The following is a 57671-nucleotide window of genomic DNA, read 5'->3' as shown; positions in this document are numbered from 1 at the left end:
AATATTGCAAAACGCAGTCTTTGATTTCACGATTCCATTCTTTGCTTAAATCTTGTATCTAAAAATTTAGATAATAATAGATAAAGATCATGCTCTTTAACAGAACCATTTTCTGCTCTATTCTCTGCATTATCCTTTGCTGCATCAATTTCAGCACTATCTGTTTGTTTTGTAAAATAATATTGCCGTGGTCGTCCTTCAGTGGTTTTAATTTCTGTATAACGCCTTTATAACTGAGGTCGCTTAGATCCTATTTCAGCGACAATCTGCTGAATAAGAGCGGCATCATTCTTAAGGGGAGTGATTGTTGCCGTTGAACATTTCTGTTTTTGGCGGCATTATTCTGGATAATTTTCAAATATCCATTGCGCAATTTCTCGCGCTGTAAATTTTTTTGACGGGTTTTTCTTTAAAAAATTAAAAACAGTATTTGTTAAATTCAAAGTCATATATAAAATTAATTCCTTTAACCTCTAAATATTCCACTCTATTCAGATTCTTTAAAAGAAAAAAACTAAACTGTTTAAGTTTTTTGAAAAAAGCATATTTTTGAGATTACTCAATAAAATTAAATATTTTTTCTAAATTTATAAGTATAATCTCAAGGATTGTTTTCATATAAAGAAAATAATATTGTATTTTCATCAAAAACTGTTAATGAACCGTAAGATTTATAAAAAAGCATAATCTAGTATAACGCTTTTATAAATTTTTCATTTTATTTTCATGTACTTATAAAAAATAATTTTATAATTTAAGCGATCCCTAATATTTTAAATTAATGGTGCAATAGCACGCAAAATTAAAAATAATATTTAAACACTTTATTATGCCTCGCATACGTCAAGTAAAAAAACTTATATATTTTATTTTTGAAACGAAAAGTTATGAATCCTCAATTATAGATTCTGAAAGAGTAAACTTTGTGCATAAACCTTCAAAACTCCTACTTGCTTGAATAGCATCATGAGGTATAAGCACATAATGCCATTTTTTACCGCCATAAGTAGCTGTATAATGCGTTGCATGACAACACCATTGAACTGCTTCCTCTCGTTTTTTTTAACAATAGTGTTTTGCACTTCAGAGTTTTTTTAAGCTCACAAAGATATTTTGCATTTTCATAAATTGAGCCTTTATCATATTCTATTAAAAAAAACTCGAGTGGGTTTCATCCATTTCAATACTTGTGCATCATCCTCTAATATTTGAGAAAATCGTAATTTTCCTTCTACTGAATCAAACTTTTGCAAAGGATAACAGCATTTTCTAAAACTGCTAAATACAAGTTTTTAAATATTGCTTTTAATGGCAGGAATACTGCGAAAATCAACAGGAGATGTCCCTTGCGGCAACACATAATGGATAAGTGCTAAAGTTGTAAAACCTCGTGTCACTTTGACCTCATAATCCGTTTCTGTTTCCCATTGATGTTCTCTTAATTGTGCAACAATAAATTTATTAAGTTTATGCTGATTTTTATATATTATTCAAATAGATCTAATTCTGCTTGCGCATTATCTTTATCTTTGTTTCCTTCTTTTACCACAATCATTGATTCAAGATTGGCGATATTTAAACTGTAATCATCCCTTCCTTTCTAATACTGCACAAGGAATTTTAGTTAGTTGTTAAATTTTCAAAGAATGCTGATTTTGTATCAAAGACGGTACAACAAATCAGCAATGTACGATGAGAACCTACCTCTTCGCTTATAATACGCAGTCGTTCATGAGTGATAGCGCTGGTTGTTACATAAATATAATCTGTTGCCGTGGAATATCCTTGCATCCAATAATGATTTTCATCCGGCGCATAGATAAATCTCATATGTTTACACATTGCTTCTGACAGCATCGCCGCATTATATTGGCGACTAATAATCCATTGTCCTCATGGATCTTTTTACAATAGAGACGGTGCAAGGCGATAATAACGAAATCCACCACCACCTTGCCAATTGACATTTTTGGAAATTCCCCCTTGATCCGTTCCATCAATCACTTGTTTTAAACGAGGGATAATATGGGTATGACAATGTTCACCAAGTTCAATCATAATCCACTTGCGTCCCATTTTATGAGCAACAGCACCGGTCGTGCCAAAACCTGCAAAGGAATTCCAGGATAAGACACCGGGCTTACTTGCGAGTTGAATGATGCGTTCTATCAATCGCTCAGGTTTTGGGGGTGTAAAAACATGATCAGAATTAAAGGCTTTGACTTCTCTTTTGGCATCTTGATTGTGCCCTACTTCCGTATAGGACCAAATGGTCATTGAAATCATACCATTTGTTACTTCTGATAAAAAACGCTTTAATGAGGGAATGTTGCTCCCAATTGGACCAAACCAAATGCGATTATCTTTCAATAATTCAGAGAATTTTTTTTCACTCACAGCCCAACTTCTGCCATGAGGAGGCATTACTTTTCGTCCAGAAGGTGTGGTGATTTCATAAATATCCTTAGGAGTTACTCTTTTTACGGATAAGTCTCCAGATTTCCAAGGACCACGCGAATCATTATCAGGTTTTTTATAACGGGCATCCATATCGCTTGAACGAGGAAGTAAGTGAGGACGCCAAATCGTTTTGTCTTTGGCATAAACCATTATAAAATCATGGTTATCAGAAAACCATTTTGTATCATTTTGTGGGGCATATTTCTTTTGCCAAATAATATTGTTGATGAAATTTTGGCGACCAAAAATTTCATCCATCATCACTTTCAGATAGGCTTGTTCATCATCATCTATTGATATCCAGATACTGCCATCATCTGCAAGCAAATGATATAACAATTCTAGCCTATCTCTCATAAGGCTGAGCCATATGGAATGTTCCAAGCCATCTTTAATGCTCAAAAGCATTGCCTGTATTATAAGGTGGATCGATATAGATGCATTTTACTTTCCCCCTATATTCTTGCTCCAGTACTCTGAGTGCGAGCAAATTATCACCAAAAACAAGTTTATTATCAAAAATATCCTGAGATGATATTTGATGCGAAGCATAATAAGATTTTTCAAGATCTTCTAATAAGATACGCGATTTTAATTTGGGGCGTTTTTCTTTTCCAATCCAATTAAGTTCTAATTTTGGTTTATTATAACGCATGTGACCGCTTTTAAATCTAACTGTTTGTGAAAAACGATGTATTCACGAACAGTCTTGTTAGTACCATCCGACAGCAATTTGCGCTTCTTCTGACATACACTCAGGTGTCCATGGTGGATCAAAAGTCATAGTAACTTCAACATGCGAAACCCCTTCAACTGCACTGACAGCATTTTCTACCCATCCTGGCATTTCACCCGCAACAGGACAGCCCGGTGCTGTAAGAGTCATTTCGATTTTTACTGAACGATCGTCTTCAATATCAATACGATAAATCAGTCCTAACTCATAAATATCAGCAGGAATCTCTGGATCATAAACTGTTTTAAGAGCAGCAATAATATCATTCGTCATACGATCAATTTCGTCTGCTGGGATTGCTGACACGTAAGATTTTTCATTTTCACTTACAGTTTCAACAGATTCTGTAGAATGATGCTCTTCTATTAACTCAGCCATTAAAAAATGTCCTTGTTTCTCTTAATGCTTCGACTAATTGATCGACATCTTCTTGAGTGTTATACATGGCTAACGATGCACGACAAATAGATGTTAGACCAAAGCGCTGTAATAAAGGCTGTGCACAATGCGTTCCCGCACGTATTGCAACCCCTTTTCTATCAATAAACATAGCGATATCATGGGCATGAACTCCTTCAATTGCAAATGATATAATAGCGCCTTTATTGGGAGAGTGACCATAAATACGCAATAACTCAACCGTTTTCAGTTTTTCATGCGCATAAGCTGAAAGGGACATTTCATGGGCATGAATTGCACTACGACCTTTCTCTTGTATATAATCAATAGCTGCTGCTAATCCAATAGCTTCAACAATAGGAGGCGTTCCGGCTTCAAAACGGTAAGGAGGAGCATTATAAAGAACCTTATCGGTTGTTACCTCCTCAATCATTTCCCCTCCTCCTTGAAAAGGACGCATTTCTTCTAACCGATGTTCCTTACCATAAAGAACACCTATACCGGTGGGACCATAAAGTTTATGTCCTGTAAAAACATACCAATCACAATCGAGATCTTGCACATCAACAGTTAAATGTATGGCTCCTTGAGAACCATCAACAAGAACAGGAATAGAATTTTGATGAGCTCGCTTAATCATCTCTTTAACAGGGGGCACCGTTCCTAATATATTGGACATATGCGTTATAGCAACAAGGCGCGTTTTTTCACTTAAAGCTTTTTGGAAATCTTCAATATGCAGAACACCATTTTCATCAACGGGCACAAAAACAAGTTTTACACTTTTTTGTTCACGCAGAAAATGCCAAGGAATAATATTGGAATGATGTTCCATGATCGTTAGAATAATCTCATCACCTTCCTTGAGTTTAGGCATCGCCCAACCATAAGCAACCGTATTAATCGCTTCTGTTGCATTTTTCGTAAAAACAATTTCCTCAGCTTTTTGCGCATTTAAAAAAATACGAACAGTTTCACGAGCATTTTCATACAACTGTGTTGCTGTATTAGCCAAAAAATACATTCCCCTATGTACATTAGCATAATTATAGTGATAATAATGATTCATTGCATTGAGTACTGACTGCGGTTTTTGAGCAGAAGCACCACTATCGAGATATGCTAATCGTTTTCCATAAACTTTATGGTGTAAAAGAGGAAAATCACGCCGAATTTCTTCAACATTATAATTAAATGTTTGTACGTTATTTTCCATTTTTTCTCTCTTAAACATTTTTTTCAAGCCATTGACCAATGATATTCTCCAAAACAGTTTGGATATTATCTTGCTTGATGTCATCAATGAGTTCAGCAATAAATCCTTTAATCAAAAGTGCACGCGCCGTTTTAAAGGGGATACCGCGCGCCATGAGATAAAAAAGATAATCATGATTAATATTCGCAACTGTTGCACCATGACCACAGGCAACATCATCAGCAAAAATCTCCAGCTCAGGCTTTGCATTAAATTCAGCATCATCTGAAAGAATAAGGCTATTACAGGCCATGCGTGCATCTGTTTTTTGCGCTTTTTGAGCAACACGTATGATGCCTTGAAAAACACCAACAGCTTTATCTGTAACCACGTTGCGTATAATTTCTGTTGACGTTGATTTTTCTTCTACGTGACGAACAGTCATTGTAAGATCACTATGTGTTTGTCCTGATAATAAATTTATAACACGTAATTGAAAATCAGATTTCTCCCCCTGTAACTCAATATCGACTTCCTGACGATTGAGTTGACTCCCTATGTTAATGACATAAAGTGATAACTTCGCTCCTTGAGCAAGAATAGCACGCAAGCGGCCAAATTGCGTAGAATTAAAGCCACGATTGCGAATCAGAATCCACGTAACCTCACTATGAGCAGCAATATTTAATGAAAATACTGAACTGACAAAAGTATCTTGATCATTACCAACCTGACGTTCAACAAACATAACTTGATTATTTTTATCAACTTTTATGTCTGAAAAAGTATGAGATTGTCCTCCCATTTGTATATTTTGTAATTCAATGGGAGTATTTAATTTTGTATTTTCCGGAATGTGAAAAAGCCAACCATCTGTAACAAAAGCTGTATTTAATTGCCCAATAAAATCTTCATCAGAAATATTTTGATCTATCTTTACAGAATTATCTTCTAATGCCTCTGAAAGGCATTTTACTGTAATCTCGTCAACCTTTGACTGTGTCGCTACTTTTCCATTGTTCATGGAAAAAACAGCGCTTTTTGAAAGTAATGCATCGACCGATTGATTGTCTTGATCTTTTGAAAAATTGCTTACAGATTTCAGTAACGTGCGCAAATTAGTATAATGCCAATTTTCGATTTTACGGGAAGGAAGACGTGCCGCTTGAAACTTCTCAAGAGCTTTTTTGCGAATTTCACACACGACTTTATCACCCGGTAACTCATTGATATACTGATTAAAATTACTGATAATATCTTCTTCAACCGCTAACAATTTTTGCTGTGCATTCATATTCAATAACCTTAAACTGCTTCTCTGATAAGATCAGCATACCCATTTTGCTCTAAATAAAGCGCTAAGGATTTGTCTCCGCTTTTGATAATTCGTCCTTTATGGAGAACATGTACCGTATCAGGAATAATATAATTAAGTAGCCGTTGATAATGGGTAATCACCAAAAATGAACGATTGGAATCTTTAAGTTTATTAACACCATCTGCAACAATTTTTAATGCGTCAATATCTAAACCAGAATCCGTTTCATCTAAAATACAAAGTTTAGGTTCAAGAAGTGCCATTTGTAAAATTTCAGCACGTTTTTTTTCTCCCCCTGAGAAACCTACATTTAATGGACGTTTTAGCATGTCCATATCTATTTCAAGCTTGGCTGAAACATCTTTAACATATCTTATAAATTCAGGAACTTTAAGCTCTTCATCACCACGTGCTTTGCGCTGAGAATTCATCGCGACTTTTAAAAATTCCATCGTTGCTACCCCTGGTATTTCCATTGGATATTGAAATGCAAGAAAAATACCATATGCCGCACGTTCTGCTGGATCCAGCTCTAAAAGTGATTGTCCATTATAGAGAATATCACCTTGTGTTACTTCATAATCATCACGACCAGCAAGCAAATAAGACAAAGTTGATTTTCCAGCACCATTTTGCCCCATGATCGCAGCAACTTCTCCATCTTGAACTGTCAGGTTTAAACCACGAATAACTTCTGTATCCGTCCCTGCAATACGGGCGTGCAAATTTTTTATCTCTAACATCATTAAATCCTGTTCTGGCTGTAAATCCTATTCTGGCTGTTTTTTTTCAGATATCAATGCGTATGCTTTAGCATACAGCTTCTTTTGGTAATCGCCATAGAAGTCACTTTTTTACATTATTTTCTATTGTTACAGCCTTTTTGCATCAAGTCTTCTATTTATCTTATTAAATAAAATCATCCAACACTACCTTCAAGGCTAATACCAATAAGCTTTTGCGCTTCAACAGCAAATTCCATGGGAAGTTTTTGAATAACTTCTTTTACAAAACCATTGACAATTAATGCAATTGCTTCTTCTTCGGGAATTCCTCTCTGCATAACATAAAAAAGTTGGTCATCAGAAATTTTTGATGTTGTGGCTTCATGTTCAAACTGAGCTGTTGCATTTTTTGCTTCAATATAAGGAACTGTATGTGCCCCACAATCATTCCCAATTAACAAACTATCACATTGCGTAAAGTTACGCGCATTCTGTGCTTTTCGATGGGCTGTGACTTCTCCTCGATAAGTATTATTTGAAAAGCCAGCAGAAATGCCTTTGGAAATAATACGACTGGAAGTATTTTTTCCTAAATGAATCATTTTTGTACCGGAATCAATTTGTTGATGCCCATTGGCAACAGCAATGGAATAAAATTCTCCACGCGCATTATCACCGCGAAGTAAACAGGATGGATATTTCCAAGTAATCGCGGAACCGGTCTCAACTTGTGTCCATGAAATTTTGGAGTTGTCCCCTCGACAATCTCCACGCTTCGTCACAAAATTATAAATACCTCCCTTTCCATCTTTATCGCCAGGGTACCAATTTTGTACTGTAGAATATTTAATCTCTGCATTTTCAAGAGCAATAAGCTCAACAACAGCTGCATGAAGTTGATTTTCATCACGTTGGGGGGCTGTACACCCTTCAAGATAAGAAACATAGGAATCTTCAGCGGCAATAATCAATGTTCGCTCAAATTGCCCTGTATTGCGTTCATTAATCCTAAAATAAGTTGAAAGCTCCATAGGACAACGAACCCCTTTGGGAATATAAACAAATGAGCCATCTGTAAAGACAGCTGCATTTAAGGCTGCATAATAGTTATCCCCCACTGGTACAACAGTTCCCAAATATTGCTTAATAAGCTCTGGATGTTCAATAATAGCCTCTGAAATAGAGCAAAAAATTACACCAGCACGTGCCAGCTCTTTTTTAAATGTTGTCACAACAGAAACAGAATCAAAAACCGCATCAACAGCCACCTGCCCCGATGCAGATACACTGTCATCAAACATAGAGGGATCTGACTGTTTTCTTACCCCTGCTAAAATCTCTTGTTCTTTAAGGGGAATGCCAAGTTTTTCGTATGTTGCTAATAATTCAGGATCCACTTCGTCCAAAGATTTGGGCCCTGTATGATTTTTCGGAGCCGCATAATAATAAAGCTCCTGAAAATCAATTTTAGGATACTCAAGACGCGCCCAATGAGGCTCTTGCATTGTCAGCCAACGGCGATAAGCTTGTAGGCGCCATGTTAGCATCCATTCAGGCTCATTTTTTTTAGCAGAAATAAATCTGATAATATCTTCATTCAAACCTTTGGGCGCTTTATCCGTTTTAATTTTCGTTTCAAAGCCATATTTATATTGATCAACATCTATTTCACGGACTTGGCGTATCGTTTCTTGTACTGCCGGCATAAATTTTCTCCATTTTTTGGTATCAAAAACCGGTAACTAAAAGCCTTGTTTTTTTACAAGAGTAAAGTTAAGCAAGTTATTTCTTAAGGCTATAGGTAAAGTGCGAAAATTTCAATCAAAGTTATTTTATTTTTAAAATAATTCTAATTTTTATAATTTTCTCATAATAAATTTTATCCTTTTTTCTTGCTTATCATTTGAGAAAAAAACAATAAAAAGTCGTCAATATCTTCAGAAGTTGTGTCACGCCCTATTGAAATGCGAATGGCGCCAGTTGAAACATCATATCCCATTGCTTCTAAAACTTTGCTTTGTTTTACTTTTCCCGAAGAACAAGCAGAACCAGCAGACACAGAAAACCCTTCTAAATCAAAAGCAATTTGCATCGTTTCAGCTTTGATATTTTTTACAGTAAAGTAGGTTGTATTTGGCAAACGTTGAACTCTTTTGCCAAAAATTTCAATATTTGGACTTATTTTTTGGAGTCCATCTTCTAATTTATTGCGTAAATACATTAACTGTTTTATCTCTTCTTGACTGTAACAGTCAACCATTGCTGCTCCAAAAGCAGCAATAAGAGGCAATGCTTCTGTTCCTCCACGTAAACCTTTTTCTTGTCCCCCTCCGATAATAAGAGGATGTGGCATGAGAAGATTACCACATGAAACAAAAGCACCCACTCCCTTAGGACCGCCAACTTTATGTGCAGACAGTATGAAAAAGTCTCCTCCTAGCTGATGAATATCAACAAAATTTTTATCCACATATTGTGTCAAATCAACAATAAGAGTACCTCCTAAATCCCGAACAATCACAGCTATTTCTTTTAACGGTTGAATAACACCCGTTTCACTATTGGCAGCTTGAATAGCAACAAGAGGTAAACCTTTTGTCTTATCGTGATCCCTTAAGAGTGATGTTAATTTATCTTGTTGAATAAGCCCATCTTGATCAACAGCAATGACACTTATCAACTCTTTTGGAAAACGCCCTCCTTCTGCAACAGAAGGATGTTCAGTTGCACCAAGGTAAAGATGAGAAAATTGAACCTTTGTTTTCCCCATCGTGTAAAAGGGTGTTAACAAAGTCATTGCTGCTTCACTTGCACCAGAAGTAAAAACAACATTATCTGGATCTGTTTTAAGATTTTCAGCAATTTGTCGGCGCGCCTTTTGCAATAAAGTTTTAGCAGCACGCCCTTCCTTATGAACCGATGAAGGATTACCAAATATATCTAAAGATTCCAGTAACGCCATCCGCGCTACTTTTTTAAGCGGTGTTGTTGCGTTATGATCAAAATATCGGCGTTTTATAACCATTTTACATCGCCATTATCCATCTTCTGAATTGATTTAAAAAATAATGCAATTTGCTTGAAAAATGCATTTAAAAAAGAATATCTAATGATTATTTAAGAGATTCTATGGTAAAAGTCGACCAAGGTCAATGAGAGCCTTTTATAGCATTTAAGGAGCCTTTTATGCCAGAAATTATTTTTAACGGTCCCGCGGGGCGGCTCGAAGGGCGCTATCAACCTTCACAACAAAAAAATGCCCCCATTGCGATCATTTTGCATCCTCATCCCCAATTTGGTGGAACAATGAATCATAAAATTGTCTATGATCTCTTTTATATGTTCCAACAACGTGGCTTTACAGCTTTACGTTTCAACTTTCGTGGTATTGGTCGTAGTCAAGGTGAATTTGATTATGGGATAGGAGAACTTTCAGATGCTGCTGCGGCTCTTGATTGGGTGCAAACACAACATCCAGATTCTAAAAATTGCTGGGTAGCAGGATATTCATTTGGAGCATGGATTGGTATGCAGCTTTTAATGCGCAGACCGGAAATTGAGGGATTTATCTCTGTTGCCCCGCAGCCTAATGTTTATGATTTTTCATTTCTTGCACCTTGTCCCTCTTCTGGGCTTATCATTCATGGTGGTATCGATAAAGTTGCCCCTCCAAAAGATGTCCAAATACTTGTCGATAAATTGAAAACACAAAAAGGTATCGTCATTACGCAAGAAATACTGGAAAGGGCTAATCACTTTTTTAGTGGATGTCATGAGGAACTTATTGAACGATGTGCCCACTATTTAGATAGTCATATCACCCATGAACTTATCGCTCCTCCTCCGGAAATACTTTCACTCACTTAGAAAAAGCACGAGAGATTGATAAAAACAGCAAAGCCTATTTCTAGGTATGAAGAAGTAACTTATTTTTAGACTATCTTTTCGGCTTTTCTTAAATTGTTTTTCATAATAAAAGTGAAGATGAAAATACCTTTTTTATTATTAAATCATCTCTTTAGTTTAGCGTAAAAGAAGGATAATCTATCTTATTTCTTCATGACCAATATATCTCATTCTCTTGTGAGATTTACGTTATTTATAGTAGATAAGGTATTAAGGACCCATTATATAATCATCTATTATATAATAATAAATACACCCTATTAATAAGGAAATTGAATCTGTGTTTGCCTTTAAATCTGATTTTTTACATATTATGAGCGAACGTGGTTTTATCCACCAAATTTCGGATGAAAAAGGCTTAGATGATCTTTTTTTAAAAGAAACTGTAAGCGCCTATACTGGATTTGATCCAACAGCATCAAGCTTACATGCTGGAAGTCTTCTTCAGATTATGATGCTTTATTGGCTCCAAAAAACGGGTCATCGCCCCATTGCTTTGATGGGCGGAGGGACAGGATTGATCGGTGATCCTTCCTTTAAAGATGAAGCACGACGTCTTTTGACACAAGATGATATTGCGGCAAATATTAATGGTATTAAAAAGGTATTTTCTAACTATTTGACCTTTGGTGATCGAGAAACTGATGCTTGTATTGTGAATAATGCTGAATGGTTATGCAATTTAAACTATTTAGAATTTCTGCGTGATGTAGGAAAACATTTTTCTGTCAACCGTATGTTGTCATTTGATTCTGTCAGATTGAGGCTTGAGCGTGAACACTCTTTGTCCTTCTTAGAGTTTAACTACATGATTCTGCAAGCTTATGACTTTGTTGAACTTTATAAACGTTATGGCTTGCGTATGCAAATGGGGGGCTCTGATCAATGGGGGAACATTATTAACGGGATCGAATTGGGGCATCGTTTAGGAACACCGCAATTGTATGCATTAACATCACCATTACTGACGACTTCTTCCGGTGCCAAAATGGGCAAATCATTGAATGGTGCTGTGTGGCTGAATGCTGATATGCTTTCACCTTATCAATTCTGGCAATATTGGCGCAATACAGAAGATGCCGATGTAACACGCTTTTTAAAGCTTTATACGACATTGCCAATGGGTGAAATCGTTAAACTTTCTTCATTACAAGGAACTGAAATTAACGAAGCCAAAAAAATTCTTGCAACAGAAATTACAGCAATGTTGCATGGGCGTGCTCTTGCTAATGCAGCCGCAGAAACTGCCCGCAAAACATTTGAAGAAAAAACCCTTGGAGAAAATCTTCCAACGGTTGAAATGGATGCAATAAAATTAAAAACAGGGGTTGGATTGCTCTCTCTTTTAGTCAAAGCAGAACTTGCAAAATCTAACAGCGAAGCGCGCCGTCATATTCAAGGCGGAGGGATACGTGTTAATGATCAAGTCATAAAGGATGAAACACACCTTGTTCTTGAAAAAGATATTACGGATGAAGGAATTATTAAACTTTCTTTTGGTAAGAAAAAACATGTATTGATCAAACCGCTATAATTTAATTGATGTCTTATTCATTCTATAGATTTTTATCCATGTTAGTGATGTTCTTCGTGCTTTTTTCTCGCTTTTTTTCATTGTGTTTTTATGGCAGAATAATTTTTGTATGATCGCGAAAGATCTTTGAAATAATGTTATTCTAGAGAGTTGAAACTTTATTCCTTCTCTGTATGCTAGGCATTGATCTTTTCACGCAAAAAGAAAGATAAAAAAAATGACAAAATCACTGAAAGGGACTCTTGCTCCCAATTTTAATTTGCCACGCGATGGAGGAGAAACAGTCTGTCTTTCTGACTTTAAAGGAAAACCAGTTGTTTTATATTTTTATCCTAAAGATGACACCAGCGGATGCACAACTGAAGCACTTGATTTCACACAATTAAAGACGAAATTTGATGAAATTGGTGTTACTATTATTGGAATCTCTCCAGATAATGTAAAAAAACACGATAAATTTAAAGTAAAACATGGACTTGATGTCATTTTGGTTTCTGATGAAGAAAAAACAATCCTTGAAGCTTATGGTGTTTGGGTAGAAAAAAGCATGTATGGACGCAAATATATGGGTGTTGAACGGAGTACTTTTTTAATTGATGTAAATGGAAAAATAGCAGAAGAATGGCGCAAAGTCAGCGTATCTGGACATGCTGAAAATGTTTTAGCTGCAGCAACCCTTTTACATCGTCATAATGACTTGTAAATTGAGTATTTAATTTACTTTAAAAAGCAACAGCTTCCCTCTCCAATTTGTTTTATTTTTCCAACGAGTTCAATGTTGACAATATGTCGTGCTTTATAAGGATAACTGATTATTTATCATTTAAATTAGTTTCTTGAATTTTATAAAATTCTCTCCTTTCAGATCCTTCTTATCTTGAATGAAACGAAAAATTAACTTGCGCTCGTCATATTTTTAGCAGGGATGATCGATATATCTATTATCAATTTGATCTCTATGAATATGACGCAAGGAACGTGTGCGAACGTCTGTAAAGATAAGCAGGTGCAAAGTTAAGTTCGTTATGTTTATTTTTTGACAAAGTGTTTGATAAAAAGCTGGAATGTTTCTCCAATTCATAGCTGGTCTATTAATAGTTTTATGACGTTAAGGAGCGCGTGCTTTTTCTGTTGCTTGTAAGTCAACATTCAATCCCAATGCAACTGCATGTTTGAGACAAAGATTGAGACGAATGAAAGCTTTGTAAGAAACTCCAGCTTTTGTATGCCAGATGGGGACAAGAGGATTGCGTATTTCTGTTTGTGTAATCTCTGAAATGGGCAGGTAGCTTAATTGGGGTAAAATCTAAAGCCGCAAAGATGAAAAACAGATTCCATCTTTACCGTCATTTTTTAACTCTTCTTTACGGCTTTCAAAAGCATATAAAGCAATGTCTTTTAAATAATGGAGATTGTTCATTGCCGCACACTTTTGTTTCTCATGCTCTTTTATGGGTTCACGCCTCTCACGAAGAACAGAGTGCCACCCAGTTGCCAATTCATGGACTTGTTTTAAAGAGACATCTCTTAAGGCATCTAATAATCCCATTTCATGGCGACGCCCGTGAATAGCAATAAATCCATTGCGCACCGCCATCTTTACACTTATAAAGGAGCAAGCCGATGTCATTCATTATTTTGATATTGGCCAGCCCTAGAATGTTACAACAGACTTTGCATTGAAACGATTCATAAAAGCCATTTTAAATCCTTTCTTATACAGTTTTTATCCGCACACTCATTCCGCTTTTTATGTGCAAAAAATATGATTTTGATTGATTCAACATACAAAAAGATAAATTATCATTATAAATCAATGGGTTGTATAAGAAAGATTGGCATGTGAGCAAAAACTTGAAAAAAGGAACAGAAAAATATCTCTTTGAACCTTTTACGTATCAAAAGCTATCTGTACGTCATGGTATCAATAAAACGAATAGCTTAAAGAAACAAATCTGCACAGCTTGAAGAAGGGATTAACGAATATCCTCAATTTCTTTGTCTTTTCCATAAATACGTTGAGAAAGTGCTGCCTCTATAAATGCATCTAAGTTCCCATTAAGGACGGATTGTGGATCCGTATTTTCAACGCCTGTGCGCAAATCTTTTACAAGTTGATAAGGTTGAAGCACATAAGATCTAATTTGATGTCCCCATCCGATTTCTGTTTTAGAAGATTCAACAGCATTGGTTTCTTCTTCTCTTTTTTTGAGCTCTTCTTCATAAAGACGTGCCCGTAACATCGACCAAGCCGTAGCACGATTTTTGTGCTGAGAACGCTCAGTTTGACATTGAACAACAATACCTGTTTTTATATGTGTGATGCGAACAGCAGAATCTGTCGTATTAACATGTTGTCCTCCTGCTCCCGATGCACGATATGTATCAATACGCACATCTGCTTCTGAAACATCAACTTCAATATTGTCATCAATAACCGGATAAACCCAAATGCTCGCAAAAGAGGTATGACGCTTTGCATTCGAATCAAATGGAGAAATTCGTACCAAGCGATGAACGCCTGATTCTGTTTTCAACAATCCATAAGCATTATGCCCTTTTACAAGAATAGTTGCTGATTTTATTCCTGCTTCTTCTCCATCATGAATTTCTAATAGCTCAGCTTTCATTTCATGCTGTTCAGCCCAGCGCATATACATGCGCAAGAGCATAGAAGCCCAATCTTGGCTTTCTGTTCCTCCTGCCCCAGCATGAACTTCTAAATAGGTATCATTGGGATCAGCTTCTCCTGAAAGAAGCATATCAATCTGCCTTTTATCGATTTCACTTTTAAGATTACGTATAGCATTTTCCGCATCAGCGATAATTTCAACATCACTTTCTTCTTCACCCATCGCAATGAGCTCTATGCATTCTTCAAGTGTTTTTGTAAATGATAAAAGACCATTGATTGAATCATCAAGACGTTGACGCTCACGCATCATATCCTGTGCTTGTTGCGCATCATCCCAAAATGTAGGATCTTCTGCTTTTTGATTAAGATATTCAAGACGCTTTAATGATTGATCCCAGTCAAAGATGCCCCCTTAGCAATTGAATTGCTTTCTGAATTTCATCAACTAATGTTTCTATTTCTGCTCGCATAATTCAACACCGTATTTTTTTATACTCTTTCTGGTTACGTCTCTTAATATTTTACACACATTTAATAGATTCTAGAAAGAAATGGCGTGGATTCGTCATTCTATTTACAGAACCAATGCTATTAAAAAACAGATAAAAACCAAGACTTATGGCAAAGGAGATTTTATCAATTAATACAGACCACCTGTCCCGCTTTCAAGAGCTTTATTGACTTGTGGAGAAGTGGTTACTGCAGGAACACCTTCTTGAAAAGAATTCGTACCTCCAATGACTTGATATATATCAGCAGGACCAGTTCCTGGTTTAAATGCCTCTATAATGACATCTTGATCTCCTCTTTCTGCAAGCATTCCTGTTTTCCGATTAATGGGCATTAAAATCATACCGTTTGGCATCTTAAAGGGAACATCTGGCTTTCCCTTCAAAGCATCTGCCATAAACTCACCAAAAATAGGTGCTGCTAATGAACTTCCTGTTCCATTATATCCTAATGGAGCTGGTTGATCGTAACCAACAAAAACACCAACGACGAGATCCGGCGTAAACCCCATAAACCAGACATCTTTAGAGTCATTGGTTGTTCCCGTTTTAGCCGCAATATGTCGATTAAGATAACGTAAACGCGCTGCAGTACCGCGTTGAACAACCCCTTCCATCATCGAAGTAATCTGATAAGCTGTCATAGGATCAAGAACTTGATCTCTTTCATCAATCAATGTGGGCTCACGTTGATTATTCCATGTCTGAGCATTACAATTTTCACAAATCCGATCGTCATGACGATAAATTGTCTTCCCATAACGATCTTGAATTCTGTCTATCAGAGAAGGTTTAATAGAACGTCCCCCATTGGCAATAACAGAATAAGCTGTAACCATTCGTAATACTGTTGTCTCAGCAGCTCCTAAAGCCATGGGAAGATAAGGCTGTAGTTTATCGACGATACCAAAACGTTCTGCATATTCAGCAACAAGAGGCATTCCCATATCATTGGCAAGCCTTACTGTCATAAGATTACGAGAACGTTCAATACCATAACGTAATGTTGAAGGTCCTGCAAAGGTACCGCCATAATTTTTAGGTTGCCAAACTTCACCATTATATTGGCGAACTTCGATGGGACCATCTAAAATAACCGATGCTGGCGTATATCCATTATCAAGTGCGGCCGCATAGACAAAAGGCTTAAAAGCAGACCCGGGTTGACGATAGGCTTGTGTTGCACGATTAAATTCAGATGCTGCAAAAGAAAAACCTCCTACCATCGCAAGAACGCGTCCCGTATGAGGCTCCATAGCAACAATGGCACCTTCAACCTTTGGAATTTGTTGTAAACGATAAATGTTATTTGTATTGGATAGCTTTTCAACAAAAATAACATCTCCAACGTTCAGAACATGAGACAAGCTCTGAACAGTTCTTCGATAACCATTTTCCTTCACAACATGGAGTGCCCATTTTGAATCCGCTTCAGATAAAGTGGCAATTTCACGTTTTTTTGAAAGCATCCCCGAAGCTTTGCGCTGTGGCTGTAAACCAATCTCTACTTTATTGGAGCTAGCAGAGAGAACAACGGCTAAACGCCATTCAGGAACATCACTTAATCCCGTGATATTCGCAAGCTCTTCCCCCCAATCACCTTTCTTATCAATATGCGCATAAGCTCCACGCCATCCTTGCGAATGATCAAATTTAATTAATCCATTGTGCAAAGCTCGCCGAGCAATAAGTTGTAAATGCGGATCAAGCGTTGTACGGATGGATAACCCACCTTCATAAAGTGTTTTCGCCCCATAACGATGCATTAAACGACGGCGTACTTCTTCAGTAAAATAATCAGCCGCGAAAACATAGTTATCACTTCCTCGGATTATCGCTCCTAAAGGCTTATCTTTTGCTTTTTCACCTTGTTCACGCGTTACATACCCATTTGCAACCATCCGGTCTATAACCCAATTACGCCTATCAGTAGCACGCTGTGTATTCTTAAATGGATCATAATTGGCTGGTCCTTTTGGAAGAGCAGCCAAATAAGCACACTCTTCCAACGTCAGATCATTGACGGATTTATTAAAATAGGTCAAAGAAGCAGCGGCTATACCATAAGTACCTCGACCTAAGTAAATTTCATTGAGATAAAGTTCCAAGATATGATCTTTGGAGTAAGTTTTCTCAATACGCATTGCTAAAATAGCTTCCTTAAATTTACGCTCTAATGTTGTTTCTGAACTTAAAAGAAAGTTTTTAGCGACTTGTTGTGTTATGGTTGATGCGCCCTCTGGACGTCTTCCAGAACCAATATTACGAATATTGTTGATCAAAGCCCGAGAAAGCCCTTCAGGGTCTAAACCAAAATGATGATAAAAATTTTTGTCTTCAGCCGAAATAAAAGCATCTTTAACCAGCTTTGGTATGGATTGAATCGGTAAATAGAGGCGATGTTTTGTTGCAAACTCTGCCATAAGACTTCCATCAGCAGCATGGACACGAGTCATTACCGGTGGCTCATAAAGTGAAAGAACTTCATAATCAGGAAGTGCATTTGCTCGACCACTGGTCATAACACCCCATATTATCGCGCCACAAAGTCCAGTAGCAACAAAAAAACGAAGAATATACCTTAAAAAAATCATCATAAAAACAGCTATCGCTTTCTTAAGAATTGATCACAGAAAAAATACGTTACCTCAACCACATTGCGTAGATATCACCATAAGATTGAGATAAAAAAATTGTTTTCTATCTTATTTAGATTAGGATACACTAAAATCCCATATTGATTACTCTATTTTCTTACAAATTTAAAGAGGCTGTACCATTTTCTGCCTATAATCAGCAAATTGACGAATAGAATAAGCAATAGAGGCTGCCATTTGTTTTCTCCAATGAGGATCGTTTAATAACTTTTCATCCTCTTTATTGGATAAATATCCTATCTCTATCAAGACAGAGGGTATATCTGAAGCTCTTAAAACTTGAAAATTAGCATAACGATGAGGGTTATTGATCAAATGAATATGACTCTTTAATAAATTTGAAATAACACTATTCGCAAAATTAACCGAAAACGTATGCGTTTCACGCCGCGTAAGATCCATCAAAATATCTGTAACTTCAAGCGTTTCATCTGCTGGCAAACCATCAAGCAAATCAACTTTATTTTCACTTTCAGCTAAAGATTTTGCAATCGCGTCAGAAGCTTTATCTGATATGGTATATACTGTGGCTCCGCGAAGAGAATGCACATCAATCGTATCCGCATGAATGGATATAAAAAGATCAGCATCAAACTCTTGCGCTTTTTTTACTCTTTCACTTAATCTTAAAAAGATATCGGAATCACGCGTTAAAACAACACTGATATGAGGGGCCTTTTGTAATTCATCTAGCAATGCACGCGCAAAATCTAAAGTTACATCTTTTTCTAAGATTCCAGTTACACCCCGTGCACCACCATCGATACCACCGTGACCAGGGTCAAGAACAACACGAAAGTTCTGAACTGGAAATAATGGCGTTTTTGTATCAAAGTCAATTTTTTGTTGATTCTTTAATATCTCATCAAATTTTTCTTGTGTACTTTTACGAATATCAATCAGCAACTGCCATAAGCCATTATCTAATTTTTTTATGATGCTTCTTTCAATAACAAAAGCTGTTTTGCTTGTCAAAATAATGCGTGAAGTCTGTATGTCAGAGAAAGCATAACGCATATCTAAGAGCATAACCGATAATGTATTCTGTTTCTTTAAAGATGCATTTTGCCTCGAAAAGTCAATTGTCGGTAAGTTAATAACTAAACGTGCAGGCCTATCCAAAATCTGCAAACGAACATTTGGTTTTGAATTGAAAACCCCAATAATACGTGTGTGAGCATTATCTCCAATGGTTCGAAAATTAATAAGTCTCAAAGAATCTGCTGCTTGAACACTGATTTGGAATGCCAAAAAAAATAATAAAAAATATGTGAATTTCACAATAATGTTCCAATAGGCTGTTGTCAGACTTTTGGTAAAAAAAACTCTTATCATAAGCAAAATACTCTACATTCTATTTATAATAATTTATTTTGGCCATTTATAATCATTTATTTTAGTTGTATAAAAACGATGAACCAATTTATTCTTTATTTTTTATAAATACTCACTCTCTTCATTATAAAAACCCCAAAACGAAATTTAAGGTAATTAAAGATATTATCATGGTATATGATTTATATTGTTACTTGCCAAATGCATGATATCAACATAAAAGAATATTTATGCTTCCTAGCTGATAATAGCCATCTAAATTATCTATAACGTATAGTAAGTTGTCTTCAGAGGGATTGTTGCATATTATGCGTTGAGACTTTGTTATGGATGAAAAATTTCTATGTTATAACATTAGGATTGCATCACTTAAGATTCGTTGGTTCGGGTATCCGAACTGTTTTAAAGATTATTTTACCGGAGACTTTTAAAAAATATGAGTCATACAAAACGGATGGAGATAATGATGAGAAATGGTGTAAATGCACTTATGCATCTGCACATGGTATTCCGTCCTGTTTTTCTGGTACCTCCCTTTTATGGCAGACAACCTTTTATGTTTACGAATAATTATACCATTCGTTTGAATAAAATTGTGCATGTCGCCTTCAGGATATTAACTTATGTCAAACAAAATGCTTATAGATGCCTCCCATCCGGAGGAAACGCGTGTTGTTGTTGTTCACGGCAACAAAATTGAAGAACTTGATTTTGAATCAGAACATAGAAAACAGCTCAAGGGGAATATTTATCTTGCACGTATTACGCGTGTGGAACCGTCTCTCCAAGCAGCTTTTGTTGAATACGGTGGAAATCGTCATGGTTTTTTGACATTTTCTGAAATTCATCCGGATTATTATCAAATTCCTGTTGCTGATCGTCTTGCTCTCCTTGAAGAAGAAGAAAAAGCAGCTGTAGGAGAAAATTCTGCCGATTCCTTTACGGAAGAAGTCACTAAAAATAAAAAGCGTTCCAGAAAAACAAAGAAAAAAGAAAAAAACAATGTCATAGCAGCTGATGTTGAAAATGATGTCACATCCGAAGCAGCAGTTGATGACACAGAAGAAGCCGATGATTCTTATGATGAGATTGAAATGGTTGGTGCTGAAGATATCCGTGAAGAGCTTCCAACTTATCAAAGAAAACAAGGGCGCCAGTATAAAATTCAAGAAGTCATTAAACGACGTCAAATTTTGCTGGTGCAAGTCATCAAGGAAGAACGTGGTAATAAAGGTGCTGCCCTTACAACATATCTCTCTTTGGCAGGTCGTTATTCTGTTCTCATGCCCAACACAGCGCGTGGCGGTGGCATTTCACGAAAAATTACCAATGTGCAAGACCGTAAGCGTCTTAAAGAAATCGTAAAAGAATTAGCCGTTCCAAAGGGTATGGGCGTTATCCTACGAACCGCTGGTGCCAATAGAACAAAAGCTGAAATTAAACGTGATTATGAATATCTTATGCGGTTATGGGATACCATTCGCACTTTGACGCTCAAATCAACAGCCCCATGCCTTATTCATGAAGAAAGCAATCTCATAAAGCGTTCTATACGAGATCTTTATAATAAAAATATTAGTAAAATTCTTGTCTCGGGAGACCAAGGATATCGTGAGGCAAAAGACTTTATGCGTATGCTTATGCCAAGTCATGCAAAAGTTGTACAACCTTATCGCGATCCAATCCCCATTTTCGCAAGAAATAATATTGAAATTCAACTTGATAAAATGTTGCAACCGCAGGTTTCCTTAAAATCTGGTGGTTATCTTGTTATCAATCAAACAGAAGCCCTTGTTGCTATTGACGTAAACTCTGGCCGCTCCACTAAAGAATTCTCTGTTGAAAAAACAGCCTTACAAACGAACCTTGAAGCTGCAGAAGAAGTTGCCCGTCAATTACGCTTACGTGATCTTGCCGGCTTAATTGTGATTGATTTTATCGACATGCTTGAAGAACGCAATGTGCGACTGGTCGAAAAAAAATTAAAAGATTGTTTAAAAAACGATCGTGCTCGTATTCAAGTTGGTCATATTTCACACTTTGGCCTTTTAGAAATGAGTCGTCAACGTATTCGCATATCAGTTTTAGAAAGTACAACACAGCCCTGCCCCCATTGCGCGGGAACAGGAAATATACGTTCTGAATCATCAATTGCTTTACATGTCATGCGCTCAATTGAAGAATATCTTCTTCACAATTCGCAATATAATATTATTGTGCGCACACCCGTCGCAACAGCGCTTTATGTGTTAAATCATAAGCGCAATATTCTTGTTAATTTAGAAGCTCGCTTTAAACTTAATATTAGTATTGAAGCAGATGATAGTATTGGAACGCAACATCTTATCATTTCTAAAGGTACAATAGCACAGAGCATGTCTCAATCTTCATTGGAAGATGATAATAAGCAAGAAATTGAAGATTCTATTTTCATAAAGAGACAATCTGTTGAAAACTCCTCTCCTATTGAAACGAACAAAAAGCGCCAGCGCAAAAATCATCATGATGAAGTTACTGATCATTCTCTCTCCATCGTTCATAAAAAAGATGATACGTTGAGTAATGATTCTTATCGTCGAGGACGCCGCCGAGGACGTCGAGGTGGTCGACGTAATCAAGATAATAGTTCTTATCAGATGCGCATTCCTTACGCAGAACCAGTAGGGGATTTTGCTAAACAGGCTTTAGCAGAAATTAAAGCAGAACATCGCAAACGTCGTGTTCCATCTTCTCAACTTGAAGAAATGAAAAATGATACACAAGCTCTCAATATACAACAGCAAGATGAAGCGACAAAAGTTGATACAAGTGTTAAACCCAAAAAACGTAAAACACGTTCTTCAAAAGCGGTAGAAAATAATCGTTCTCTAGAGAATGATCAAAATACTGCAGGACAAAAATCTTTTGAAGAAAAGCCTAAAACCCGTTTGATACGCAAAACTAAAACAAAAAAAGAAGATAAATCCATTGATGTAGAGGATAAAATTCTTGAAAACAGTAAAAAATCAACACGGAAAACACGCAAAAAATCATCCTCTAAAGAGACAACACAAAAAACTTTAGAGAAAGAAACAGTCATGGAACTGGAGAAAGTTATCGAATCCTCTCCTTCCCCAATTGAAGAAATAATTAACCAACCCGTTGTTATCTCATCAACACCTAATGATGTTCCCAAAACTGAGCGTGTTGGTTGGTGGAAACGCAGAACTCTTACAAAAAATTAAGAATAAAAAAAACCGCCACAGAAAACTGTGGCGGTTAAATTAAATAAGAAACTATAGAAAAAATTTAATTAATTCCATGGCACCGTGTGTCTTACTTTTGTTTTGCCTTTTCCTGCTCAGCCCGCATACGCTCTTCAATTTCTTTTTGCTTTGATTGAATGGCTTGCTGCAGCTTTATTTGCTCTTGTTGAAAATCTTTTTCCTCCATACCAGGACCGGTATACGCAGCTGTAAATCCATTAAGAGAAAATTCAATAGGATTAACTGAACCACGGAAATTAACAGTGGTTACAACCATTTTTGTACCGCTTTTCATGGCTGCGATAAGCTTATTATCTAAGACATCATTGGCAATACAACTTGGTCCATTACAAATGATATAAGGAATTTTTTTAGAGAAGTCGTCACCAATTTTAATGAGAACACCTTCTGGCAAAAAACGACCTGTAGGCACTTGAATACCTATACGTTTTTCATTTTGCTTCCCTTTTATTTCAACAATATTAAAAGCCGTTAAAGGTTGTCCGGTATTCGATAACACCGTATTCATTGTATTACAAATATCAACATCATGCTGCTTACTGCAAACTTTGTACCAACCTTGCGATAAAGTTTGCGCATTTGCAGAAATACTAGCTATAAGAAAAAGGGCAGCGGCTCCAACGAATACTGAAACAGCAGAATAAACATTTTTATGCGACATGATTAAGTTAATCCTTTCAACGCGCTTTTAAGTAATTTCAAAAAAATATTAAATATAATTCCAACTTAAATTTATTAAATTATACTTATTTTTATAAGTTTTACTTCAATATAAAAAAAAAAGTCAAATTTAGAGAAAAAACTACGACGTGCGTTTTAATTTTATACACCGATATAGCATTCCCCTCTTCATCACACCCGTGTTTGACGCAATCTTATCCATAAAACACTTCTGTGCATTGGCGCTAAGATTACACAAACGAATCAATATTGCAATATTAATTACAACAAACTTTTATGCTATTCTAAAAGTTTACGAATTTACACTTAATGCTTCTTGAGCTATGTTGTAGAGCTTTAGCACCCAATATTACAATGCACAAAGCTTCAAAATATCGAATAAACTTTACTGTTTTTATTATCTATTTTGCGATCCACGAAAATAAAGTCATTTATGATGTTATTGAAACATTTGATGGATTAAAGCTGCTAATTATCTGAAACTTCCAAACAACAGAAAGAAAACTTTTTGCTAAAGGACTGCTTTCTGCCTTTGTTTATAAAACAATGATCATACATCTTGGTCATAAAGCATATTTACCGTCTTCTCGCTAAAAAAGTGAAATCAAATGATAAAGTGTATGTGGTTTATCTTTTTTCTTAATTCAAAGACATATTTTTTGCTGAAAAATCAAGAATAATTGAAATCTTTTCAATTTATAACAAACCTATCCTTAAAGATGGAAAATTGTCTGAAAAATTTAGAAAAACCTTTTCACTCCAAAACTTATAGGCTTTTACTTCTTTTAGAAAGTTCAAGGTATTGATTTATAATGGTAATTCACTGTTTTATATGTTAAATGAGAGTCTCAAATAACGTAAGCTTCTTTCATTTCAAATCTCTTTATCTTGAATCAATAAAAATCATCCCCTTGCACGTTAAAAATGGAATGAGTGTGTGGATCAAATTTGTATAAGAAAAGACTGAAAATGGCTTTTCATGAACCGTCTTACGCGCCAAGAGATGTCGCAACACTCAAAGGCTGGCATAAGTGTGTGATGGTGCTGGTTTATTATCCATAAGCATAAAGATGGGAGTGCTCAATGGATTTTATATTATTCCAAGGGGGCTTTACCGTTATACCATTCACGGGCGTCGTCGTGAAATGGGTGCAGTGTACGCTTTGAGAGATGCCTTTTTAAAACAAGCCCGTGAATTTATCAACCAATGGCGTTCTGTTTTACGTGAGCATCGTAAGCCCATTAAAGAACGCAACAAAAAAAGCGTGAAGCAATAAGCAATCTCCATTATTAAAAAAACATTGCTCTAGATGCTTTTGAAAGTCGGAAAGCTGAACTAAAAGGTGATGGTAAAAATGGGAATTGTTTTTTACCATTATACCTTCATGTTCTCCCTAAATTAGATTGTGTTCCCGTTTCAGAGATTACACAAACAGAAATACGCAATACGCTTTCTCCCATTTGGCATACAAAAGCAGGAACTGTTCAGACAGTATTGATATGTCTTAATCTTTGTCTCAAACATGCGGCTACCTTGAGATTGGATGTTGATTTACAAGCAAACAAGGGAGTCTGGAAAGCTACAGTGTTAACCCATAAATGGTCGGACTGATATACACGATGAGTACCGGTTCCCATCTCATTTAAACCAATCAATAAAATAGCAATGTCCCCAGAAGGTGGATAATGACCATAAAGCGTGAGCAAGCGTTCAAGAATACTGGTCTCAACAAGACCAACGCCCAAAATAGCAACTGTAGAATGCATCACACTGTCTCCCCCTTATAAGAATAATTCAACGTCCCCCCCCAATGTTTTAACAATAGCTTCATCAATTTTTTAACATTTTAGTGAAACATGCAGATTTATAAAATGCCCCCTTTTACAAAAAAATACTGACCAATTCCAGCAGCTGCAAAGAGCGTTACAGCACCGCATATAACGAAAATGCAATGGTATGTGAACCAAATTGTAGAAAATTTGCCAAGAGAGGTCCTAACATTTGGCCAAAACTGTAAGTTAAAATCGCCAGACCAAGAAAATTCATACCAAACGATGCATGTAAACGCTTAGCTAATGGCATAACCAAAGATGTTTTCTCCATAAAGGGTAAATCCCCCTATGCAACCAAGAGCGATCAGGATAAGAGATTGACTGAAGAGTATTAGCAATAAGCACTCTCCCTAAACAAGAACGTTAAACATGAGATAACGTAATACGTCCTCACCGATCTGTACCATAATCAAATGGAAAAACTAAGAATAATAGCCATTCCAATCAGTAACCATAAATGTTTAGCGAATAGATGGAAATGAAATGTTTTTGCCATTAAAGGAAAATATGTTGCGACAATGATATAACTGATCCCAGCACCCCCATAAAGCAGTGCCAGTTCCCAACAAACATCAACAATATTTTCATTTGGCAATAACGTGTAAAAAATTGCTCTCATCAACATAACATGGAAACAAAATAAACAACAAAAACAAAAATATAAAAGATATGCAACTAACCTTAAGCCAAAATACTTTGCGCATTCAGCGACTTTCCCAAAGCAATATTAACATACTCATTGCCCAGTAAAACACCTACGCCCACACCTGTATAAAGCCAAGCCATACCCGCTACATTGTAATTATGTTGCATAATCTCGTGTAATAGCCCCCCAAACATCATTGCTGCCCCCGCAATACCAACAGCAAAGCAAATTAAAATAACCAAATCAAAATTTGTTATGAATGCCATAGCGTCAATAAGCGCACTCGTCATTATAGCTACACCCAATAATATGCAAAGAACAAAGGATATCTTTTAAACTCTGCCAAACGGAAAAAACATACTCCCAACTTAAATAGCTACCATCGTTAGCGCTGACTATATAAAAAAGTTGATGAAATTAAACAATCCTTCATCCAACATAACTGACAATACCGGTTGTATAGAAAAAACACCATCCCCCCCATTCCTAAGGTCATAATAACCAAAAAAACACAGGAGTTTTAAAATAATTAAAACCTTAATGATTATCCTTTCTCCCCATTACTCTCATCCTCTTAACTAGCCTCCCTTCTATATGCATTCTCTTTCATTGTAACAGTGCTTATCTTAGAGGAGAAAAGAAGATCACCTGAGCCAACAGAGCAATTAGCAACTCATTGTCAACATCAATGGATGCGTTAAGTCTCTTTCCTGTGTTGTATACCCTACATATATAGCCAAACTTCTTACATTTTTTTTATTTTAACAATATAATTGGCACATTATTTAATAATATATGATAATATTAAAAATAAGACAAAGACTTCCTTTGAATATATTCAAACCTATAGAAAATAAATTAAGCAAGCAGCTCAAACGCATCAAACGGATAAACACTCAATATACTCCACCGAATATACTTAAGTATCATAGACTAAAATGCGATCACTTTTCTTTGGCTCTTCACCTCTTTTTATTTAAAAGTTACGATTGGATTATATAAATACTCTTTAGAATAACATTCACTTCGAGATCTCCTACAAAGAATAAAATTCTTTCTCATCTCACTTAATAAAAAAGCGCATGTAAAACTATCCTTGTGTGTACCGGCTTAAAAGGAAGATACTGTATGCTATATCTCGTTATATGATAAAATGACCTTTGTATAATAAAGTAAATCTAACTAATATAGGCTTTATTTTAGTCTCAAAAGTGAAACGTAAAAACGCATGTTAAAAGCTATAGCTCAAATGAATGAATGGTATAAAAACTTACCTCTGAATATTCAGGAAAGATGTTGTTTACACAATGATATCTTTCTTGTACAAAAAATAAAAAATTGGGGGGGCTCCTATGATTAATAATATTTACTGTGTTGGACGTAATTATGTTGAACATGCTTATGAATTGGGAAATGCTGTTGAAGATGAACCCGTTATCTTTAGCAAGCCCAACAGTTCACTCGTCTTAGAAAATCAAATTAATCTCCCTAATTTTTCTAAAGAAATTCATTTCGAAACTGAAATTGTGCTTAGAATCTCAAAGGATACTTTTATGGTTAATGAGATAGAAGCTAAAAAATGTTACGATGCCGTAGCAATAGGTCTTGATCTAACCGCTAGAGATTTACAAACAAAGTTAAAAGAAAAAAAGCTTCCTTGGCTTTTGTCTAAAGGATTTAAAGGAGCCGCATACGTCTCTGACTTCATAAACAAACAAAAAATAAATAATCCAATAACCTTTGAAATGAAACTGAATGGTGAAACGAGGCAAGTTGGCAATACGAAAAATATGATTTTTAGCTTTGAGAAAATAATTTCTTTTTTGAGCAGCTACATTCAGTTAAAGAGTGAAGATATCATATATACAGGCACGCCACAAGGAGTGGGTAAACTGTCTCCATTTGATGAAATAGAATTATATCTCGAAAATACTTTAATTTCAGAAATAAAGGTGTATTAGATCATCAAATACTAATCTTTGTCATACCTTATTATTGCATTATGTTATTTAGGATAAACATATAATTTATAAGAATAGCATTATTATTTCTATAACAACTCAAGACGCTAAAAAGCTAAAAATTCATATAATATAATTTTTTTATCAACTCATTTATATTAAAAATTTTAAAATACTTTTTACTGAGAAAATACATCCTATATAATATATAAAATGGCTGTGGAGATATTTTTATGTTTAATTTACAAATTGCTTCAACTGTATTTTCTTACCCTTCAATTAAAATGTTAAGACAATTTTCAATCACTTTTTTCTTGGCACTTTTTATACCATTTTTAAGTGGCTGCGGATTTAATACAATACCAACAAATGAAGAAAAAGCACAAGCTGCATGGGGTGAAGTGCTCAATCAATATCAACGCCGTGCAGATCTCATTCCTAATCTCGTAGAAACAGTTAAAGCTTACGCAGCTCATGAACAAGCTGTTTTTACAAATGTCATTGAAGCACGCGCCAAAGCAACGCAAGTCAATATTAATGCTGATATGTTGAATAATCCAGAAGTAATAAAGCAATATCTTAACAATCAAGCCAATTTATCAAGCGCACTTTCACGGCTTATGGCTGTTGTTGAAAACTATCCGGATCTTAAAGCAAATCAAAACTTTCTTGCTCTTCAATCACAACTAGAAGGAACTGAAAACCGTATCTCTGTTGCGCGCCGTGACTATATCGAAACAGTCCGTGCCTATAATACAGCACTCAAAACAATGCCAACAATGATTTGGGCTAAATTATGGTTTCGTGATGCTAAACCTATGCCAACTTTTACCATCGATGCGGATAGCCAACAAACACCAAAGGTTAATTTTAATTAATGAAGCTATTTCAACATTCCATAAAACGTCATATTTTTGTACGTTTATGGATTTCTTTGAGCATTCTCTATCTGATCATCTCATTTTGGGATGTCACTTGCGCGCACACGAAGTTTCCTCCCTTAATCGGCTATATCAACGATATGGCTCATTTACTCGATCATACAACAAAGAGAAATTTAACGGAAAAGCTCGCTACACTCGAGAAAAAAACAGGAGATCAAATTGTTCTTGTAACGCTCCCTACTCTTTCAGGCAATGATATAGAGACATACAGCAACTCCCTTTTTCGCACATGGAAGTTAGGTCAAAAACAGATCAATAACGGCGTATTAATCGTCATTGCACCCAATGAACGTGAAGCACGTATTGAAGTAGGCTATGGTCTGGAGGGAGAACTAACAGATGCCATTTCCTCTGTCATCATTCATAGCTTCATGATTCCTAATTTTCGTGAAGGGAATTATCAAAAAGGAATTGTCGAAGCCATTCATGCAATTATCAAAGTGATCACACAAAGTGATGCTGATTTTTCTTTTCGAATCAATCAAAAAGCTAAAGCTGTTGAAGAACAACGTAAACAAGCTGAAAAAGAAGAAATGATTATAAATACAATCATGTTTCTCATTCTCTTTATCATCTTTGGTTTACCCCTCCTTGCTATGATTTTTGGTAAAAAAGTAGGTCCACAAAAGTATCTTTGGATGGGATTTATCTTCACACCTTGGTTTTTAAATTTAAATGCAAGTGGCAGAGGCTATGGCGGAATCTTTGGTGGACATTCAGGAGGGGGAGGATTTAGAGGTGGTGGTGGATCATCAGGTGGTGGTGGTGCAACAGGAAAGTGGTAAAATAAATATAATAAATTTTTTAAATAAAATTCATTGTACTTCTCATAAATTGTCTCTTAATCTTAGGTTCTTATTATTTTTTTAAATTATAATACAAACTTAAATATTAAGATAAATATTGCCAATGACATTTGAATTGAAACATAGCGATCGTAATCACTTATCACATCATTTTAATGCAATTCTAGGAAATCCACCCGTTGAATGGAAAATAAGTGATCAGTTGGTCGAGTATCCTGAAGCGCTGCATTATATGCAAGAACGTGTAGAAAAAATTCTTGCAAAAACTGCTCATGAACAAGTTTGGCTTCTTGAGCACCCTTCCCTTTATACAGCGGGTACGAGTGCAGATAAAAAAGATCTTTTATCACCTCATTTATTCCCTGTATATGAAGCAGGACGTGGAGGTGAGTTTACATATCATGGTCCAGGACAGCGTATTGCTTATATTATGCTTGATCTTAAACGCCGCAAACAAGATATTCGTGCTTTCATTAGTGCAATAGAAGAATGGATCATACAGATGCTTGCAAACTTTAATATTAAAGGTGAACGCAGAGAAGATCGCGTTGGTGTCTGGGTTAGACAGTCTCATTGCTCATCAAAACAAAGTGATCTTTCTTCTGAAGATAAAATTGCGGCTATTGGTATTCGCGTGCGCAAATGGGTAAGTTTTCATGGCGTTTCTATCAATGTTAATCCTAATTTAGCCCATTATTCAGGAATTGTTCCTTGTGGAATTACAAACCACGGTGTAACCAGCCTGCTTGAGTTAGGGTGTTCTGTAACAATGCATGATATTGATATTGCTCTCAAACAGGCTTTTGAACAAATTTTTGGTCCAACAATTGATGTTTCCTAAGTTCATTGATTTTTAAATAAAAAACAGGCATAAAACTTATTTTAATGAAGATTATATTTTATGAGGTAGATAGTTAAACGCTATGAGCGATAACAACAAGGATCTTTTTAGTATTTTAAATAAAGCCCAATCTCGGGTAAATACAAAAGAAAGTACTCTGCAATCTCCAACAAAATCAAAAGCGATGATTTTAAAAAAAAGTGCGAAAGAGACGCAAGAAGATGACTATGATGACTATAATGCCCTCTCTATTCGTGTACTTGAGGGTTTAGAGCCTGTACGTTTACGCCCTGGAATGTATATTGGTGGAACAGACAGTAAAGCACTTCATCATTTATTTGCCGAAATTATTGATAATGCGATGGATGAAGCTGTTGCGGGTTATGCAGACTCCATTGAGGTTTCATTAGAGAGGAACGGTTATATAACCGTTACAGATAATGGACGTGGTATTCCTGTTGAAAATCATCCCCAAATGCCAGATAAATCGACTCTTGAAGTTATTATGACACAACTCCACTCAGGTGGAAAATTTGATGGAAAAGCTTATCAAACTGCGGGCGGACTTCATGGTGTAGGAATTTCCGTCGTCAATGCTCTTTCAGATGATATGGAAGTCGAAGTAGCACGGGAACGAAAACTTTATCGACAACGCTTCTCACGGGGTATCCCTCAATCTGAATTGGAAGATTTAGGAGATATTTATAATCGCCGTGGTACGCGCGTTCGTTTTCATCCTGACCATGAAATTTTTGGTGAAAAAGTAGCTTTTGATCCAGAAAAAATTTATAAGATGGCGCGCTCCAAAGCCTATCTTTTTGGCGGTGTAAAAATTCGCTGGACTTGTGATCCCGTCATACTTGAAGGCGTAAAAAACATTCCTGAAAAAGCGGTTTTTCATTTTCCCAATGGGCTTAAAGACTATTTACTTGCATCACTAAAAGATGAATATCGCGTAACGTCAGAAATTTTTTCTGGCAAAACACAACAAAATAATGGTCATGGCTGTGTTGAATGGGCTATCGCTTGGCATGGTGGTGATCCTTGTGTCCAATCTTACTGCAATACTATTCCCACTGGAGAAGGGGGAACGCACGAAACTGGACTGCGTCAAGCTCTTTTACGCGGATTGAAGTCCTACGCTGAGTTAATAGGAAACAAGCGTGCAGCAATCATTACATCTGATGATATTATGATTTCAACAGCCGCAATACTTTCTGTCTTTATCAGTAACCCTGAGTTTGTTGGACAAACAAAAGATCGATTAGCAACCATTGAAGCCCAACGTATTGTTGAAAGTGCAATCCGCGATCCTTTTGATCATTGGTTGGCAAACTCCCCCCAAGAAGCAACAAAACTTCTCGATTGGGTTATTGAACGTGCTGAAGAACGTGTTAGACGACGTCAAGATAGAGAAATAAGTCGAAAAACGGCTGTCCGTAAATTACGTCTGCCCGGTAAACTTGCAGATTGTAGCCAAAACCATGCTGCGGGTGCTGAATTATTCATTGTTGAAGGAGATTCTGCGGGAGGGTCAGCCAAACAAGCAAGAAATAGAGCAAACCAAGCAATTTTACCTCTTCGTGGCAAAATCCTCAATGTCGCCAGTGCTGCCCATGAAAAAATGAACTCAAGCCAAACAATTAGCGATCTTATCCTTGCTCTTGGCTGTGGAACACGCTCTAAATATCGTGAAAAAGATCTCAGATATGAACGTATTATCATCATGACAGATGCTGATGTTGACGGTGCTCATATTGCGTCACTGCTCATTACCTTCTTCTTTCAAGAAATGCCTGACCTTATTCATCAAGGGCATTTATATCTTGCCGTTCCTCCCCTTTACAGAATATCACAAGGAGGAAAAGTTGCTTACGCACGCGATGACATCCATAAGGATGAATTGCTCAAAACTGAATTTACAGGAAAAGCTAAAATTGAAATCGGGCGTTTCAAAGGACTGGGTGAAATGCGTGCAGAACAACTTAAAGAAACAACAATGCATCCTCAAAAGCGTACATTGCTGCGTGTTTCTATTGATAGCGTGGAAATGCAAGAAACAAAAAAAACTGTAGAAAGTCTCATGGGAACAAAAGCAGAAGCACGATTTCGTTTCATACAAGAAAATTCCACTTTTGCTTCTAATTTAGACATTTAATATCAAAAATGTCTCTTTTAAATCACTGCAGCAGCATCAATCACGCGCAGCTGCGGATTGATCGTTCCATTCCAATAATTCAAACTAAGATGACCTGCTAAATGAATCATTTCACCAATATTTCTCGATAAAAAATCACCAAGCACTGTCCCTACAGCACGAAAAGCTATTCCTTGCAGTTTTTTGCCTTCCACATTAGATACAATGAGACGAAGATGTCCTTTACCAACTTCAGATAGGTTCATTAATCGATGAGAGGGAAGAACAAAAACAGGGGTTGCATTCCCTGTCCCAAAAGGACCCGCCTTTTCAAGCAACTCAAATAGTTCTTGACTGACACCAGAAGCAGAAAGAGAACCATCGATACTAAGAGACTTGTTTGTCCGCAACTGTGAGACCATCCCAGCGACTTTTTCTTCTAGCCATTTTTGAAAAACTTCAATTTTTGTTGATTGAATTGTAATTCCTGCTGCCATACCATGTCCCCCTCCTTTTTCTAATAAATTGAGTGTAACAGCTTCACGAACGAGTGCACCTAAATCTATGCCATGAATTGAGCGTCCCGATCCCACACCACTTCCATCTTCTTTCAAAGCAATAGCAAAAACAGGACAAAAAAAACGCTCTTTAAGGCGAGATGCAAGAATACCAATAATCCCTGGATGCCATTCTTGATGAGAAATGACAAGTGACAATGGTGTTTCTTGATCTTTATAAAGAGAAGCAATATAAGATTCCGCCTGTAGTAATTGAATATTCTCCATTTCTTGGCGCTCTTGATTAAGCTGATCTAATTGTTCTGCTATTCTGTCCGCTTCATCTTTATTCTCACAACTCAGCAAACGCGCTCCCAGAGCTTGGTCGCCAATGCGCCCTCCTGCATTAATTCTAGGACCTAACAAAAAACCTAAATGAAAACTATTAAGTGGCTCCCCTATTCGTGCAATCTTTGTTAAAGCTGCTATTCCTAGATTATGCATAGAACGAGCAACTTGAAGTCCTTTAATCACAAAAGCACGGTTAACACCTTGTAATGGAACGACATCACATATGGTTGCCAATGCAACAAGATCAAGCATACTGAGAAGATCCGGCAGCAGCCCTTTGAATTGTTTTTTCCGCAGCAAATGATGAACCCACGCTAACGTAATAAAGACAACGCCTGCGGCACATAAATGCCCTTGTCCAGAAAAATCATCAGGGCGATTAGGATTGACAAGAGCAACGGCTTCTTGATGAACCTCTGACATTTGATGATGATCTAAAATCACAACATCAGCACCTGCAAGCCTCGCTGCTCTTACGGCATCTGGACTGTTTGCACCACAATCAACAGTAATAATTAAACGAGCGCCTTCTTGAACGAGCATTCTCATGGCTTGTTCATTCGGCCCATAGCCTTCAACAATACGATCAGGAATATAAATTTTTACTTCAACTCCAAAATAACGAAAAAATCGCGCTATGAGTGCTGATGAACAAGCACCATCAACATCATAATCACCAAAAACTGCAACCTGTTCTTGATTGAGAAGAGCCTTAACAATGCGCTCTGCTGCGCATTGCATATCGACAAAACTTTCTGGATCAGGCATAAGTGTGCGCAGTGTTGGATTAATAAAAGCAACCGCTTCAGCTTCATCGACATCTCTTGCTGAAAGGACTCGTGCTAACTGATCTGGGAAACCAAACTTTTGAGCAATAGCGCGCGCATTATTGATCCCTTGACGATCAAGGGCATCTCGCCAAGCCTGACCACAAGCAGAAGATTCAACATTGAGAAAATAACGAGATGACTGCATTATTATTTATATTATAATGGAGATCGATAAAATACAATCATGCGTTAAAGATAAAATAACCCTTTGCAACATTCATTCTCAATAAAATGGACATAGGCACCTTTCCATATAAGGTATCATAATACCCCGTTTATAAAGTACTGTTTTATAAAGTTTTTATTTTCTCTTGACGTTAAACAAAAGACATTATATCAGAGTAGACAAGACGCGTTAAATATTTTCGCTGTGATAACAATTTTCAACGCAAAAATCAAAATGCCCTCGTAGTACAAGGGCTTTAATAAAGGATACTTCTATGGCAACTTTTTCACAAAAGCCAACTGAAGTGGTAAAAAAATGGGTTATTATTGACGCAGAAAACCTTGTTTTGGGTCGTCTTGCCACATTCGTTGCGAATCGCTTACGTGGTAAACATAAAGCCACATTCACGCCACATGTTGATGATGGTGACAACGTTATTGTCATCAATGCCGATAAAATAGCTCTTACCGGCAAAAAATATACAGATAAAAAATATTATTGGCATACCGGCTATATTGGTGGAATCAAAGAACGTACAGCGCGTCAGCTCCTTGAAGGACGTTTTCCCGAACGCGTTGTTGAAAAAGCTGTAGAACGCATGATTCCGCGCGGTCCCCTAGGTCGCCGTCAACTGAAGAATCTCCGTGTTTATGCTGGAAACCAACATCCACATGAAGCACAGCAGCCAGAGTCTCTTGACGTTGGTGCTTTAAACCGCAAAAACAAAAGGATTGCTTGATTATGGCCGAAATTAATTCTCTTGCTGAGCTTAGTGTCGTAACAAACACTGTGGAAGCTCATGAAAATATTGCTCCTGTTCATGTACAAAAGCTTGACTCACAAGGGCGTGCCTATGCAACAGGAAAACGTAAAGATGCTGTTGCTCGCGTATGGATTAAACCAGGTTCTGGAAAAATTACCATTAACAACAAAGAATTTGACAAATATTTTGCGCGCCCTGTTTTAAGAATGATTCTTCGTCAACCAATTGTTGCAACAAATAGGGATACCCAATTTGATATTATTGCAACCGTTGCAGGTGGTGGTCTTTCTGGACAAGCTGGTGCAGTACGCCATGGTATTTCAAAAGCTTTAAATTATTACGAACCAGAACTTCGCCCAATTTTGAAAAAAGGGGGGTTCCTTACCCGCGATAGTCGTGTTGTTGAACGTAAAAAGTACGGTAAAGCAAAAGCGCGTCGTTCTTTCCAATTTTCAAAACGTTAATTACAGTTTTTGTACAATATTTTATACAATATATAGGGCCCCGTTTTCATCGGGGCTTTTTTTCACCCTGCTAAAACAAGACGTTTAGATAAATATAGGAACAAACTATACCGATTAGAAGAAAACAAAAATGCAAAACAACCGCTTCTCTTAAGACAAAAACTAAGAAATATAGATCCAAAAAATAAAAACTTCATTTCAATTTTGAAAGTCTATTTTGGTAACTTAAATATACCAACGCGCTAAAATAGAAAAATGTTTTGCACGATAACTTTAGTGATCTTATTAGACTTTTCAATGTTTTTTATATCATTTCTTGACAAAACTTTAGTCCACAAAATGTTTTACCATTGTAATAAAATGAGGAACGGAAATGGGCTTTGACATATATTCTTCACATCCACTAGCACGAATTCGTTCTTCATCTCCCTTCATAGCAAAGGCTGTTACAGCAACAACAGGGATTGATCTCAGTTCCTTATCTTCTTTTAATTGTTTAATAACATCTATTCCAGAGACTTCCGGCAACTGAATATCCACAAGGATAAGAGATGGCATCGATGAACGTGCCAAATCTAATGCCATAAGACCATTACGTGTTTCAACGGTTTCATAGCCACTCGCTTCTACAAGATCACGAAATAACTTCATATTAAGCTCATTATCTTCCACGATCATGACTTTTTTTGGCATTCGTATAACTCCACCCTTCTCAGATAAAATCGAGAAATTGAACTGAATCCATATCCTCTTTGCTTAAGATAAAATGATTAAAAAAATTGTAAACCACAAAGAGACTAAAAGCTTCCAATAAAAGCCTTTTTTGCAAATATTTGTAAGACGTATCACTATGCTTTTCAGTTCATCAAAATAAAATTCACAATAACCATCAGATTGTATGACCCTATATTTTTTTAATGGATACGCACAGCTTAAGGATATCTCAATAACGGATATATCAATAAAAGCATATGCATTTCATCATAAAAAAATATATAAACTACAAACGAGCTCAAATGCGTATTTTGAAAAGAAAAAAATTTTACTACCTTTAAAAAGCAGCTGATTATTTAATAATTTAATGCACTCTATACTACCATCCAGAAAATAATATATTAATGATATAAAAGGATAAATTTATTAATATCATTAAAAGTAAAAAATACATAAACTATGATGTCTAATCACGGTTTATTTAATATAAAACATTCAATAATAAAACAATTTAAAATTCATCAAGAACTAAGAACCCATACGCTATAACTAAAAGCATCTAATGTTCTTCCACCTGTCGCTCTTTTAGGACTCGACGGCTTTCTAGTAAAGAAATATACAAGATATGCGATTAGACCCAAAATCGCTGCCTCCATTTCTATAAAACCCGCTACTTTTTGAGCATCTTATCAACGTTTTTTCCTGAAAATTGACTAATAATTGCCTTTAAAAGGCTAATGACTCCAATAATTGCATTAACAGCTTTAATAACTTTATTTTCTTTTATCTTACGTACTAAGGAAGTTTCTATTACTGAGCCGTATAAATCCAAAACTAGGACCAACACTTACAACGACTACACCACTGAGTAGCCCTCTCTTCCACCTCACAGAAAACCATTAATGCTCATGTCATAACCATATAATCACCCACATCACAACTTGTCAGAGTGAAATCAATTCGATAAATATGAACGACTACTTAAATCATGTGATGAGCTTGAAAGCCCCCTTTTATTCGACTTTATTTAACACATTATAGTGATACAGTTAAAATGCTTGGTATACGTTTTAGATAATTATCAAATATAACTTTAAAATAATATCAAGAAAAACACTATATATGATATAAGTAATAATACTGTTAAAATATGATATACTAAGCTCTCTTTTTCTTAATAAACTCAAATGAATCATTCACAAGAGAAGTGACTATTCTTCTCTTGGTTTACAAAAAAACACTAGAAATATATTTATTATATTGTTGAACTCAATTACATTGCTATTGTTTCACACCGGACTAATTTGGTTCATCCTTTCGTTTTTCACGTGATTATTGACTAAAGCTTTCCCTTTCAGCCTGCTAAAAGTCTCTATATAACCTTGTCTTGCTAATTGCTATCATGGTGTTTAGTAAATCTTTTAATACTCTATCGGATTATTTGAGCGCTTTATTCAGTTAATTTTCGGATTTTTTAAGAAAAAATTCACCCACGTAACAATATATTCAATGCACCAACAAAATTTTCACTATTTTACTATAACGACACTCGATACATGTAAAAAACACCCATTTTTGCTAATTTTCTAGCATTATAACCGTAAAAAAGCAAATCAGACACCCATCTTATGAAGTGGTATTATACCCTATCTCACCATTGGTTTTCGCCATCAAACTGTTATCTAAATTCAAAGATAAATTGCTCTAAATCAAGTCGTTTAAATTTCTAATTCCTGTTTCACATCCCTTACTAGCGGCTGTGAGAACATGCCAATATTATTCGCCAATATATCTCATAAAAAACATCCATAAACACATTTTTCTGTCTCATACAACCAGCATCAATAACAATATTTTACGGCACAATAGAATTATTCATTCAATTTTTTTATTTTTATAATCATGCCAACTCTCATCTCATCCCCCTAATCCGTTAAATTTACGAATTGTTTTTTTATAGGCCATAAAAGTCATGGCAATGGAAAGAAAAGCGCTCAATAAAAGATAGCCGATATGCCATTCGTTTTTACCAAGCAACAGGGACACAGGCAAGGAAGAAGAAAAAACTAGAGGTAGCAAAAACAACAGCCATTTCACAAAATTTAAGGGATAAATTGCTATGGGGATAAAGGAAAGTTGGTAAAGCATTGCATGAAAATAGGCAACGAGCATCTTACGGCTAGTGATGAATGTTATAAAGTTGAACATCATGAAAAAACATAAATTGACGATAAAAACACAAACGACTGCAACAATAAAGAAAAGCCATTTCAGCTTTATCTCTGACATATCTGGTAGCGAGACAAATGCATATGCACTCATATAAACAATAAAGAGCTTGATCAGATAAAGAGGTTTGCACCAGCCAAACAGGATTAACAGCCAAACTGAAACCGGCTTTGTCAGATATCCATCAATTTTACCCTCTGCAACTTTTTCAAAAAATGTTTCAATAGAACTGGTAAAAATATTCAAAAATATCCCAAGTAAAATGAAGACAACAAAAATAAGATGAATTTCATCTCTACTATAGTTTCCAATGTTTCCTGAAAAGCGAGAGATTTTATCAATAAAGATAAATTGCATAAAATAATAGCATAGAGAAAGAATAAATTCTCCCGTGAAATTTTTACCGTAAACAATTTGTCGGCGCATATTCATGCTGATAAAGTAAAGGATTGTTTTCACTTCATCCCCCCGCTCCATGATAGGCTTTCATCCCTTTTTTCCAAACAATCTGAATGAAGAATAAAAGACACAAAATATAAAAAACACTACCCAAAATAAATTGCTGAAATACCTTCACATCACGCATTGAAAGAAATTCGGCAGGAGCCGATATGGTGAAACGATAAGGATTAAACTGCATCAATGGAATGAGCCATGTTGGCCAAAAAGATGGGGGTAGAAGAGTACCACCTAAAAGTGCTGAACTGAGAATACTAAAAGAGAGCAAAATATTGTATTCAATTACCCAGAAACTCAATAAAGCAATGGCAAAGGAGAGGAAAAAACACAGCAATTGCGAGAAAACAAGAATGAGGAAAAGCAACAGAAAAGCGATAACAAATCCTAAAATATTCTCAAAGGATAAACTAAGCTTTACAGTAAAAACAGCCAGTAAGGGCAAGACATAGAGCACACTTTCACCCAAAAAAGTAAACAGCATTTGCATCATGTAACTAAATGGTTTGGTGAGATAAACTTCTAATTTCCCTTCTTTAACATGCTGAGAGAAGGATTGAATGATGCCATAACCATTATTTAAGCGTGAGAAAATTAAGGCAAAGGCATAATAATACATCATATCATGAAAGCCAAAACCGTTTATGCTGTTGTTCGTATCAGAAAAAAGGGCATTCCACAACAGAAGTTGAATGACAAAAGGTGATAGCGTCCCCATAACAACATCGGTAAAAAACATTGCCCTGTCACTGAGAATTGTGAGCAACCCATTTTTACGAAAGAGAAAGAGAGCAAAGCAATGGTTAGAGAAATTCTTTAAATTTAACACGGAGAATCTCTTCAAGTGAGGGAGTAGATACAGAGAAAGGACAGTTAATTTCTGTTGCGATTTTTCTTATGAAACGTGGCACATCTTCACGCGACAGTGAAATTTCTAATGTACACTTTTCATCATTAAAGTATTTTTCTTTTAAAGAAGTAGACGATTTTATTGCGAGTTCATCAATGTCTTTTATAAGCGTTGAAGCTGTTGGCAAATGTTCACAAAAAAGCGTTATTCTCACACTTGAGGGGATCATCTCTTTCAATGTATCAATATCGCCATGAAACTTCTTTTTTCCTTTATGCAAAAGAAGAATATCATCGACAAACCATCAATGTCTCCCATATCATGACTGGTGATGATATATCCCATACCTTGCTCTTTTTTGAGTTTTTTAAGCAGCTCCCTGATTTCATGTTTAGACGTAATATCAAGACCAATCGTTGGCTCATCAAGAAACAATAATTGAGGTCTAAAAGACAAATTAAATGCTAATTCGCTTTTTACTCTCTCACCAAGGCTTAACATACGCACAGGCTTATCCATGATATGCTCAATGTTCAAGAGCTCGGCAATTTCTTTAAGATCGCGGTTAAAAGAGCGCGCTTCAAGATCATATAAAGGACGAGCCATATCCAGACTGTAGCGTAAAGATAAATCCCACCATAAGCAATTTTTATGACCAAAGACAACACTGAGAGACTTAAACAAATTTTTTTGGCTTTATAAGGATGAAAACCTAGGACTGTAACATCACCCTCATCAGCAGCTTGTATGCCAGAAAGTATTTTAATCAATGTTGATTTACCCGCTCCGTTGGAACCAACGATTGCAAGTGCTTTCCCTGAAAAGAGAGTAAAACTGATCTCTTTCAGTACCTGATAATTTGAATAAGTAGGCCTAAAAAGAGAAACAACTTTGTTGGTAAAACCAGTGGCACTGTTTATGCTGCGGTATGTTTTTGAGACGTTATTAACGTCAATCAACAATGATCCCATCAATCACTCCTCATTTCAACTTATCCCCTCTTGGAATATTTTTATAATCTTTAAAGATTTGTTTTTTCACTGGAAAATGAACGTATTTAAGCTATCCTTAAAGCACTAAAAGCACCTGACGTTTTTTCTCCAATTTTTAGTATGGCATATTTTTTCAATATGATGAATTCACTTCAATGAAGCGTTAAGATACGAAAAACTTGTTTCCTCTTTTGTAAAAGATAATCTTTCAGATAAACTCAGTAAGCAAAAGAATAATTGATCATTGAAAAGAGCACTTTGCTAATAAGCTCTCTTTTTCATCAGTTCTCATTGTGTAAGCCAAGCGACAAACCGTACATCTATAATAAATAGATCAAACCACGCCAATAACAAAAAAGTCTCTTTGACAATAAGGTTCTTTTAAGAAGGTTTTTTCTTGAGCATTCCAGTAAAATGCCCCAATTATTCCTCATAAAAACAATCAAAAACTGCCATTACTTTTCAGTAAATATTCTTCAGATTTTATCTCATTCATCTCTCTCAACAGATACACCTCCCCAATATATGCCCCCCTTGTAAATAATTCAAAGGAGCAGCTTCATAAGCCAAAATTATAAAAAAATACGCCCTATACTAAAAATAACAATACAATCATATGAATAAAGAACTGTAGAAAGAAAATTTATGATATTTAAAAATTTATCGCTCAAAACCATCATTTTCTCATAGCGATTACTAAAATTCTCTTCAAATCATGCCCTATCTCTCTCAATCAAATTTATAGACAAAATTGATATCAATAAAAAAGAACAAATGAAGTTTTTTCATTCTATTTCAGCATCACGCTCACTAAAAGACAAAAGATTAAAACTTTGGACCATATGAGGTGGTAAAGGAGCAACGATATCCAATATGCCTCCTGAGGGATGAGGAATACGAATACGACGTGCATGAAGATGAAGACGGTTTTGAATTCCTCCTGGTAATGTCCAATTACTATCAGAAAAAAAATACTTTGAATCGCCAATGATAGGATGATCCATATGGGCAGCATGCACACGAAGCTGATGTGTTCTCCCCGTATAAGGTTCCATTTCAAGCCACGAAAGAGCCCGCCCTCGCGCATCTAAAACGCGATAGTAGGAAACCGCATGCTGTGAATCCGGTTCGCCATGTTCACAAACACGCATTTTATCACCTTGTGCCGTTATATCCTTAACCAACCACGTTGAAATTTTGTCCTGCTTTTTTTTAGGAACGCCCCGAACCAACGCCCAATAAGTCTTTTTTGTTTCCCTTGTTCTGAAAGCCGCTGTTAAAGCCTGCGCCGCTCCTCTTGACCGTGCAACAATAAGTACACCGGACGTCTCACGATCAAGACGATGAACTAAACGCGGCTTTTCACCTTTTTTATTGCGCCATACTTCAAGCATACTGTCTATATGACGTGTTAAACCAGAGCCTCCTTGTACAGCAAGACCTGCTGGTTTATTAAAAACAAAGATCTTTGGATCTTCATACAGCAGCATTTTTTTCAAAACAGCTTCATCATCCTGCCCACGAAGTGTTTTATCCGTTATTGGAAGACTTATCGTATCATCAAGAGGAAGAGGTGGAACACGAACAGACTGCCCTATACAAAGGCGCCTATCAGCTTTAACACGTCCACCATCAACCCGTATCTGACCAGAACGCAATAATTTTTGCAAAGCTCCAAACCCAAGCCCTGGATAATGCGCTTTAAACCAACGGTCTAAACGCATCCCATTTTCGTCTACGTCAACTTTTTTTATTTCTACACCTGCCATGAAAGTTCCCTTACCTGATAATTTTATTGATCTATTTTTGCACCTTGATAAACATAAAAATTCATATTCTCGTTGGCTTTATCACATCATATTACAATGAGTCTCCAAAATTGCCTTTTCTTAACGTTCAAATTTTATTAGCTAGAAATTGAAGTTATAAAAAACAACAACTTCTACGCTTAAACGCGAATGGAGATTTTTAATAGTGTCCTTATTCAAAACTTATGCACGTGTTCTCACTTACCTAAACAGAGAAAAAAAGGCATCTCTTTTAATCTGTACCGCTAATGTTATGTTAGCGATTATCACCATTGCAGAACCTATTTTATTTGGACTCGTTATTGATTCCATTACAGAAAAATCAGGGATCATCCCTACCCTTGCCATTTGGGTTTGTTTTGGTCTTTCCCATATTATCGCTTATGTCCTTGTGGCTCGTGGTGCAGACCGCTTAGCCCATAGACGTCGTTTAACGGTTTTAACAGAATCTTTTGAACGTATCATTGCCATGCCTTTAATGTGGCATCAACAACGTGGAACTTCTAACGCGCTCCATACACTTTTGCGCGCGATAGACGCCATGTCAAGCATATGGCTTGATTTTATGCGCCAACACCTTTCAACGCTTGTCGCCTTATTGGTTCTCATCCCCACAGCCTTTAGCATGAATTGGCGTCTTTCAACAGTCTTGGTTGTGCTTGCCATCATCTATGGATTAATTGCCCGTTTAGTGATGCGAAAAACAAAAGACGGACAAGCCGCTGTAGAATGTTACCATCATAATCTTTTTAAACATGTCAGTGATTCAATCTCTAATGTTTCCATTGTACAAAGTTATAACCGAATAAAAGAAGAAACTTCTATACTGCATCAGCATACAAATGACCTTCTTAAAGCACAAAATCCTGTTCTCAATTGGTGGGCGCTTGCCAGTGGCTTAAACCGAATGGCTTCAACAGTTTCAATCGTTTGTGTTCTTCTCCTTGGAGCTTTTTTTGTTGCAAGAGGTCAATTAAGAGTAGGTGAAGTCGTTGCTTTTGTTGGGTTTGCACAACTCATGATTAGCCGTCTAGATCAAATGAGCAATTTTATTAATTGTGCGATATCCTCACAAGCAAAACTGCAAGATTTTTTTGAAATGGAAGACTCAACCTTTCATAATAACGAACCACAAAATCTTCCTTCTCTCCAAAATGTTAAGGGTGCTATACAATTTCATCACGTTACCTATAAATTCCCAAATTCTTCTCAAGGTATTTTTGATATTTCCTTTGAGGTTGAAGCAGGACAAACTGTTGCGATTGTAGGACCAACAGGAGCTGGAAAAACAACATTAATCAATCTGCTGCAGCGCGTCTATGATCCTAGCTTTGGGCATATCTCCATTGATGGAATAAATATACGCTCGATCAATCGTGAATCTTTACGAAAATCTCTAGCGACAGTGTTTCAAGATGCGGGTCTTTTCAACCGCAGTATTCATGACAATATCTCAATAGGAAAAGCAAATGCAACAAACGAAGAACTTTATGAGGCAGCAAAAATAGCAGAAGCTCACGATTTTATTCTAAAAAAAGCTGATTGTTATAACACCATGGTAGGCGAACGAGGATCCCAATTATCAGGGGGAGAAAAACAGCGACTAGCAATTGCACGTGCTGTTTTAAAAAATGCCCCTATTCTCATTCTCGATGAAGCAACAAGCGCTCTTGATGTTGAAACTGAAGCACGTGTCAAAGAGGCTCTCGATTGCATAAGCCATAACCGCACTACTTTCATTATAGCACATCGCCTCTCAACAGTATGCAATGCTGATATGGTACTCTTTCTGGAACATGGTCACTTAATTGAAAAAGGAAGCTTTCAAGAATTGATCGATAAAGGAGGCCGTTTTTCTAAATTTTTAAAAGCAAGTGCTTTAACCATACAACCACCAGAAAGAGAGGGAGAAAATGAAAACGTCATCCCCTTACATGAAGCCATAGCGTCATAAAAATGATACGCTTCACAAAGCCCCTTCCTCAAATGAACTTGATAAGGTATTGATTTAGAATAATAATTTACTGTTTTACATATTGAATTAGACCTTCGAATAACGTAAGATTCTCTCATTTCAAACTTATCTATCTTGAATCAATCAAAATCATTCCCTTGCTCGTCAAAAGCGGGACGAATGTGTGGATCAAATTTGTATAAGAAAGGACTAAAAATGGCTCTTATGAACCGTCTTAATGCAAGATCTGTCGCAACATTGCGGACTGGCAAATAGTGTGATGGTTCCTATTTATTGGTGTAAACTCTGATGCGTATATCCATATTTTATCTCACAGCCAGAAAAAAAATCCCGTATCATATTTAACTGAAATGAACTCGGGAGTAGCGATACATATTAGAGCTAGCACTTCTGCCAAATCAAATCTCTCCGATAAAGTAATCGTCACACTATATGGTACGCTATCTTTTTTCATACATTCTATGTTACGCACCCACTTTTGTTTATATTTTTTACTGTCTAGATTTCCTATCTCTGAAATAACATCTGTGCCTATTTGTATCCCTAAAAAGAACGGATTACTCTTTAATAGCTTCAAATATGGTTGAATATAGATGTGCCCCCCTGTTGCAATCCGAAAATATTTTTTACAAATGAGACACATACAAGTATATTTATGAAGTAAATCATTATCGAGCTCAAAAGGCTCTCCACCAGAAAGAATAATAAAATCAGATTTTATGTCATTTATTGTATATAAAGATTCAGGCAACGCGTCATCTCTCACCATACATTCCATCGAATACGGACAATGATTGCAGCCCGCACTGCAATTTTCATTACAAATTACAATATTATCGCCCATGAAATTTCTCATTCAAGTTCATATAATCCAATACTAATTGTTTCATGAAAATATTTTGGTATAAACAAAGATCAGAAATTTTTTTAGCTACAAACGCTTTTATCATTGGTAAAGCTTCATCCTTTGATATAGACAGCAAATGAGAAATATAGTCTATCCGTTCTTCTAAATTGAGAGATAATCTTGGACTGGTGAAAAATGTTAAGATATCCAATTCCGGACTGGCGTCTTGACATAAATCCCAATCCACTACCATAAAAGAATTATCAGGAGTAACAATGATATTATCAGGATGTAAATCTCCATGTGATAAGATTATATTCTTGCTTAATCGATCTTGAAAGATCTTATTGATTTGATCAATAATCGCCTTTTGATGTAGCAAATCCATTTGGCTCAATACAGTACCCCGGATAAACTCCCATTCGACTACTTCATCGCAAAGTGTTATCAAATTTGGTGCAGGATAGAGACTTTGTCGAAAAGAGCCATCCTTGATGTTTTCATTAATGCACGATGCTTCCGGATAAATTTGCCCATAGCAAAACTCTTGATGCTTGCGTTTCAAGAAATGTTGTTTTGACGATTGTGCATTTTCAGGCTGTAACCAAATGATTTCTTGTTTTCTGACAAAAATAATTAAAGCAGACACCCCAAAAATCACAGCCATAACCACTGCCAACCACAAATTAGCTTGCCAGAATGTTGAAAAAATATGACCGTATAAAAAACTGAATGCAAAGGATACAACAGCTGTAATAATGGCTGTAAATGATAAAACAGTCGCGATAGCTTTGGGATCAATCAGTGAATTTATAAGAAGAGACGACAGATAAGATCGATAAGCAGATTTAAAAACACATAGCAGTAAAAATCCTAATATAAGAGCCACAATGATTTGAAATGACATGAGAAAAAAAGCAATCGTTACCATACAACCAATCATTAAGACGGGAAAAATAGGATTTTGAAACTTTGAAAAATACTTCTGAAACAATATATTGGAACTTGCTGAAAAAAAATTCCCAATGATAAAAATAATTGAAACCAAAATAGCAGGTTGAAATGGCAAAAAATCAGAAAATGCGATAGAAACAGTTCGATTATTAACCAAAATAGCAAAAGCTGAAACTGCACTTAAAAAAATAAGAGTGAAGCGATAAGGATTTTTGACTTCTTTACGGCTGGCGCACATAACTGTGAAAATACTCGGATGAGCGTTGATATGAAAACTATCTAATCCCTTCGTCAGTTTTGAAAACATAAAAATAGCAAAAATTAATGAAAGGACTTGAAAAATCACAGGCAATGCAGGATGCACATAATAAAGTATTCCCCCTAAAAAAATAAGTACCGTTGTCACACTATAGGTAACAGCAGCCACTTCGGACTTAACAGAAAACAGTGTGCGATGCTTTGGTACTACAGAAAAGAGTAAACTATCTTCCGCACCTGAGAAACAAGCGGCTGCTAATGTAATACACAACAAATAAGTGGCGTAAGCAAAATATGCATAATTCATAAAAAGAGCTAAAAAACCGCAAAGAAAGAAAAACAGCCCAATATAAATAACGCGCTTACTTCCATAAACATCTGATAATAAACCCAAGGGGACTTCTAAGATCAAAGGAAGCAATAAAAAATAACTACCTATTAAAACAATATCCGCTTGCGACAAATGCAATTTTTCCGACAAAAAAAGTGGTAAAATAGCAACCACTAGAGCAGTAGACTTGCTAACACTATAAATCTTAAATTGCTTAATCTTATCCACAAAATACCTTCCCACGACATCCGCTACATGCGCCAGATTCTTTCAAAGATTTTAAAACGCTTTGAGCAGACCAATCTATTGCCTCATAATTTTGTAGATTCCCAAAAGCTTCTGAATAAAAGCAATTTTTTAAATCTCCATTATAGTCCAATACCAAGGATGAAAATGGAAATAAACACATTAATGGCGACGAAACGTATGTAGAATTTTCTCCTAAGTAATAATTAATACAATTTACAAAATTTTGTGACGTCCATGAGATTTTCCTTTCTTGGAACTTTTTATCTATATAAATCTGGAGGGGGATTCTTTCCTTGATAATTCATCTCTCAAATGAAAAAGTGAAGCATTTGGCGGAAAAGTTTTGTTTCTTAAAGCCTCAGATCGATCCTTTGTATTATTTTTTCTAGAAAAACTAAATGATGACGTATCGAGCGGGCTAAATCCGATATAATCGACATCTTTGCTTATACAAAAATCGATAAAATTAATAATATTTTCTAGAATCTCTTTGGTAACAGTCGCTCTTATTCCTATACTTTGCAAAGGTTGAAGATTCTTAACTGTTTCAATGTTTTTCCACACGCGATCAAATTTATTTGCCCCCGTATATCATGATATCCTTGGACACTAGTCGAATCCATAGAAATAACAATTTCTTTTATGTCATACTGTAAAATCCATAAATTTTTATGCAATAAGATGCCATTGGTATTTAATTCAACAGGTAAACCTAGTTCATTCAACGTTAATAAAATATCTTTAAGCTTCGGATGCATTAAAGGTTCTCCCCCAGAAAGCATCACTGAGGCAGCTCCTTTTTCTTTCAACATTCTAAATAAGGGTATTAAACTTTCTGGAGTATGCCAATTTTTTTCCTTAATCTTCCAGCAATCGCACATGATACAAGGGCTATTGCAATTCTGGATAATATGTATAATAGGTGTTACAGGCACCCATAATTTTTTAAGATCAAAAATCGAATCTGACGCACTAATCAAATTTTCCTTCTTTAAAAGAAAACCATTCTTTTCTAGTTCTCTTAACAAAGTTGAAAAATCTGATGCTAAAATCTCTGTCTCTACATTAAGCTTTGCCGCAACAGTTTCAATTTTCTGATTCTGTAAAAAACTGAATTAATTAAAATTATAGCTGAATCATTAAGCACAATAGTCTGAAAATCATTCATAACGGTTCATAAATTTTATGATACGTTTTTATCATTCAAAATTGCATTGTTAAAAATTTAGTCGTTTGAAATTATCGACAACATAATTTCATGCGTTTAAAGAATGGTATGTGTTTTGCTCTTTTTTGAGCGAAACCTTAAAAGGAAAATAATCGTTTGAAACTTTTATAAGCTTATAGGTTTTAATTTATAAGATTTTATAACCACGGTATTTTTTTACCGGAGTAGAAAATCAAGATAATGGAATTCACAATATATGTCTCATGATACGAAAACCTTTTCATGAATATAATGCAGGTTTTCTTTAAGAACGGAACTATATTCGCTTTCACAAAACAATGGAGGCGAATAATGCCGTAAAAGTAGAATACTATATACCTTAGACATGGTAATAAAAAACGTTTTAAAAGTTATCGTTTAAAAATATGAAATCAAATAGGGTCAATCCAAATTTGGAGGCACCTATTGAAACAAAGATAAGCAAGAAAAATTCAAAATCGTTGTAATCTCAAAACATGGGATTTTACTCAATTTTTAGAAAAAACGGCATTGTTTAAAGAATGCTCTATTCTAAAGATAACGAGATCAAATTTGAGCTGGTTAATTTGCAAAGAAATTAAGTTTTAATGAAAAGTAAAAATACGCTTATAAGAACCTCTTTAAGGGAATGTTTAAACGTTTAAAACCTCTTTTTATAACAGTTATAACTTATTATCATTTGTTTTAAAAAACGTTTCATTTAGGAAAAAAAGAAAATCTAGATTTCACAGCAGAGTAAATCTTAAAAAACTTACATTTGATAAAAGAATTTGTTTATTTGTCTTATGAAAAGCTGCTTTAAAAAACCAACACGCGTAAATGTAAAAATGGGTTTCGTTATAGACATTTCACTTAATAGGCATTTTCTCTTGATTGTATTGATAAAGCTACAAAGCGTCTTGATTTATTTGATATGTTTGATTTTAGAAAATGCGTTATTTGAATTCACTCAGCTCAATTTTAAGCTTAGTGTTTTAAAACGTTTTAAAGAAGCATTGTGATTATGTGCTTTATTTCAAATGAATCTCTTTAAAAAAAGGGCGTTATGATTAATACGTTTGATAGCCATTAAAGGCGCTCCCCACGCCTGTTATTTGTTTTATTTCTCAATCTTGACAACCTCATCGCTTTTATAGACCTCATAATTATCGGGAACCAATTTTATCTTACTTTGTGTATCTATTTTTGCGCGACCATAGGCACGACCCCAGATCTTACCAGAACCAGAGATTTTCGCATTCCCATAAACAGAGCCATAAACCGCGGCACGACCACTCACAATCGCATTGCCATAAATCTTTGCAAAGCCTTTGATTGCAGCTTGTCCATAAATTTTTGTACTGCTGTAAATACAAGCAGACCCAGAAACCTTAATTTTCTTTGAAACCGATCATATTGCACCACCTCCACCAGCATTTGGTGGATATCCTGGTTTTATTTTCTCTATTCATGCCTCAGATCAAGAAGCACGCGATTACCATAAATGGCTTGATAATACCTTAAGCATCCTGTGGAAACACCATGATGATCAGTAACCCGATAAAGAATTTCTACTCAACCTAAACTTTGATATCAATCTCATCAAAACAGATGAAATCACCATGCGATTGCCTAAAACTCTGCCAACACTTTTTTTCTTAAAAATGCATATTTCAGAAACAAAGGATTGAGGACGCTTCTGATCTACTTTTAACTACATTTTAATAGAAACTCTTCAAAATTTTCTACATTTGAAATAATAAAAAAGACTTGCAATAAACTTTTTCAACGTGATCAACCTCTTTTCCTCACGCCTCAAAAAAGGAAAAAGACTTCCCAACTCCACTCTGATTTAAGAATTGTATTTCATATTTATTGAACAAACAAGATAGTGATGATTTATCCATAATCCCGCATACTTTCTACCTAAAACGAGGCATTTACACGCACTCACATGTTTTTAAAATGCTCCTTACAGCATAAAAAACAAAGCAAAAAATACACCTCACAAAAATATGAATCTGTGCATTTTACACATCACCTATCTTTGCTTAATAACAAAGCCTTCTAATCAGCAACCAATATCCCGTCTGCTTTTTGATATCAGCATACCTCAAACAATAGTTATTATTACAACATAATAGGATAATAATACAGCTATTAAAAAAACTTATGACGAATACATCTCATATATTTGTAGCCAAAACAACATAAAACAGATCTAGAGTTTCATCGACAATTTTTTGAAATATTTGCGCCCCCCATCCACCAGATAAAAAGTATTAAACAAGGTGATCTTTTCCTATGTATTAAAACACATGGTGTCATTATCAAAAGAAGAACTAAAATGCCGTACCAACAATATTTTTAATTCTTAACAAAAGTATAAGATTTGAAAAATCACATATATTATTTTTTAAAAAGATTGATTAAAAGTGATAACGCAATCCACCAGAAAGACGAACACCAGAAAAACCTGCCTTAGTTAACTTATGCTGATAGCTAAGATCACCATGAAGCGTGACTTTAGAAGAAAATTGCGCTTTAATACCCAAACCTGTTTCTAAAGAAGAACCAAAAGCACCTAACTGAAAAACATCTTTTAGATGAGCAAATTGTTTTTCACCAAAACGATGTGCAAGATGAATATTGCCATTAAAAGAAATGATACGATCCTTTTCATGTGACCTAAATATTTTACTTACATACCCCCCAATACGCATCAACCATTGATCTGCTTTTTTCATCTCAACATCAAATCCATCAATATCACGAAACTTATCAAATTGAAGATGTTGATAAATAAGCTGAATCTGCGGATCAAAAATAAAACCTTCACGCCCTGTCATAAACACTTTACCAACAGACAACGAAACATTCAGAGGATTTGTTTTTAATGTCGCCGCCTTACCCCAAGCATGAGTCAGCACATCCCCTTTAAACAAACCATAAGATAAAAGACCATCGACATAAAAACCAGTGCTGTGTTCCATACTACCGTATGCCGTCAATGACCATTTATTAAACGGACTCTTTTGACTTTGTTCCACACCACAAGGCTGTAAGGAAAGCTTTCCATAGGTTCCCATAATTCCAAAAGATGTCGTACTAGATGCTCTTTCTATTGTTTTAAGTAAAATATCTATTTCTACAGCATTATAATCAACATTACCATCGTACCCATATTCAAGGAGAGACAAATCTGAGACATAACGATAACTCCCACCATAACCCTGAACAGATAAAGCAAAATCCCCTTCAACTTTTAATAACTGACGAGAAGTAGATCGCATATCTTGTAACCGCTTTTGTTGATTACTGATATCCATGATCCCCACATGAAACAAAGCATTTTGTAACAGAAGATAGGTCGGAACTTGTGGAACAACGTCCCTAATCTTTAAATCAGAATGAGGACTAGCCGACATTCCTAAAGCAGGCTGAATATATTTACTTTCAAGGCGGAAATCCCAAAAATCTCCCTCTCCTTCAACCAATCTTTGAGAAGTTTGTGCATTCCCAAGAGAAGAAGCTGGACCATAGGCATGAAGATAATATTGGTAAGGCGCCCCCTCTAATGCAATATAAGCACGATCTAACTGAAAAGAATCCTCTGCTGCTTTTCCAGAAACCTGAATAAGTGAAATACTATGAGCATTTTCACCCTTTTCTACCTCCCCCTGACTTTCTAGAATAAATTGCACATAAACTGTTGTTTTTCCAGAAACATCACCATGAATCAAAAGGCGATCAGTCTTTTTATTATCGAGCAAACCATCATTCCCAAGATATGTATTGAGATAAATATCTGCCCTATCTTGCGCACTATAAACTTCTTTCTCTCCCTTCCCAATATAAAGTGTCTGATATTCCTGAAACATTGGCGTTTCAAAAGCAATAAAACCATCAGAAAGTTTTACAAATGAAATAAATGAACTTGTACGATTTGCAACGTGCGAATCTACCCCTCTTTTTCTTGTCAAAAACCATTTTGATCCTCCTGTCAAATAAAGCTCAGCAACAGAATCATCGACAACACGAGTCCCTCCTATCAATGAAGAAGAATCGGCCAAAATTGCTACAGTTCCTCCTTTTTCAGCAGTTAATAATAAATCACCAGAAATTTTTGTGCCTTCCGTTACTGCAATATAACTGCGACTGTTATGACTGTGAATAGCTGTTCCATCTAGAACTTCAAAAGCTGTCCTTTTCAAAAAGACAAGCCCCTGCTCGTATGCATTATTCTCCCCATCCATCTCAAAATGCATACCATGTTTGTTCCCTATTGCCTTAATGGTTGAATCTTCAATATTAACCCGTGAAATTAAAAAATTTCCTTCTCTTCCAACATCAGATTGTGTTTTAAAATCTTGTCCAACTGTTAAAATATGAACATCTGTAGAAACAATATTCGTATTTTTTAAATAAACAGAGCTCTGCGATTTTACATTGAAAACTGTATGCGCAATTTTTTCATTTTTATTTTCTTTATTTTCTGTTTTTTGATGTTTTGAAGTAATGATAACACCATCTAAAGTTGCACGTCCCCCTTTCCCTACATAAAGTGCAGCGGCATCATTCACATCAATAGATCCCCCCTTCATTTGAACACTCGCATCATGACTAACGAAAAGAGCACTCTCTCGATCATTCCCCTGGCCTTCTACTTTCATTTTTGTATCTGTTAGCGTAATAGATCCTCCTAGCTTCTCTGCATAAGCAGCAACCTGAAAAGCCTTAATTGTTCCACGATCAATCTCAATTACTCCGCTATCAGCTTTAAAACCTATTGACAGATTTTTAAAAGCTGAATCACTCAAGATAATTTTTCCCCCTCGTGATGCAACCACACCATAAATATCTTCTATACCCGCAGCAGCTTCAATCTCTACACGTATTGCCTGAATAACTGTATTTGGCTCCTGTACTTCTATAACGGCAGGCAATGTGAGAGAACTCTCCTCCCCATTCTTTAGTTTAACAGGTCCCGTGAACTTATATATTTTATCACTAATTGTATGTTTTTCACCATCACTGCATTCATAAGGTAATTTGTTTTCATCACATGATAGTGCTACAAATGAGTGCGACTGTGCTTCAACATTTATATTTAACAAAAAAGAAAAAATAGCTGCTGTAAAAACACACGAATACAAGCGATTATTAGATATCTTGATTATCATTGCTTTTCAAAACTTTCTTTTCTCAACAAAAAAACAAAAAATGCTGGCAAAACAATAAACTGCGAATTAAATACAATAAGAATAAAATAAGCAAAGCTATTTTATTATTTTTTCTGGTAAATGACAGTATTAATAATATGTTTTGTATTTTATGTAAAGAAAGAACAAACAATAAAAAATACTCTTGAGAATAACGATCTCTTTAAAGATTTATTCCACAAATGCTGAGAGCTATAACACAAAGCACTAGAGCACTGATCTTAAAAAAACGCGCAGAAATATAAGTCTTGAAGAGATAGAATATTCAATTTATCTCGTTTTCCAAAAATAAAAATGTAACAAAATGAGAATAATTTTTAAGATTCAAATGACCAAAATATATTAATAAAATATCACATTATGAGATACAGTAAAATATATAATCGCATTATTTTTTAACCACAACAAAAATCCAAGGAAACGCGCACATGATATATAAGCTTATGTACAAAATTTCTACATTAAAGTTTTCAGTTCTCTAGCAAAAAATTAAATAAACACAAAAAAATTCTCTTAAATGCCCTATCATCAATAGTTCGAATGAATTAATGAAATACTTTAGAAGATATCATCTCAAAACAAATCATAAAATGAAAAGCATCAAAATAAAGTTTCATCAAAATCAGTTCTACGAAAGCAATCTGCTTGTTATCGTTAAAGCAGATATTCTAACAAAATTATTTTTGCCACTTTTTATACTGGATAAATTTCTAAACATTCCCCAATATCATCATCTGATCATAACACTCTTGCACTGTCCAAGCTGATGAATACCGCTATATTATAGGCAAAAGAGCCCATTTCTCCCTCTCCTCCATAATACTTTCATTCAATTATTGCTTTAAAGATGAATATTTTACTTTTTCAAAGCTTTTTTTATTTTCTGGCGTTTTTTATCATTCTCAAGACGCAACATCAAATCTCGCTCCTGTTTTGTCGAATTGGTTACACCAAAAGTATCATTATCCATAACCTGCTGATACCCTGCTATCATTAAATTGACTAAAAATGAATCACTTCGCGGCGCAGATGAAAAATAGATTCCCTTTGAATCTTGCAACTTGTAGCGATAACCTGCTTTAGTCATGCACTCATAAGTCGCTGCAAACTCACTCGCACGCGAATTCATATTTTCAGAAGAAGCATAGATTGGTTTCCAGCCACATTTCGACAATGCTTGCTGAACCTCAGACTTATCAACACCGGGCTTTTCCCATAATGCTAGAGTCGATGGGGGAGGTTTGCTAACACATCCAGCTGAGCTTAATAAAATTACAGCACTCAATAATTTCAATATTTTTTTCATTTCTCCCTCCTTTAAATATTTACGATATCAAGACTGATAATCCTACTAATATTTGCTCACATACAAGATGATTTCCGTTAGCATATAGATATTGAAAAAACGATCCCACCTCCCACACTCAAGAACAAGAATGTGAAATTTTTTGATGACAGCAGCCACAATACTTAAGGCTGACATTCAGGTTGTTCTTTGTATTCTTCACAATGAGGACTACTCAAGCGCCTCTCTACACTTCGCTGCGGAATAACCGCATCAGACTGACAAATTGGAAGATTCTCATATTTCTCGCACCACTTCACCCTTCCCACTTTATTTTGGAAACCTGCTTGTATCATGCATACACTGACAGTTTCCTCTTCATTGAATCGCTCATCCATACTTTTGTCTGTATCAAGACGACCATCAAGATACTGTATTCCGCATTCCAACAAAGCTTTTTTGACCTCAAGTTGATCTGCACCAGATTTTTCCCACGCATCTACAACCGTTCGAGGAGGCTGTTCTGGATAACACCCAGCCATAGCAAATAAGGCCACCCCGCTTAATAATTTTAAAATCTGCTTCATTTTCCTATCCTTGAGTAATTTTGATATTACGAAACAATTTATTAAATTATTTTACATTCTGTTTTTTCATTTTTAAAACAATAATAGATATTATTAATCCTTATTACATTTATCTCTTTCCGATAACTATTTCATAAACATTGTATCAAAAATACGGCAAAATTACCGCTAAAATCATATTCTATCCACGTTATGCTTATAATTATTTTTAATATTTTGATTATAATTGCAACAGATATTTTTATAATTTTTTGGGCTTGTAGTTATTATCTCCATGGCTAAATAGCGTAAAATGTTGAATTGCTTCCTTCCGCACAAGTCACAAATACATGGATATGAGAACTGTTGACCATTGCCAGCAGTCTTAAATTCCATTTTCAGATGTAGTTTTATATTCTACCAAAAAGGCTATTTTAAGTGGTTCTTGATAATTCTTTGTAAAATAACAGCGCTAAGATGAAAAATCAGAAAATTTTCCTCTTTGAAAACTCTCACACCAATCCCTCAATTTATCTTTACAGTAAAATCAAATCAGGAAAACATAAATTATTGCTTTTGGCTGAGTGCTTACCTTTTTGCTTTCTGGAATCCTCATCTTAAAGTGTTGGCCTTCGACATTCTAACAATGTCCTACCTCAATGAAATCTGTTCCTAGCTTATTCTACAAATATAGCTTTCCTCGATAAAGTTTATCGATGTTTTCAATAACAAATCCAATGACACTTTTAAAATAGTAAGATCAACAAGTTAAATGGTATTTTCATTTTTTCTTGTTCTTATTGAAGATAATTTTTATAGAATTAGATGAATAGTAATTATTTTTTATACTTATAATTTACAACACCATAACAATTATAGGTATTAGGAATAAAGCTGATTAGCACTCCCCCTATCTCTCTTAGTGAATTGGTTGCTATAGTTAACAAACTGTTTGTTATAAACGACACTATAAATAAAGAATTTTTAATAAATTTCTTCAAAATTGAAGCATCTAGATTTAAAGACACAGCATAAGACATAGGCTAATTATAGACAAACAGCGTACTAAGTGTATTGCTTAATAAGATTTTTCTTCTATTCAAGCCAACTTCTTGTTAACCTTATAGAAAAAAATGTTATAAATATATCTAACTTCCAGTCATATCTGAAAGAAACTTTACATTATCAATGCAAATCTTGCATAAAATTTTATCAAAATAGTGCAAGTACTCAAAAAATACTGTTAACCAATAAAAAATTTCACCGTGATTCTAGCTGAATTTTTTAGTTTTTTCTCTCTGAGAGCAAATCAACTTTTCTCTTCAAGTTACTCTTAAGCTGTATGAGATATCTAAATATTTTTATTAAAAAATTAAAACTTTTTAAAGAGCTTTCTTATCAAATCATACTCATTTAGACTCATTAAAAACTTACCCTGAACATCCCTGACACATCTGTCATACTTCTTATCTCTCATAAACTATCAGAGTAATAACATTTTCTTTTAGCAAGATATAATGATAAAATAACTTAAAAATGCACGACAACAAAAAATTAATATAACTTATAAATATCTTCAACTGAACATGTCTTATCATTACGAGAACAACAGTTAGCACTAAAAATATTTCTTTTTGAAAAACTTTTAGACAAGAAAATGAAATAATACATACCATATCCGCCTTCCATTTTTTCAGAAAAAATTATAATTTTTAAAAATGAGAATATTAGGTAACACACTCAAAGAATTGGCTTATAAAGAATTATTTTGGTTAAAACTTAAATAGTTTTATAAAAAAATCTTAGAAGACGTATTAAAATGATTGACCTTTTGTAAGAAGTTTGTCAGAAAGCATATCTAATTTGGAGGGGTGGCCGAGCGGTTTAAGGCACCGGTCTTGAAAACCGGCGTGCAGGAGACTGTACCGTGGGTTCGAATCCCACCCCCTCCGCCACAGCACTTTTGTTGTGCTATAACTTACTGATTTTATAGGTGTTTTTTTAAGGTTCGGTGTAGCTTGCCAGCAGTGTAGCTTGCCAGCAGGTTTTGTATATTTTGCCACCAGGTTTTGTACCAATTTATTTTGTTTCACATGATTTTTAAGGGGTTCTCAAAGGGTCTTCAAAGACCTTTCAAAGATCATTTTAAGCCTC

The 57671-nt window shown here is 35.5% G+C and carries 42 protein-coding genes, 1 tRNA gene and 4 pseudogenes; 14 read left to right on the top strand and 33 right to left on the bottom strand.

Annotated elements, in window-relative coordinates:
- Positions 1-885 precede the first annotated feature (885 nt).
- From FNZ60_RS10685 to FNZ60_RS05990, 9 genes and pseudogenes are all read right to left on the bottom strand, one after another.
- Positions 886-1478, bottom strand: a pseudogene (locus FNZ60_RS10685) (restriction endonuclease subunit R); the annotation flags it as partial.
- A 427-nt stretch (positions 1479-1905) separates the two neighbouring features.
- Positions 1906-2862, bottom strand: a complete 957-nt coding sequence (locus FNZ60_RS10165) for a site-specific DNA-methyltransferase (RefSeq protein ID WP_246054726.1) — start codon at positions 2860-2862, stop codon at positions 1906-1908.
- The gene (locus FNZ60_RS10160; protein WP_246054725.1) at positions 2852-3115 is read right to left on the bottom strand and encodes a hypothetical protein; all 264 of its coding nucleotides are present in this window, start codon (positions 3113-3115) and stop codon (positions 2852-2854) included. The genes FNZ60_RS10165 and FNZ60_RS10160 overlap by 11 nt, the downstream gene beginning before the upstream one ends.
- Positions 3116-3172: 57 nt before the next feature.
- The gene (locus FNZ60_RS06015) at positions 3173-3574 is read right to left on the bottom strand and encodes an SUF system Fe-S cluster assembly protein (RefSeq protein ID WP_142416749.1); all 402 of its coding nucleotides are present in this window, start codon (positions 3572-3574) and stop codon (positions 3173-3175) included.
- Positions 3567-4811, bottom strand: coding sequence for a cysteine desulfurase (locus FNZ60_RS06010; protein WP_142416748.1), 1245 nt, complete (start codon positions 4809-4811; stop codon positions 3567-3569). Before FNZ60_RS06010 ends, FNZ60_RS06015 begins: the two co-directional genes overlap by 8 nt.
- 10 nt (positions 4812-4821) lie before the next feature.
- A complete protein-coding gene (gene sufD / locus FNZ60_RS06005; protein WP_142416747.1) occupies positions 4822-6084 on the bottom strand; it encodes a Fe-S cluster assembly protein SufD in 1263 nt (420 codons plus the stop codon).
- 11 nt (positions 6085-6095) lie between these two features.
- Positions 6096-6851: a Fe-S cluster assembly ATPase SufC gene (sufC, locus tag FNZ60_RS06000; protein ID WP_142416805.1), complete on the bottom strand. Its 756-nt coding sequence runs from the start codon at positions 6849-6851 to the stop codon at positions 6096-6098.
- 176 nt (positions 6852-7027) lie between these two features.
- A complete protein-coding gene (gene sufB / locus FNZ60_RS05995; RefSeq protein WP_142416746.1) occupies positions 7028-8539 on the bottom strand; it encodes a Fe-S cluster assembly protein SufB in 1512 nt (503 codons plus the stop codon).
- Positions 8540-8712: 173 nt separating this feature from the next.
- Positions 8713-9858 (bottom strand): cysteine desulfurase family protein, encoded by a 1146-nt coding sequence (locus FNZ60_RS05990; protein ID WP_142416745.1) that lies wholly within the window; start codon positions 9856-9858, stop codon positions 8713-8715.
- 161 nt (positions 9859-10019) lie between these two features.
- Here FNZ60_RS05990 and FNZ60_RS05985 point away from each other — a divergent pair, with 161 nt between their 5' ends.
- The 3 genes from FNZ60_RS05985 to bcp all read left to right on the top strand — a co-directional run bounded on the left by FNZ60_RS05985 (position 10020) and on the right by bcp (position 12976).
- The gene (locus tag FNZ60_RS05985) at positions 10020-10700 is read left to right on the top strand and encodes an alpha/beta hydrolase (RefSeq protein ID WP_142416744.1); all 681 of its coding nucleotides are present in this window, start codon (positions 10020-10022) and stop codon (positions 10698-10700) included.
- Between the two features lie 319 nt (positions 10701-11019).
- Positions 11020-12273 carry a tyrosine--tRNA ligase gene (gene tyrS, locus FNZ60_RS05980; RefSeq protein ID WP_142416743.1) on the top strand — a complete coding sequence of 418 codons (1254 nt, stop codon included), beginning with the start codon at positions 11020-11022 and terminating at the stop codon, positions 12271-12273.
- Positions 12274-12490: 217 nt separating this feature from the next.
- Positions 12491-12976, top strand: coding sequence for a thioredoxin-dependent thiol peroxidase (gene bcp / locus FNZ60_RS05975; RefSeq protein WP_142416742.1), 486 nt, complete (start codon positions 12491-12493; stop codon positions 12974-12976).
- A 206-nt stretch (positions 12977-13182) separates the two neighbouring features.
- Here bcp and FNZ60_RS10155 read toward each other — a convergent pair.
- The 4 genes and pseudogenes from FNZ60_RS10155 to FNZ60_RS05950 form a co-directional block, all read right to left on the bottom strand.
- A pseudogene (locus FNZ60_RS10155) lies at positions 13183-13975 on the bottom strand (integrase); the annotation flags it as partial.
- A 274-nt stretch (positions 13976-14249) separates the two neighbouring features.
- A protein-coding gene (prfB, locus tag FNZ60_RS05960; protein ID WP_142416741.1) for a peptide chain release factor 2 occupies positions 14250-15378 on the bottom strand; the annotation gives its coding sequence in 2 pieces (ribosomal slippage) (positions 14250-15308 and positions 15310-15378; 1128 coding nt in all).
- Between the two features lie 170 nt (positions 15379-15548).
- Entirely contained in the window at positions 15549-18014 is a 2466-nt protein-coding gene (locus FNZ60_RS05955) for a penicillin-binding protein 1A (protein ID WP_142416740.1), read from the bottom strand.
- A 165-nt stretch (positions 18015-18179) separates the two neighbouring features.
- Positions 18180-19409, bottom strand: a complete 1230-nt coding sequence (locus tag FNZ60_RS05950) for an N-acetylmuramoyl-L-alanine amidase family protein (protein ID WP_142416739.1) — start codon at positions 19407-19409, stop codon at positions 18180-18182.
- A 623-nt stretch (positions 19410-20032) separates the two neighbouring features.
- Between FNZ60_RS05950 and FNZ60_RS05940 the strand changes: the two genes are divergently transcribed.
- Positions 20033-22633, top strand: coding sequence for an Rne/Rng family ribonuclease (locus FNZ60_RS05940; RefSeq protein ID WP_142416737.1), 2601 nt, complete (start codon positions 20033-20035; stop codon positions 22631-22633).
- Between the two features lie 91 nt (positions 22634-22724).
- On the opposite strand, the gene FNZ60_RS05935 is transcribed toward FNZ60_RS05940, so the two are convergent.
- Positions 22725-23336, bottom strand: a complete 612-nt coding sequence (locus FNZ60_RS05935) for an invasion associated locus B family protein (RefSeq protein WP_142416736.1) — start codon at positions 23334-23336, stop codon at positions 22725-22727.
- Between the two features lie 953 nt (positions 23337-24289).
- On the opposite strand from FNZ60_RS05935, the pseudogene FNZ60_RS05930 reads away from it, so the two are divergent.
- Positions 24290-24917: pseudogene (locus FNZ60_RS05930) on the top strand (integrase); the annotation flags it as partial.
- On the opposite strand, the gene FNZ60_RS05925 reads toward FNZ60_RS05930, so the two are convergent.
- The 4 genes from FNZ60_RS05925 to FNZ60_RS10460 form a co-directional block, all read right to left on the bottom strand.
- Positions 24842-25126, bottom strand: a complete 285-nt coding sequence (locus FNZ60_RS05925) for an FAD/NAD(P)-binding protein (RefSeq protein WP_142416735.1) — start codon at positions 25124-25126, stop codon at positions 24842-24844. The pseudogene FNZ60_RS05930 and the gene FNZ60_RS05925 overlap by 76 nt on opposite strands.
- Positions 25127-25280: 154 nt before the next feature.
- Entirely contained in the window at positions 25281-25460 is a 180-nt protein-coding gene (locus tag FNZ60_RS10610; RefSeq protein WP_425456836.1) for a hypothetical protein, read from the bottom strand.
- Between the two features lie 138 nt (positions 25461-25598).
- Entirely contained in the window at positions 25599-25784 is a 186-nt protein-coding gene (locus tag FNZ60_RS10605) for a YbfB/YjiJ family MFS transporter (protein WP_425456835.1), read from the bottom strand.
- A gap of 86 nt (positions 25785-25870) precedes the next feature.
- Complete coding sequence (locus FNZ60_RS10460; protein WP_281280248.1) at positions 25871-26125, bottom strand: YbfB/YjiJ family MFS transporter; 255 nt, start codon at positions 26123-26125, stop codon at positions 25871-25873.
- Between the two features lie 1062 nt (positions 26126-27187).
- Between FNZ60_RS10460 and FNZ60_RS05915 the strand changes: the two genes are divergently transcribed.
- From FNZ60_RS05915 to parE, 5 genes are all read left to right on the top strand, one after another.
- Positions 27188-27796: a fumarylacetoacetate hydrolase family protein gene (locus FNZ60_RS05915; protein WP_142416734.1), complete on the top strand. Its 609-nt coding sequence runs from the start codon at positions 27188-27190 to the stop codon at positions 27794-27796.
- A 233-nt stretch (positions 27797-28029) separates the two neighbouring features.
- A complete protein-coding gene (locus FNZ60_RS05910; RefSeq protein ID WP_142416733.1) occupies positions 28030-28674 on the top strand; it encodes a LemA family protein in 645 nt (214 codons plus the stop codon).
- Positions 28674-29525 carry a TPM domain-containing protein gene (locus FNZ60_RS05905; protein ID WP_142416732.1) on the top strand — a complete coding sequence of 284 codons (852 nt, stop codon included), beginning with the start codon at positions 28674-28676 and terminating at the stop codon, positions 29523-29525. The genes FNZ60_RS05910 and FNZ60_RS05905 overlap by 1 nt, the downstream gene beginning before the upstream one ends.
- Before the next feature lie 124 nt (positions 29526-29649).
- A complete protein-coding gene (gene lipB, locus FNZ60_RS05900) occupies positions 29650-30387 on the top strand; it encodes a lipoyl(octanoyl) transferase LipB (RefSeq protein WP_142416731.1) in 738 nt (245 codons plus the stop codon).
- 82 nt (positions 30388-30469) lie between these two features.
- On the top strand, positions 30470-32545 hold the full coding sequence (gene parE / locus FNZ60_RS05895; protein WP_142416730.1) for a DNA topoisomerase IV subunit B: 2076 nt from the start codon (positions 30470-30472) through the stop codon (positions 32543-32545).
- A 17-nt stretch (positions 32546-32562) separates the two neighbouring features.
- Here the strand turns inward: parE and recJ are convergent, their stop codons facing one another.
- The gene (recJ, locus tag FNZ60_RS05890; protein ID WP_142416729.1) at positions 32563-34347 is read right to left on the bottom strand and encodes a single-stranded-DNA-specific exonuclease RecJ; all 1785 of its coding nucleotides are present in this window, start codon (positions 34345-34347) and stop codon (positions 32563-32565) included.
- Positions 34348-34642: 295 nt separating this feature from the next.
- On the opposite strand from recJ, the gene rplM reads away from it, so the two are divergent.
- Together rplM and rpsI are read left to right on the top strand one after the other, a co-directional pair.
- A complete protein-coding gene (gene rplM / locus FNZ60_RS05885; RefSeq protein ID WP_100131073.1) occupies positions 34643-35107 on the top strand; it encodes a 50S ribosomal protein L13 in 465 nt (154 codons plus the stop codon).
- 2 nt (positions 35108-35109) lie between these two features.
- Positions 35110-35595 (top strand): 30S ribosomal protein S9, encoded by a 486-nt coding sequence (rpsI, locus tag FNZ60_RS05880; RefSeq protein ID WP_142416728.1) that lies wholly within the window; start codon positions 35110-35112, stop codon positions 35593-35595.
- A gap of 327 nt (positions 35596-35922) precedes the next feature.
- Here rpsI and FNZ60_RS05875 read toward each other — a convergent pair whose 3' ends face one another.
- The 7 genes from FNZ60_RS05875 to FNZ60_RS05855 all read right to left on the bottom strand — a co-directional run bounded on the left by FNZ60_RS05875 (position 35923) and on the right by FNZ60_RS05855 (position 42605).
- Positions 35923-36288: a response regulator gene (locus FNZ60_RS05875; RefSeq protein WP_142416727.1), complete on the bottom strand. Its 366-nt coding sequence runs from the start codon at positions 36286-36288 to the stop codon at positions 35923-35925.
- Positions 36289-38226: 1938 nt separating this feature from the next.
- Positions 38227-39015, bottom strand: coding sequence for an ABC-2 family transporter protein (locus tag FNZ60_RS05870; RefSeq protein WP_142416726.1), 789 nt, complete (start codon positions 39013-39015; stop codon positions 38227-38229).
- Positions 38999-39733: an ABC-2 family transporter protein gene (locus FNZ60_RS05865; protein ID WP_246054724.1), complete on the bottom strand. Its 735-nt coding sequence runs from the start codon at positions 39731-39733 to the stop codon at positions 38999-39001. The genes FNZ60_RS05870 and FNZ60_RS05865 overlap by 17 nt, the downstream gene beginning before the upstream one ends.
- A gap of 64 nt (positions 39734-39797) precedes the next feature.
- On the bottom strand, positions 39798-40031 hold the full coding sequence (locus tag FNZ60_RS10150; protein ID WP_246054723.1) for a hypothetical protein: 234 nt from the start codon (positions 40029-40031) through the stop codon (positions 39798-39800).
- Between the two features lie 47 nt (positions 40032-40078).
- The gene (locus FNZ60_RS10455) at positions 40079-40450 is read right to left on the bottom strand and encodes an ATP-binding cassette domain-containing protein (protein WP_281280247.1); all 372 of its coding nucleotides are present in this window, start codon (positions 40448-40450) and stop codon (positions 40079-40081) included.
- Positions 40378-40815, bottom strand: a complete 438-nt coding sequence (locus FNZ60_RS10450) for an ATP-binding cassette domain-containing protein (protein WP_281280246.1) — start codon at positions 40813-40815, stop codon at positions 40378-40380. Before FNZ60_RS10450 ends, FNZ60_RS10455 begins: the two co-directional genes overlap by 73 nt.
- 806 nt (positions 40816-41621) lie before the next feature.
- Positions 41622-42605, bottom strand: a complete 984-nt coding sequence (locus tag FNZ60_RS05855) for an RluA family pseudouridine synthase (protein WP_142416724.1) — start codon at positions 42603-42605, stop codon at positions 41622-41624.
- 205 nt (positions 42606-42810) lie between these two features.
- Between FNZ60_RS05855 and FNZ60_RS05850 the strand changes: the two genes are divergently transcribed.
- Positions 42811-44598 carry a glucan ABC transporter ATP-binding protein/ permease gene (locus FNZ60_RS05850; protein ID WP_142416723.1) on the top strand — a complete coding sequence of 596 codons (1788 nt, stop codon included), beginning with the start codon at positions 42811-42813 and terminating at the stop codon, positions 44596-44598.
- 331 nt (positions 44599-44929) lie between these two features.
- Here FNZ60_RS05850 and FNZ60_RS05845 read toward each other — a convergent pair whose 3' ends face one another.
- The 7 genes and pseudogenes from FNZ60_RS05845 to FNZ60_RS05815 all read right to left on the bottom strand — a co-directional run bounded on the left by FNZ60_RS05845 (position 44930) and on the right by FNZ60_RS05815 (position 55538).
- Positions 44930-45463: a hypothetical protein gene (locus FNZ60_RS05845; RefSeq protein ID WP_246054722.1), complete on the bottom strand. Its 534-nt coding sequence runs from the start codon at positions 45461-45463 to the stop codon at positions 44930-44932.
- Positions 45453-47237, bottom strand: a complete 1785-nt coding sequence (locus FNZ60_RS05840) for an MFS transporter (protein WP_142416722.1) — start codon at positions 47235-47237, stop codon at positions 45453-45455. Before FNZ60_RS05840 ends, FNZ60_RS05845 begins: the two co-directional genes overlap by 11 nt.
- Positions 47238-47770: 533 nt before the next feature.
- Positions 47771-48139, bottom strand: a complete 369-nt coding sequence (locus FNZ60_RS10145; RefSeq protein ID WP_246054731.1) for a radical SAM protein — start codon at positions 48137-48139, stop codon at positions 47771-47773.
- A gap of 1425 nt (positions 48140-49564) precedes the next feature.
- Positions 49565-49837, bottom strand: a pseudogene (locus tag FNZ60_RS05830) (hypothetical protein); the annotation flags it as partial.
- A gap of 1036 nt (positions 49838-50873) precedes the next feature.
- Positions 50874-53627 (bottom strand): autotransporter outer membrane beta-barrel domain-containing protein, encoded by a 2754-nt coding sequence (locus tag FNZ60_RS05825; protein ID WP_142416721.1) that lies wholly within the window; start codon positions 53625-53627, stop codon positions 50874-50876.
- A gap of 895 nt (positions 53628-54522) precedes the next feature.
- Positions 54523-54972 carry a hypothetical protein gene (locus tag FNZ60_RS05820; protein WP_142416720.1) on the bottom strand — a complete coding sequence of 150 codons (450 nt, stop codon included), beginning with the start codon at positions 54970-54972 and terminating at the stop codon, positions 54523-54525.
- A gap of 164 nt (positions 54973-55136) precedes the next feature.
- Positions 55137-55538 carry a hypothetical protein gene (locus tag FNZ60_RS05815; protein ID WP_142416719.1) on the bottom strand — a complete coding sequence of 134 codons (402 nt, stop codon included), beginning with the start codon at positions 55536-55538 and terminating at the stop codon, positions 55137-55139.
- A gap of 1844 nt (positions 55539-57382) precedes the next feature.
- Between FNZ60_RS05815 and FNZ60_RS05810 the strand changes: the two genes are divergently transcribed.
- Positions 57383-57472, top strand: a tRNA-Ser gene (locus FNZ60_RS05810).
- Positions 57473-57671: the final 199 nt, after the last annotated feature.

Source organism: Bartonella massiliensis, from assembly GCF_902150025.1.
GTDB lineage: Bacteria > Pseudomonadota > Alphaproteobacteria > Rhizobiales > Rhizobiaceae > Bartonella > Bartonella massiliensis.
The sequence above is the reverse complement of the archived record's forward strand: the minus strand, read 5'-3'. Positions and strand labels throughout refer to the sequence as shown.

What these genes read in the sequence shown, in the direction of transcription:
- FNZ60_RS10160 (WP_246054725.1), bottom strand. Translation starts at nt 3,115, where the DNA reads ATGCGTTATAATAAACCAAAATTAGAACTTAATTGGATTGGAAAAGAA.
- FNZ60_RS06015 (WP_142416749.1), bottom strand. Translation starts at nt 3,574, where the DNA reads ATGGCTGAGTTAATAGAAGAGCATCATTCTACAGAATCTGTTGAAACT.
- FNZ60_RS06010 (WP_142416748.1), bottom strand. Translation starts at nt 4,811, where the DNA reads ATGGAAAATAACGTACAAACATTTAATTATAATGTTGAAGAAATTCGG.
- sufD (WP_142416747.1), bottom strand. Translation starts at nt 6,084, where the DNA reads ATGAATGCACAGCAAAAATTGTTAGCGGTTGAAGAAGATATTATCAGT.
- sufC (WP_142416805.1), bottom strand. Translation starts at nt 6,851, where the DNA reads ATGTTAGAGATAAAAAATTTGCACGCCCGTATTGCAGGGACGGATACA.
- sufB (WP_142416746.1), bottom strand. Translation starts at nt 8,539, where the DNA reads ATGCCGGCAGTACAAGAAACGATACGCCAAGTCCGTGAAATAGATGTT.
- FNZ60_RS05990 (WP_142416745.1), bottom strand. Translation starts at nt 9,858, where the DNA reads ATGGTTATAAAACGCCGATATTTTGATCATAACGCAACAACACCGCTT.
- FNZ60_RS05985 (WP_142416744.1), top strand. Translation starts at nt 10,020, where the DNA reads ATGCCAGAAATTATTTTTAACGGTCCCGCGGGGCGGCTCGAAGGGCGC.
- bcp (WP_142416742.1), top strand. Translation starts at nt 12,491, where the DNA reads ATGACAAAATCACTGAAAGGGACTCTTGCTCCCAATTTTAATTTGCCA.
- FNZ60_RS05955 (WP_142416740.1), bottom strand. Translation starts at nt 18,014, where the DNA reads ATGATGATTTTTTTAAGGTATATTCTTCGTTTTTTTGTTGCTACTGGA.
- FNZ60_RS05950 (WP_142416739.1), bottom strand. Translation starts at nt 19,409, where the DNA reads ATGATAAGAGTTTTTTTTACCAAAAGTCTGACAACAGCCTATTGGAAC.
- FNZ60_RS05940 (WP_142416737.1), top strand. Translation starts at nt 20,033, where the DNA reads ATGTCAAACAAAATGCTTATAGATGCCTCCCATCCGGAGGAAACGCGT.
- FNZ60_RS05935 (WP_142416736.1), bottom strand. Translation starts at nt 23,336, where the DNA reads ATGTCGCATAAAAATGTTTATTCTGCTGTTTCAGTATTCGTTGGAGCC.
- FNZ60_RS10610 (WP_425456836.1), bottom strand. Translation starts at nt 25,460, where the DNA reads ATGGAGAAAACATCTTTGGTTATGCCATTAGCTAAGCGTTTACATGCA.
- FNZ60_RS10460 (WP_281280248.1), bottom strand. Translation starts at nt 26,125, where the DNA reads ATGACGAGTGCGCTTATTGACGCTATGGCATTCATAACAAATTTTGAT.
- FNZ60_RS05915 (WP_142416734.1), top strand. Translation starts at nt 27,188, where the DNA reads ATGATTAATAATATTTACTGTGTTGGACGTAATTATGTTGAACATGCT.
- FNZ60_RS05910 (WP_142416733.1), top strand. Translation starts at nt 28,030, where the DNA reads ATGTTTAATTTACAAATTGCTTCAACTGTATTTTCTTACCCTTCAATT.
- FNZ60_RS05905 (WP_142416732.1), top strand. Translation starts at nt 28,674, where the DNA reads ATGAAGCTATTTCAACATTCCATAAAACGTCATATTTTTGTACGTTTA.
- lipB (WP_142416731.1), top strand. Translation starts at nt 29,650, where the DNA reads ATGACATTTGAATTGAAACATAGCGATCGTAATCACTTATCACATCAT.
- parE (WP_142416730.1), top strand. Translation starts at nt 30,470, where the DNA reads ATGAGCGATAACAACAAGGATCTTTTTAGTATTTTAAATAAAGCCCAA.
- recJ (WP_142416729.1), bottom strand. Translation starts at nt 34,347, where the DNA reads ATGCAGTCATCTCGTTATTTTCTCAATGTTGAATCTTCTGCTTGTGGT.
- rplM (WP_100131073.1), top strand. Translation starts at nt 34,643, where the DNA reads ATGGCAACTTTTTCACAAAAGCCAACTGAAGTGGTAAAAAAATGGGTT.
- rpsI (WP_142416728.1), top strand. Translation starts at nt 35,110, where the DNA reads ATGGCCGAAATTAATTCTCTTGCTGAGCTTAGTGTCGTAACAAACACT.
- FNZ60_RS05875 (WP_142416727.1), bottom strand. Translation starts at nt 36,288, where the DNA reads ATGCCAAAAAAAGTCATGATCGTGGAAGATAATGAGCTTAATATGAAG.
- FNZ60_RS05870 (WP_142416726.1), bottom strand. Translation starts at nt 39,015, where the DNA reads ATGGAGCGGGGGGATGAAGTGAAAACAATCCTTTACTTTATCAGCATG.
- FNZ60_RS05865 (WP_246054724.1), bottom strand. Translation starts at nt 39,733, where the DNA reads ATGTTTTTTACCGATGTTGTTATGGGGACGCTATCACCTTTTGTCATT.
- FNZ60_RS10455 (WP_281280247.1), bottom strand. Translation starts at nt 40,450, where the DNA reads ATGGCTCGTCCTTTATATGATCTTGAAGCGCGCTCTTTTAACCGCGAT.
- FNZ60_RS10450 (WP_281280246.1), bottom strand. Translation starts at nt 40,815, where the DNA reads ATGGGATCATTGTTGATTGACGTTAATAACGTCTCAAAAACATACCGC.
- FNZ60_RS05855 (WP_142416724.1), bottom strand. Translation starts at nt 42,605, where the DNA reads ATGGCAGGTGTAGAAATAAAAAAAGTTGACGTAGACGAAAATGGGATG.
- FNZ60_RS05845 (WP_246054722.1), bottom strand. Translation starts at nt 45,463, where the DNA reads ATGGGCGATAATATTGTAATTTGTAATGAAAATTGCAGTGCGGGCTGC.
- FNZ60_RS10145 (WP_246054731.1), bottom strand. Translation starts at nt 48,139, where the DNA reads ATGTGCGATTGCTGGAAGATTAAGGAAAAAAATTGGCATACTCCAGAA.
- FNZ60_RS05825 (WP_142416721.1), bottom strand. Translation starts at nt 53,627, where the DNA reads ATGATAATCAAGATATCTAATAATCGCTTGTATTCGTGTGTTTTTACA.
- FNZ60_RS05820 (WP_142416720.1), bottom strand. Translation starts at nt 54,972, where the DNA reads ATGAAAAAAATATTGAAATTATTGAGTGCTGTAATTTTATTAAGCTCA.
- FNZ60_RS05815 (WP_142416719.1), bottom strand. Translation starts at nt 55,538, where the DNA reads ATGAAGCAGATTTTAAAATTATTAAGCGGGGTGGCCTTATTTGCTATG.